The organism is Salinivibrio sp. ML198 (assembly GCF_001996015.1).
Lineage (GTDB): Bacteria > Pseudomonadota > Gammaproteobacteria > Enterobacterales > Vibrionaceae > Salinivibrio > Salinivibrio siamensis.
This window is the reverse complement of sequence record NZ_MUEZ01000013.1, coordinates 1-57,671: the sequence shown is the minus strand read 5'-3', so window position 1 is coordinate 57,671 and position 57,671 is coordinate 1. Positions and strand designations below refer to the sequence as shown.

Annotated in this window: 47 protein-coding genes and 1 tRNA gene (1 of these 48 running past the window's edge); 16 read left to right on the top strand and 32 right to left on the bottom strand. The window is 51.4% G+C overall.

Going from position 1 to position 57,671, the window contains the following annotated elements:
• On the top strand, nt 1-523 hold the 3' portion of the coding sequence (locus BZG25_RS10605) for an ABC transporter substrate-binding protein (RefSeq protein WP_158010031.1). Its footprint begins 194 nt before the window's first position; only the last 523 of its 717 coding nucleotides appear in the window; the start codon falls outside the window, past its left edge; it ends in the stop codon at nt 521-523.
• Between the two features lie 38 nt (nt 524-561).
• The gene (locus BZG25_RS10600) at nt 562-1,341 is read left to right on the top strand and encodes an ABC transporter substrate-binding protein (RefSeq protein ID WP_046074150.1); all 780 of its coding nucleotides are present in this window, start codon (nt 562-564) and stop codon (nt 1,339-1,341) included.
• Nucleotides 1,342-1,348: 7 nt separating this feature from the next.
• On the opposite strand, the gene tcdA is transcribed toward BZG25_RS10600, so the two are convergent.
• Nucleotides 1,349-2,164, bottom strand: a complete 816-nt coding sequence (tcdA, locus tag BZG25_RS10595) for a tRNA cyclic N6-threonylcarbamoyladenosine(37) synthase TcdA (protein WP_077578894.1) — start codon at nt 2,162-2,164, stop codon at nt 1,349-1,351.
• A 32-nt stretch (nt 2,165-2,196) separates the two neighbouring features.
• Nucleotides 2,197-3,114: a LysR substrate-binding domain-containing protein gene (locus BZG25_RS10590; protein WP_198531475.1), complete on the bottom strand. Its 918-nt coding sequence runs from the start codon at nt 3,112-3,114 to the stop codon at nt 2,197-2,199.
• A gap of 99 nt (nt 3,115-3,213) precedes the next feature.
• Here BZG25_RS10590 and BZG25_RS10585 point away from each other — a divergent pair, with 99 nt between their 5' ends.
• The 3 genes from BZG25_RS10585 (at nt 3,214) to BZG25_RS10575 (ending at nt 6,521) form a co-directional block, all read left to right on the top strand.
• Nucleotides 3,214-4,539, top strand: a complete 1,326-nt coding sequence (locus BZG25_RS10585; protein ID WP_077578898.1) for an aspartate aminotransferase family protein — start codon at nt 3,214-3,216, stop codon at nt 4,537-4,539.
• A 40-nt stretch (nt 4,540-4,579) separates the two neighbouring features.
• Complete coding sequence (locus BZG25_RS10580) at nt 4,580-5,407, top strand: 3-keto-5-aminohexanoate cleavage protein (RefSeq protein ID WP_077578900.1); 828 nt, start codon at nt 4,580-4,582, stop codon at nt 5,405-5,407.
• 142 nt (nt 5,408-5,549) lie between these two features.
• On the top strand, nt 5,550-6,521 hold the full coding sequence (locus BZG25_RS10575) for a TAXI family TRAP transporter solute-binding subunit (RefSeq protein ID WP_046074145.1): 972 nt from the start codon (nt 5,550-5,552) through the stop codon (nt 6,519-6,521).
• A 75-nt stretch (nt 6,522-6,596) separates the two neighbouring features.
• Here BZG25_RS10575 and mltA read toward each other — a convergent pair whose 3' ends face one another.
• The gene (gene mltA / locus BZG25_RS10570; RefSeq protein ID WP_077578901.1) at nt 6,597-7,676 is read right to left on the bottom strand and encodes a murein transglycosylase A; all 1,080 of its coding nucleotides are present in this window, start codon (nt 7,674-7,676) and stop codon (nt 6,597-6,599) included.
• A 235-nt stretch (nt 7,677-7,911) separates the two neighbouring features.
• Between mltA and BZG25_RS10565 the strand changes: the two genes are divergently transcribed.
• The gene (locus BZG25_RS10565; protein WP_046074144.1) at nt 7,912-8,136 is read left to right on the top strand and encodes a hypothetical protein; all 225 of its coding nucleotides are present in this window, start codon (nt 7,912-7,914) and stop codon (nt 8,134-8,136) included.
• A 30-nt stretch (nt 8,137-8,166) separates the two neighbouring features.
• Here the strand turns inward: BZG25_RS10565 and BZG25_RS10560 are convergent, their stop codons facing one another.
• Entirely contained in the window at nt 8,167-8,523 is a 357-nt protein-coding gene (locus BZG25_RS10560; protein WP_046074143.1) for a DUF2850 domain-containing protein, read from the bottom strand.
• A gap of 252 nt (nt 8,524-8,775) precedes the next feature.
• Here BZG25_RS10560 and argA point away from each other — a divergent pair, with 252 nt between their 5' ends.
• Complete coding sequence (gene argA / locus BZG25_RS10555) at nt 8,776-10,101, top strand: amino-acid N-acetyltransferase (RefSeq protein WP_046074142.1); 1,326 nt, start codon at nt 8,776-8,778, stop codon at nt 10,099-10,101.
• A gap of 15 nt (nt 10,102-10,116) precedes the next feature.
• Here the strand turns inward: argA and recD are convergent, their stop codons facing one another.
• Both recD and recB read right to left on the bottom strand, forming a co-directional pair.
• Complete coding sequence (recD, locus tag BZG25_RS10550; protein ID WP_077578903.1) at nt 10,117-11,955, bottom strand: exodeoxyribonuclease V subunit alpha; 1,839 nt, start codon at nt 11,953-11,955, stop codon at nt 10,117-10,119.
• Nucleotides 11,952-15,533: an exodeoxyribonuclease V subunit beta gene (gene recB / locus BZG25_RS10545; RefSeq protein WP_077639058.1), complete on the bottom strand. Its 3,582-nt coding sequence runs from the start codon at nt 15,531-15,533 to the stop codon at nt 11,952-11,954. Before recB ends, recD begins: the two co-directional genes overlap by 4 nt.
• A gap of 247 nt (nt 15,534-15,780) precedes the next feature.
• Between recB and BZG25_RS10540 the strand changes: the two genes are divergently transcribed.
• Nucleotides 15,781-17,391: a methyl-accepting chemotaxis protein gene (locus tag BZG25_RS10540; protein WP_077578906.1), complete on the top strand. Its 1,611-nt coding sequence runs from the start codon at nt 15,781-15,783 to the stop codon at nt 17,389-17,391.
• 131 nt (nt 17,392-17,522) lie between these two features.
• Here BZG25_RS10540 and BZG25_RS10535 read toward each other — a convergent pair whose 3' ends face one another.
• The 3 genes from BZG25_RS10535 to BZG25_RS10525 all read right to left on the bottom strand — a co-directional run bounded on the left by BZG25_RS10535 (nt 17,523) and on the right by BZG25_RS10525 (nt 24,493).
• Complete coding sequence (locus tag BZG25_RS10535; protein ID WP_046074138.1) at nt 17,523-19,769, bottom strand: CehA/McbA family metallohydrolase; 2,247 nt, start codon at nt 19,767-19,769, stop codon at nt 17,523-17,525.
• A gap of 525 nt (nt 19,770-20,294) precedes the next feature.
• Nucleotides 20,295-23,675 carry an exodeoxyribonuclease V subunit gamma gene (gene recC / locus BZG25_RS10530; RefSeq protein WP_077578908.1) on the bottom strand — a complete coding sequence of 1,127 codons (3,381 nt, stop codon included), beginning with the start codon at nt 23,673-23,675 and terminating at the stop codon, nt 20,295-20,297.
• Nucleotides 23,676-23,809: 134 nt separating this feature from the next.
• Complete coding sequence (locus BZG25_RS10525; protein WP_046074136.1) at nt 23,810-24,493, bottom strand: DNA-3-methyladenine glycosylase I; 684 nt, start codon at nt 24,491-24,493, stop codon at nt 23,810-23,812.
• 83 nt (nt 24,494-24,576) lie between these two features.
• On the opposite strand from BZG25_RS10525, the gene BZG25_RS10520 reads away from it, so the two are divergent.
• The 4 genes from BZG25_RS10520 (at nt 24,577) to pheA (ending at nt 28,329) form a co-directional block, all read left to right on the top strand.
• Nucleotides 24,577-24,885 carry a YebG family protein gene (locus tag BZG25_RS10520; protein WP_077639057.1) on the top strand — a complete coding sequence of 103 codons (309 nt, stop codon included), beginning with the start codon at nt 24,577-24,579 and terminating at the stop codon, nt 24,883-24,885.
• Between the two features lie 223 nt (nt 24,886-25,108).
• Nucleotides 25,109-26,140, top strand: a complete 1,032-nt coding sequence (dapD, locus tag BZG25_RS10515; protein ID WP_074213325.1) for a 2,3,4,5-tetrahydropyridine-2,6-dicarboxylate N-succinyltransferase — start codon at nt 25,109-25,111, stop codon at nt 26,138-26,140.
• A 394-nt stretch (nt 26,141-26,534) separates the two neighbouring features.
• The gene (hpf, locus tag BZG25_RS10510) at nt 26,535-26,885 is read left to right on the top strand and encodes a ribosome hibernation-promoting factor, HPF/YfiA family (protein ID WP_046074133.1); all 351 of its coding nucleotides are present in this window, start codon (nt 26,535-26,537) and stop codon (nt 26,883-26,885) included.
• Between the two features lie 259 nt (nt 26,886-27,144).
• Nucleotides 27,145-28,329 (top strand): prephenate dehydratase, encoded by a 1,185-nt coding sequence (gene pheA, locus BZG25_RS10505; protein ID WP_046074132.1) that lies wholly within the window; start codon nt 27,145-27,147, stop codon nt 28,327-28,329.
• A gap of 69 nt (nt 28,330-28,398) precedes the next feature.
• Here pheA and BZG25_RS10500 read toward each other — a convergent pair whose 3' ends face one another.
• The 4 genes from BZG25_RS10500 to BZG25_RS10490 form a co-directional block, all read right to left on the bottom strand.
• Nucleotides 28,399-28,908 (bottom strand): DUF3800 domain-containing protein, encoded by a 510-nt coding sequence (locus BZG25_RS10500; RefSeq protein ID WP_046074219.1) that lies wholly within the window; start codon nt 28,906-28,908, stop codon nt 28,399-28,401.
• A 66-nt stretch (nt 28,909-28,974) separates the two neighbouring features.
• Entirely contained in the window at nt 28,975-29,088 is a 114-nt protein-coding gene (locus BZG25_RS16165) for a DUF3800 domain-containing protein (protein ID WP_241828697.1), read from the bottom strand.
• 420 nt (nt 29,089-29,508) lie between these two features.
• The gene (tyrA, locus tag BZG25_RS10495) at nt 29,509-30,642 is read right to left on the bottom strand and encodes a bifunctional chorismate mutase/prephenate dehydrogenase (RefSeq protein ID WP_077578913.1); all 1,134 of its coding nucleotides are present in this window, start codon (nt 30,640-30,642) and stop codon (nt 29,509-29,511) included.
• A 3-nt stretch (nt 30,643-30,645) separates the two neighbouring features.
• Nucleotides 30,646-31,722, bottom strand: a complete 1,077-nt coding sequence (locus BZG25_RS10490; protein ID WP_046074130.1) for a 3-deoxy-7-phosphoheptulonate synthase — start codon at nt 31,720-31,722, stop codon at nt 30,646-30,648.
• 179 nt (nt 31,723-31,901) lie between these two features.
• Here BZG25_RS10490 and BZG25_RS10485 point away from each other — a divergent pair, with 179 nt between their 5' ends.
• Nucleotides 31,902-33,599, top strand: coding sequence for a sensor histidine kinase (locus BZG25_RS10485; RefSeq protein WP_046074129.1), 1,698 nt, complete (start codon nt 31,902-31,904; stop codon nt 33,597-33,599).
• On the top strand, nt 33,596-34,312 hold the full coding sequence (gene btsR, locus BZG25_RS10480) for a two-component system response regulator BtsR (protein ID WP_077578915.1): 717 nt from the start codon (nt 33,596-33,598) through the stop codon (nt 34,310-34,312). The genes BZG25_RS10485 and btsR overlap by 4 nt, the downstream gene beginning before the upstream one ends.
• A 13-nt stretch (nt 34,313-34,325) precedes the next feature.
• On the opposite strand, the gene BZG25_RS10475 is transcribed toward btsR, so the two are convergent.
• The 7 genes from BZG25_RS10475 to ffh all read right to left on the bottom strand — a co-directional run bounded on the left by BZG25_RS10475 (nt 34,326) and on the right by ffh (nt 40,065).
• Nucleotides 34,326-34,712 carry a DUF2799 domain-containing protein gene (locus tag BZG25_RS10475; protein WP_371326856.1) on the bottom strand — a complete coding sequence of 129 codons (387 nt, stop codon included), beginning with the start codon at nt 34,710-34,712 and terminating at the stop codon, nt 34,326-34,328.
• Nucleotides 34,713-34,862: 150 nt separating this feature from the next.
• Nucleotides 34,863-36,287, bottom strand: a complete 1,425-nt coding sequence (locus BZG25_RS10470; RefSeq protein ID WP_046074126.1) for a carbon starvation protein A — start codon at nt 36,285-36,287, stop codon at nt 34,863-34,865.
• 222 nt (nt 36,288-36,509) lie between these two features.
• Entirely contained in the window at nt 36,510-36,863 is a 354-nt protein-coding gene (gene rplS / locus BZG25_RS10465) for a 50S ribosomal protein L19 (RefSeq protein ID WP_046074125.1), read from the bottom strand.
• Between the two features lie 28 nt (nt 36,864-36,891).
• Complete coding sequence (trmD, locus tag BZG25_RS10460; RefSeq protein WP_046074124.1) at nt 36,892-37,647, bottom strand: tRNA (guanosine(37)-N1)-methyltransferase TrmD; 756 nt, start codon at nt 37,645-37,647, stop codon at nt 36,892-36,894.
• Between the two features lie 25 nt (nt 37,648-37,672).
• The gene (gene rimM / locus BZG25_RS10455; RefSeq protein WP_077578918.1) at nt 37,673-38,200 is read right to left on the bottom strand and encodes a ribosome maturation factor RimM; all 528 of its coding nucleotides are present in this window, start codon (nt 38,198-38,200) and stop codon (nt 37,673-37,675) included.
• A gap of 28 nt (nt 38,201-38,228) precedes the next feature.
• The gene (gene rpsP / locus BZG25_RS10450; RefSeq protein WP_046074122.1) at nt 38,229-38,477 is read right to left on the bottom strand and encodes a 30S ribosomal protein S16; all 249 of its coding nucleotides are present in this window, start codon (nt 38,475-38,477) and stop codon (nt 38,229-38,231) included.
• 205 nt (nt 38,478-38,682) lie between these two features.
• Nucleotides 38,683-40,065 carry a signal recognition particle protein gene (ffh, locus tag BZG25_RS10445; protein WP_046074121.1) on the bottom strand — a complete coding sequence of 461 codons (1,383 nt, stop codon included), beginning with the start codon at nt 40,063-40,065 and terminating at the stop codon, nt 38,683-38,685.
• A gap of 181 nt (nt 40,066-40,246) precedes the next feature.
• Between ffh and BZG25_RS10440 the strand changes: the two genes are divergently transcribed.
• Both BZG25_RS10440 and BZG25_RS10435 read left to right on the top strand, forming a co-directional pair.
• Nucleotides 40,247-41,044, top strand: coding sequence for an inner membrane protein YpjD (locus BZG25_RS10440; protein ID WP_077578920.1), 798 nt, complete (start codon nt 40,247-40,249; stop codon nt 41,042-41,044).
• 101 nt (nt 41,045-41,145) lie between these two features.
• Entirely contained in the window at nt 41,146-42,432 is a 1,287-nt protein-coding gene (locus BZG25_RS10435; protein ID WP_046074119.1) for an HlyC/CorC family transporter, read from the top strand.
• Between the two features lie 149 nt (nt 42,433-42,581).
• Here BZG25_RS10435 and BZG25_RS10430 read toward each other — a convergent pair whose 3' ends face one another.
• The 12 genes from BZG25_RS10430 to BZG25_RS10370 form a co-directional block, all read right to left on the bottom strand.
• Nucleotides 42,582-45,137, bottom strand: coding sequence for a LuxQ periplasmic sensor domain-containing protein (locus tag BZG25_RS10430; RefSeq protein WP_077639056.1), 2,556 nt, complete (start codon nt 45,135-45,137; stop codon nt 42,582-42,584).
• 3 nt (nt 45,138-45,140) lie between these two features.
• Complete coding sequence (locus BZG25_RS10425) at nt 45,141-46,187, bottom strand: substrate-binding domain-containing protein (protein WP_046074218.1); 1,047 nt, start codon at nt 46,185-46,187, stop codon at nt 45,141-45,143.
• Nucleotides 46,188-46,490: 303 nt separating this feature from the next.
• Entirely contained in the window at nt 46,491-47,009 is a 519-nt protein-coding gene (gene luxS, locus BZG25_RS10420) for an S-ribosylhomocysteine lyase (RefSeq protein WP_046074117.1), read from the bottom strand.
• 29 nt (nt 47,010-47,038) lie between these two features.
• Nucleotides 47,039-47,656, bottom strand: a complete 618-nt coding sequence (locus BZG25_RS10415) for a hypothetical protein (RefSeq protein ID WP_046074116.1) — start codon at nt 47,654-47,656, stop codon at nt 47,039-47,041.
• A gap of 14 nt (nt 47,657-47,670) precedes the next feature.
• Nucleotides 47,671-49,248, bottom strand: coding sequence for a glutamate--cysteine ligase (gshA, locus tag BZG25_RS10410; protein WP_046074115.1), 1,578 nt, complete (start codon nt 49,246-49,248; stop codon nt 47,671-47,673).
• A gap of 97 nt (nt 49,249-49,345) precedes the next feature.
• On the bottom strand, nt 49,346-52,195 hold the full coding sequence (locus tag BZG25_RS10405) for a pitrilysin family protein (RefSeq protein WP_077578926.1): 2,850 nt from the start codon (nt 52,193-52,195) through the stop codon (nt 49,346-49,348).
• Between the two features lie 10 nt (nt 52,196-52,205).
• Nucleotides 52,206-52,628 (bottom strand): YqaA family protein, encoded by a 423-nt coding sequence (locus tag BZG25_RS10400; protein ID WP_077578927.1) that lies wholly within the window; start codon nt 52,626-52,628, stop codon nt 52,206-52,208.
• Nucleotides 52,629-52,721: 93 nt separating this feature from the next.
• Nucleotides 52,722-53,678: an NADP-dependent oxidoreductase gene (locus BZG25_RS10395; RefSeq protein WP_077578928.1), complete on the bottom strand. Its 957-nt coding sequence runs from the start codon at nt 53,676-53,678 to the stop codon at nt 52,722-52,724.
• A 183-nt stretch (nt 53,679-53,861) separates the two neighbouring features.
• On the bottom strand, nt 53,862-54,992 hold the full coding sequence (locus tag BZG25_RS10390; protein WP_046074111.1) for a sodium ion-translocating decarboxylase subunit beta: 1,131 nt from the start codon (nt 54,990-54,992) through the stop codon (nt 53,862-53,864).
• Nucleotides 54,993-55,001: 9 nt separating this feature from the next.
• Entirely contained in the window at nt 55,002-56,792 is a 1,791-nt protein-coding gene (gene oadA / locus BZG25_RS10385) for a sodium-extruding oxaloacetate decarboxylase subunit alpha (RefSeq protein ID WP_077639055.1), read from the bottom strand.
• Between the two features lie 32 nt (nt 56,793-56,824).
• On the bottom strand, nt 56,825-57,079 hold the full coding sequence (locus BZG25_RS10380) for an OadG family transporter subunit (protein WP_077578930.1): 255 nt from the start codon (nt 57,077-57,079) through the stop codon (nt 56,825-56,827).
• Between the two features lie 511 nt (nt 57,080-57,590).
• Nucleotides 57,591-57,667 (bottom strand) — tRNA-Arg (locus BZG25_RS10370).
• Nucleotides 57,668-57,671: the final 4 nt, after the last annotated feature.

Sequence of the window (57,671 nt, the reverse complement as noted above, 5' to 3'; positions counted from 1 at the left end):
CACCATAGGCTGGGCCTACACACAAGAACGTGCGAATAACTTCATCTACTCGGACCCAATTTATACCGAAAGCGTTGGCTTTTTCTACCTTACCGAACGCGAGTTTGATTGGCAGTCCCCACAAGATCTAGATGGCTTTGCCATCGGGGTGACCAAAGGCTTTATTGACGTTAAGACACTGACTGAACTGCAAAAGTCAGGCGTCGACGTTAAAATCCAAGAATTCCTTGATGAAAAATCAAAAATCGATGCGCTACTCGCTCAGCAAATCGACTTGGCGTTAGGCAACATAGACGTACTCAAAAGGGTGATCGCACAAGAGGTGGCCCCTAGCCAAAAACAAAACGTTGCCCATCATCCGCGACCAATAAGAATTACCCCGCTGTACGTTTTATTTAGCCGACAAACAAAGCAAAGCTATGATCAGGCAGAGCGCTTTAACAAAGCATTACGGCGACTCAAAGCGGATGGGCGGTATCAAATGATCTGGAGTCATTTTCGCCACGCCCACTACAATCATTAGGCCTTGGCCGTAACGACGTTTTATATCTTGGAGGTGTTATGCGGCGAATACTGCTCGTGACCCTGCTCCTTTATTTACCTTCCATCGCCGCCGCACAGGTTCAGCTAAAATTGTTGGCAGGCGATTACCCCCCTTTCCTCTCAGATCGCTTAGCGCATCAAGGGGTGATTGCCTATATCGTTAAAGAGGCAGGGAAGCGACAAGGGCTAGAGATAGAGATCGCGTTTACACTTTGGCAGCAAGCAAAAATGAAGGCGCAAGAAGGCGCGGTTCATGGGACCGTTGGCTGGGGCTACACCCCAAAACGTGAAAATGACTTTGTTTACTCTGCTCCCATTTATACCGAAACCGTGGTGTTTTTTCATCTCAAAAACCGACACTTTGATTGGCAGTCGTTAGCCAGCCTAAACGGCTTACGCGTCGGGATCAGCGAGAGCTATATAGAAGATGCCATGCTGGCAAACTTTAATCAGCAAGGTGGCGACGTGGTGATACGCCGCTATCCTAACGAAGTCGAGAAGCTGCGAAGCTTACTCACTGGCGAAACCGATGTGATTATTGGTAACCAATATGTAGTGATGGATATCCTACGCACTGTGATGCCTGATGACACGCGTCAGCACATTACTTTTCACCCTACCCCTCTGCGTGTCACCCCCCTTCATGTTCTACTGAGTCGCCAGCATCCTGAGAGCACACGCTGGGTAGAACGCTTAAACCGTGGTATTCATCAACTCAAAAGCAGTGGCGATTACCAAAGAGCATGGAGTGCGTTTCGTATGGGCGAATTTGGCTTACGCGCCCTTCCCCCAGAGTAAAGCAGACTCAGCTAGCCTGATCGCGACGCTGATCAGCAGCGATTAGCTTTTGTAAAATGCGCGAGACAGCGACAAAACCAAAACTCGCGGTCACCATGGTTGCCGCCCCAAAACCACTGGCACAGTCCATGCGTTTGGGTCCCTCGGCTGACACTTTGCTTTCACACACACTGCCATCAGGCTGAGGGTATTTGAGCTGCTCGGTAGAATACACGCAATCAATGCCAAACTTACGTCCCTGGGTTTTCGTGAAGCCATGAAAACGACGAAGGTTATTACGCAGCTTCGCCGCGAGCGGGTCTTGAATCGTTTTAGTCAAATCCGCCACTTGGATCTGAGTGGGGTCGATCTGTCCACCCGCACCACCCACGGTAATGACTTTGATTTTGTGCCGCTTGCAGTGAGCCAATAGAGCCGTTTTGGGCTTGATGCTATCGATAGCATCAAGCACATAATCAAAGCGCTTGTCGATGTACTCAGCAATATTATCCGGCGAGATAAAGTCATCAATCACAGTCACTTGGCATTCTGGATTGATCGCCGTGACACGCTCGGCCATCACCTCGCTTTTACTTTGGCCGATAGTCTCTTTCAGTGCATGAATTTGACGATTGGTGTTGGTGACACACACATCATCCATATCAATTAATGTCATTGCCCCCACACCGGTTCGCGCTAACGATTCTGCCGCCCACGAGCCAACACCACCAATGCCAATCACACAGATGTGGCTTTGACTAAATACTTCGAGCGCACGCTGGCCGTAGAGCCTTGCGGTGCCTCCAAAACGTTGCCAATAGGCATCTGATAACTGGCGTGTCATACCCGTCTCTTTGTTCATCAAACCGAGGGGCGTTATACCGACTTGCTCGATAATTGTCTAGCGGGATCCCGCGCAAAGCGGTCACAAAGCCAATGCACAACTTGGCTAACGCCTGCGGCGCGCTGCTTGTAGCTTGCACTGTAGAGGTAATAACCATAGCCGCTATCAATACCTAGCCCCAAAGGGTTCACGACTTTTCCTTGTCGTAGACTGGTTGTCGCCATAAAGGTAGGAATTAATGCCATCCCCATGCCTTGCTGCACCCCCTCCAATGCCATAAAAAAGTGCTCAAACCCCGCGCCATACTGCGGGTTGCTATCCGTTAAGCCAAATTGCTGCCAAAAATGTTCCCACAGTGTCGGCCTGGTCAGGTGAGAAAGCACCGGCACCGTAGCAAGTAGCGCCGCACGCTCAATAGGCTGAGGGACAATAGCGGCAGCGGCTAATAAAGATAGGTGTTCATTAGCCAGACAGGTTGACTGGGAGCCTGCTTGTTGATGTGGCTGGCAACGGATGAGGATATCAACCTCTTTTTCTTTCCCCTGCGGAATAGAATCACTCGCGCTGACCGTCACCGATACCGACGGATAACGAGCTTTAAAGTCTTGTAGTTGCGGGATTAACCACAGACTGGCAAAAGATGGCGGCACCAGCAAGCTGACCGACTCTTGCTGGACACTCTGTTGACGTGCGTAAGCCGTCGCGTTGGCAATTTCATGGATCCCTGAGGAGACTGATTGAAGATAAGTCTCTCCAATGGCATTGAGCACCACCCCATACGCAGTCCGCGTAAACAAGGGTTGTCCAATCCACTGCTCTAGCTGTTGGATTTGTTTACTGATAGTACTTTGACTGACATGCAATACCTTAGCCGCTTCCGAAAAGCTGCCTTGCTGGGCGACCACTACAAACGCTTGTAACACTCGCATCGATGGCAAACGCGCTTCCATTCCCATTCCTTTTTTTCATGCCTGGTGAAAATATATCCTTTGTCGCGCAAAATACAATCGGTTCATACTCATGTGCAAACGTCACTATGAGGCAATCGTATGAGCCACGTATTTCATCGCCACTGTCATCACGAGCTTCCTACTATCGCGAGCGGTCACGGCATGTATCTGACTGACACGCAGGGAAAGCGCTACCTAGATGCATGTGGCGGTGCCGCGGTATCTTGCCTTGGTCATCATCATCCTGCGGTATTGGATGCGATTCGCGCCCAACTCGAGGCTATTCCCTATGCGCATACTGGCTTTTTTACCTCCGAGACCAGTGAAGCACTGGCCGACATACTCACTGACTTAGCACCGGCGACGATCAATCATGCCTACTTGGTCAGTGGCGGATCAGAGGCGATGGAAGCGGCATTAAAACTGGCACGTCAATATTGGGTGGAAGTTGGCCAGCCGCAGCGCCAACACTTTATTGCCCGACGCCAAAGCTACCACGGCAACACACTTGGCGCGCTGTCCGTGGGAGGTAACGCATGGCGTCGCGCGCCCTTTGCACCTTTATTAATGGATACCAGTCTGATTGCTCCCTGTTACGCCTATCGCGATCAGCGTCCCGATGAGACCGCTTACGAATATGGTCAGCGGGTGGCCAACGAACTTGAAGCCATGCTGTTAGAAAAAGGTCCGGAGAATGTCATCGGGTTTGTGGCTGAGCCTGTCGTTGGCGCGACAGCTGGCGCATTGACGGCCGAAGCAGGCTACTTTACGCGTATTCGTGAGATCTGCGACCAATACAATATTTTGCTGATCCTTGATGAAGTAATGTGCGGTACGGGACGCACTGGGCGCTTTTTCGCCTTTGAGCATGAACATATCGTTCCAGATATAGTGGCTATCGCCAAAGGGCTAGCCGCCGGTTATCAGCCTATTGGCGCGACGCTTGTGGCTGACCCTATCTACAACGCGATCGCTAACGGCTCGGGCTTTTTCCAACATGGCCACACCTTTATGGCACACCCTACTGCCTGTGCTGCAGGGCTCGCCACATTAAAAGCAATCCAGCAAGATAGTCTAATAGACGCCGCCGGCCAGCAGGGAGAGGCGTTAAAAGCCACCCTCACTCATCATTTTCATTCCCATCCTTTTGTCGGCGACATTCGTGGCCGAGGACTCTTTCTCGCGCTTGAGTTGGTGGCAGATAAAGCGTCAAAGCAGCCTTTTTCGTCTACATTGCCGCTAGCGAAACAAATCAAACAAACTGCGCTGGAAAACGGCCTGATGTGCTATCCCATGGTCGGCACCATTGATGGCAAACAAGGGCACCATATTTTATTGGCGCCTCCCTACATCATTAAACAGCCACACATTGATGAGATAGCCGAAAAACTAAGGATAACCTTAGACACCTGTTTGCCACACTAAGCAGTCTGTCTTGCTCTCAACCCAGGCTTAAGGAGAAAAGATGACCGATACACGCACCATCATGGTTGCCCCCAATGGCGCGCGGCTGCAGCCTTCCCAGCATCATGCCGTCCCCATTGATACGCCATCACTGATTAACTGCCTGCAAGCATGCGCTGACGCCGGTGCCGCCATGGCGCACATTCATGCACGAGATGAGTCTGGCGCGCATAGTTTGGACCCCATTCTCAATCATCGGCTTTATCAGCAAGTCCAAGATGCGGTCGGTGATCGCATGGTCATTCAACTCACGACCGAAGCCGTGGGTCGCTATCGCCCCTCAGAGCAAATCGCGTTAGTGAAAGCCGTTAAGCCTGAGGCCGTCTCCATTGCGCTAAGAGAGCTGGTACCTGATCCCTCCGAAACCACCGAGGCCAGAACATTTTTTGCGTGGCTACATCACCATGCTGTTTACACGCAGTTTATTCTCTATCACCCCCAAGATGTGGCGCGCTATCGTCAGCTACGTCACTCCGGCATTATCCCGCCAAAGGGGCACCATTTACTGTTCGTCGCAGGCCGGGATCAAAGCCCCCCATTTGGCTACCCAGAAGACATCATCGCCATGTGGCAAGCGCTCCCCGACCATGACAACCTGCGATGGTCAGCCTGTGCATTTGGCCACCATGAGATCCGCTGTCTAACGACCGCCGCGCTCCTGGGAGGAGACATACGAATCGGCTTTGAAAACAACACCCAACGCGTTGATCAACGCCAGGCCATAGATAACGCAGCTCAGATCACAGATTTACGCAACACACTGGAAAAGCTGGGATATTGTACTAAACCTGTACAAGCACTAAGGCAAACCATGACCCAATCGTTTTAACCCAATACAATTGCTTGCAAATATTGTTAAAAGATTGAAAAAATAGCGCGGTGACACTTTTTTGTCATATTGTCATTGAGTGTTATACAACTTCGAGGGTGCGCCCGGATAGCAACCTCTAACTTAAAAAGGAATCTTAAGCATGAAAGCGATGAAACCTACCCTGATTGCGCTCGGCTTTTCTGCCGCACTAGGAACCGCGGCAAGCGCGCAAGCGAACCAGTTTGTGACCATTGGTACTGGCGGTGTGACTGGTGTTTATTACCCAACAGGTGGCGCTATTTGCCGTCTCGTCAATAAGAGCAAAGATGACCACGGCATCCGCTGCTCGGTAGAGAGTACAGGCGGTTCAATCTACAACATCAACACCATTCGTGCTGGCGAGCTCGATATGGGTATCGCCCAATCTGACTGGCAGTACCATGCTTACAAAGGCACCAGCAAATTTAAAGATCAGGGCGAATTCAAAGAGCTTCGCGCCGTTTTCTCTATTCATCCAGAACCGTTTACCGTGGTAGCACGTGCCGATGCGGGCGTAAAAACCTTTGATGATCTGGAAGGCAAGCGCGTTAACATTGGTAACCCTGGCTCGGGCCAACGTGGCACTATCGAAGTATTGATGGATCAAATGGGCTGGGATATGGACAAGTTCGGCCAAATTTCTGAGCTAAAAGCGGCCGAGCAATCCAAAGCGCTGTGTGATAACAAAATTGATGCCATGGTGTACACCGTGGGTCACCCAAGTGGTGCTATCCAAGAAGCGACTACCGCATGTGACAGCGTATTGGTTGAAGTCGCGAACGATGCAGCTAAACAGCTGATTGAAGATCGTGACTATTACCGCCAAGCCACTATCCCTGGCGGTATGTACCGCGGTAACGACAACGACGTCACCACGTTTGGTGTGGGTGCGACGTTCGTTTCTTCCACACAAGTTCCAGAAGACGTTATCTACAACGTGGTTAAAGCGGTATTTGAAAACTTTGATGACTTCCGCCGTCTCCACCCAGCGTTCGCTAACCTGAAGAAAGAAGAAATGGTACAAGACGGCCTGTCTGCACCACTTCACCCAGGTGCAGCGCGTTACTACCGTGAAGCCGGGTTGATTGAATAATCAAACCCCGCTTACCAAAAAGCGAGCGTTAGACGCTCGCTTTTTTATTTTCTAAGGGCCTCACCTAACCCGTTATTATGGCTGGCTCACCATTTGTGGCGCTAAGGCGTCCAGTTTCCAAACCCGACCAAAGTGCTTGTAGTGCCCGGCTTGCTCGCCTGCTTTACGGCCCATACCATGATACAAGTCCAGATGATTCTCTTTCACCGCGCCACCGGTATCTAATGCCATCAGAAGCTTTAATACATGCTCGCCCGTCCATTTGCCTTGCTCATCCAACTGAGGCACTTCAGCCAGTAACACAGTGCCCATGGGTAAATAACGTCTATCCGCCGCCACTGACGCCCCGGCTTTCAATGGAATACCTGCCGTACCACTGACAGGATCAGCTGCCTTAGGGGTAAAGAAAACATAAGAGGGATTTTGCTCGAGTAATTCACGCACTTCATCTTTACTGTGGGCAGCCACCCACTCTTGGATCGCTTTCAGCGACATTTCTTCGCGCGGCACTTCCCCCCTCTCGATCAGTACTTTTCCAATGCTGACATAAGGGTGACCATTCTTGCCACCGTAGGCAAAATACTCCAGTTGGTCGTTATCGCCAAAATGCACAAAGCCGCTGCCTTGTACTTCCATAATAAAACTATCGATAAGGGAGGCGCTGTAGCCCAGCTCTAAGCCCTGCCCATCCAACGCCCCAGCATAGATAGCAGCACGGTCTGGACAGTCCTCACCACAAGGGGGCTTGGCGTAGACAGGATAGCGGAACAGGGCATCCGGTTGGTGACGCATCTCTATCACAGGAGAAAAATAACCGGTAAACATCACATTACCAAAATCATCTCCCCCTGCCATTTGGTTCACCCCTAAGCCATAATCCGCAAGTGCCTCAATCTCGCCTCCCGCGTCCAACCAGGCTTGCAAACGCTGATAAACCGCTTGATGCTCCGCCACTAACGAGGGTGAGTTGGCAGTCACCTCCGCTAATTGCTCATTGAATAAACTAAAGTCTCGCGGGCTTTCAGAGACCACTTGTGGTACCGGGGTGAGTATCGATTCAAATCGCCCATCCACATATTGTTGGCCCCGGTCAGTGGGACGCATACACCCTGCGAGTGCCGCCACACACGCCATCACGACTAACGCTTTTTTCACACCATATTCCAATCAGTGAGTTAATAGCGCTAAGGCTCGCAAAAACCGCCCCGCTTCGCAATCAGTTCTCAATGTTAAGTTTGTAACTGTCTGCAAACCAATACAGATTTATTGTGACCCTATTCAGCTTACTCCCTTTACCAAGGCGACATTCATCAAAGTGTCATATAATTATTATGTACTGTCCTTGCAACAAAACTGCATAGAAAGTGCAACATAAAGGAGTAAAGCAGCGATGGATTTAAAAGTTGGGCGTTCAACGCTACTTGATAGTGATGCAGTGGAGTACCAATGGATCCGGATGATGGCCAGCGAAGGCTGCACACGCCAAGTGATTAATGCCAGTATTCAGCGTTGTCTGGGTGGTGATGCGCAAACCGCCGATCTCTTGCGAAAGGTGGCGACGAAACAGTGCTCGGTCAACGAGCTGCTCACCACGTTGGAATCACAGCACTACTGATCCAGGTCGCATTGGGGATAACACTTCCTCTTATGAGCGTTTATCTTTAGCAAAAAAAGATGTGTAGTGAGCAGGTTCAATACGCTCGAGCGTCTTTGCGTCTTCAACCCGGTACAGGTAGGTTTCCGTTCCTATCGTGTATTTAAGCTGATCACCATCAAACTGGTACTCAGTGGTGGCGCGACTCCCATTGGTGTAGACACCATCAGGACGTATTTCAAATCGGTCGGCTGCATAAGGAGCCACATCTTGTTCTACCCATTCGCCATAAAGCTGTTTGTCTGTCATATGTGGCGCAAACAGCTCTGGGCGGGTGGCCACGGTAAAACTCACCCAGCCCAGTACGAGAACAATCACCAGCATGATAAATTGTTTGGTTAACCGCACGCTACAACCTCACTTATTGGTTTTATTGTGATTTTAACGAACTAACTGACCCACATTGATAAACCACTTGCGAATCTTGAGAGATAGTTCCCAAACATTGCGCGAATAATGATAAACGTAGTGCAAAAAACATCACGATGCAGAGTACATCCTTGCCTCTCCTCTGCAATTATCTACTTGCTTGGGGGTTGACACACACCGAACAAAAAGAATAAAAAGGCAATATTAGTGAATAATTAAACGGATGAGCGCGTGAAAATAAGAAGTACCGCCCTGGTTAAAGGATTTCGCCAATCGGCGCCGTATGTCAATGCTCACCGAGATAAAACCGCGGTGATCATGCTTGGCGGCGAGGCCATGGCGGATGAGAACTTTCAGAATATCGTCAATGATATCGCCCTACTCAATAGCCTGGGCATGAAACTGGTGTTGGTGTTTGGCGCCCGCCCGCAAATCAATCGCACCTTAAATCAGTACGGCCTGGAAACACCATATCACAAAGGAATACGCATCACCGACAGCCACGCGCTTGAAGTGGTCAAACAAGCCGCCGGCCAAGTGCAGCTCGACATTACGGCGCGTTTATCCATGGGACTCAACAATACGCCCATGGCGGGCGCTCAAATTAATGTGATCAGTGGCAATTTTGTCATCGCGCAACCGTTGGGCGTCGATGAAGGGATTGATTACTGCCATAGTGGCAAAATTCGCCGCATCGACATTGACGGCATTCAGCGCCAGCTTGATCAAAACGCGATCGTACTGATGGGGCCGGTTGCCAGCTCAGTGACGGGGGAATGCTTTAACCTCACCTCCGAAGAAGTGGCGACTCAAGTCGCGATTCGGTTACGCGCAGACAAATTGATTGGTTTTTGCTCCGAGCAAGGGGTCTTAAACCAAGACAATGAGGTGATTTCTGAGTTACTGCCCACCCAAGCCCAGCCACTTCTAGAAGCGAGAGAAGCCGCTGGCGATACTGGCTCTGGCACCAGTCGCTTTTTACGAGGCGCGATTGCCGCGTGTCGCGCGGGAGTCACCCGCAGTCATTTGATCAGCTACAAAAAAGACGGCGCCTTGATCCAAGAGCTGTTCTCGATTGAAGGGATCGGCACCCAGATCGTGATGGAGCGTGCCGAAAAAGTGCGCCAAGCCCAGATTGACGATATCGGTGGGATCTTGGATTTGATCCGCCCGTTGGAGCAACAAGGGATCCTAGTGCGCCGCTCGCGAGAACAATTGGAGCAAGAAATCCCCCGCTTTACCATCATCGAACGGGATGGATTAGTGATAGGCTGCGCTGCCCTCTACCCATTTAGTGAAGCGCGCACCGGCGAGATGGCGTGCGTCGCCATTCATCCGGATTATCGTGATGGCGACCGCGGCGTCATGCTGCTCAATCACCTCAAGCAACGTGCCAAAGCCAAAGGGCTCGAAACTATTTTTGTGCTCACCACCCACAGTTTGCATTGGTTTTTGGAACAAGGCTTTTTGCTCTCTGATGTGTCAGCACTCCCCAACACTCGCCAAGAGCTGTACAACTATCAGCGTCGCTCTAAGGTGCTGACTTTAGCGCTTTAGCGGGTTTCGCCACGCTCAAGGGGCCAACAAGGCATCCGGCAAGCCACTATAACGGGCGGTGCGTGCGCCCACACCGTGGCGCAGCACCGGCCAAGACGCGTAAAGATCAAGCTGGCGCTTCGCCCGCGTCATGCCGGTGTAAATCAGCTCGCGGGTTACCACTGGTGAAATGGTGGGCGGACACACCAGCACTGTGTGCGCAAACTCCGAGCCCTGTGATTTATGCACCGTCATCGCAAACGCGGTTTGATGGGCAGGCAGACGGCTGGCAAGCAAATAGCGCACCTCGCCATCGTGGGTTTCAAACGCCACACGCGTGATCCCTTCATGCTGCACCGCAATCCCAATATCACCGTTATACAACCCCAGAGCATGATCGTTTTGCAAAATCATGATTGGTCGGCCGTGATACCAGGTGTCACGCTCTTTGGCGATCAGCCCTGCCGACGCCAAGTGCTGCTCAATGGCTTGGTTGAGCCCAGCGACGCCAAACGGACCTTCAGTCAATGCGCATAACAATCGAAATTGGCTAAAAGCACTCAGCACATCCACCATTGATGACGGGTTTTCGAGCCTCGCATTATCGAGTGTCGTTAAGTAATCGCGATATCCTGCCACCGCTTGTTGCATCAGGGTCTGATAGCTGTCATCACTCAGCACATGGTGGGTAATATCGCTATAGCCGCGTTTTAACACCGCCCCCACCTCGGCCATCTCTCCTCGGTTCACCGCAAAGGCGAGCTGGCCAATGCCGGATTGAGCATCAAAACGATAACTTTTGCGCAGCAGACACAGGGCACTGGCAATCGCTGGCGCATTTGGGTTTTCGGGTACGTCAAAGCCTGTTAACTGGCTTAAACGCGCCGCCTGCGCCGCTGGATAGCCCGCCTCGGCGTACTGACAAATATCCCCTAGCACCGCCCCCGCTTCCACAGAGGCAAGCTGATCTTTATCCCCCAGCAAAATAATGCGTGTTGAGGGCGCCAAGGCATCGAACAGCTGTGCCATCAAGGGCAAGTCCACCATCGAGGCTTCATCGACAATCAACACATCCGCATGCACGGGGTTATTTTTATGATGGCGAAACGCCACCCGCTGCGGAATCGCCCCTAATAATCGGTGAATGGTACTGGCTTGGGTCGGCAGCGCCGCTTTTACGTCATGATCAACAGGCAAAGCGGCAATCGCCCGCCCTAGTGATTCAGTCAATCGGTTAGCGGCTTTACCGGTCGGAGCGACCAGTTTGATGGTGAGCGCTGCAGACGTTGCGCGTTCAGCGTGGTGCGACGCCACCAGCGCCGCCAACAAACGGGCAACAGTGGTGGTTTTACCCGTGCCCGGCCCTCCCGAAATCACCGCAAACGGCTGGGTCAACGCGGTGGCTGCCGCCACTTTTTGCCAATCAATCTCCGCCTGTGAGGCGGCAAATAAGCTATCTAGGGTTTGTCTAGCCTCATCCGGTACCGATAGCGCCGTGAGGCGCTGGCGAATATGCCCCGCCACTTGCTGCTCGGCATGCCAGTAGCGATGCAAATACAATCGATGCCCGGCAAGCACCAAGGGCGTTGACTGCATCCCATCGGACACGACTGCGGCCTGCGCCAATTGCTCGCTTGGCGCTTGGCTATCAATATGTTCCAGCAAGGGCTGCCACGCGACATCGCTGGGTGGCTGCCACTGGTGCAAGTCAAGGCAGACATGGCCTTTGCCCACTTCGCGACTCAACAGTGCCGCCCATACTGTGATAGCGGCCTTGTCTAACTGAGTTTCTTCTTCACCCATCAAACAAGCAAATTGCACATCAATCGCCCGCAATTCCCCACGCTGGTAAAGTGCCATTAATGCTTGCTTCATACCGACTCTCCAGCAAAGAGGTTGTCCAAGGCGTCAATCAGTGCCTTATCGGGACGGTGCGCGAATACGCCGGTCTCGCCGCTATCGCTGGCGCCCCGTAAAAAGAAATAAAACACGCCCCCCACATGGGTGTCGTAGTCATAATCTGGGATCCGCTGGCGCAAAAAGCGGTGCAGCGCCAAGGTATAGATTTGGTACTGAAAGTCGTATCGGTGCGCGATCATCGCCTCTTTGAGCGCCTCAGGATGGTAATCGGCCACGCTATCCCCCAAATGGTTCGACTTCCAATCCAGCACGTAATACTTGCCATCGGCGCGGAAGGTTAAATCGATAAAGCCTTTTAGCATCCCGCGCGCCGTGTCAAAGGTGAGCTGGCCAGCGCGGGCAGACAATGCATCATACCGTGCGGCGAGTCGGTTCAGTCGCTGGCAGTCCAGTGCGGCCAAAGGCATCACGAACTCCATCTCCGTTAATCGACTGGCATTATCAATTTGGTTGAGCATCAACCCGTGCTCATTGAGCGGGTGTTTCAATACCTGTGTCATCCACTGCTGCAATATCGGGCACCACTGTGGGTCATAGTTTTCCAAGCTAAGATGATGGGTAATAAGCTCAGCGATTTCTTCACTCATCAAATCGGCGGTAAAGTCCACTTCTTCAAATAGGGTGTGTAAAAAGGTACCGGCTCGCGCGCCTTTGGGAAACGCAAAAACCGACCAAGGATCCACCGCCACATCCGCCGTCTCCTCGTCAGCGAGATCATCGTCCGCGTCCAAGTCATAACTGGCCAATGTTGGCAAGGCACTGATGTGATGGCTTTGTTTTAGCAGCCCTGAGTAACTGGTTAAGCGCCACTGACGGTCAATCTTGCCGCCAAACTGACGCGCGCTTAGCGCCTCGTGGGAGCCTGTTTGAGGGGCATAACGGCTATCATCCGGCTCAGGTGGGGCGACCACAGCCACCGCATCGCTCGCGCTTGCTAATCCAGCCAAACTCTCGGCCAGCAGGCTAGCATCACCGGCTTCTCCATGCTGGAGCAAATAACCGAGGGCCGTTAGGTGCAAGGCCGAGTCTTTTTGCCGACTGTTACCTTGTTTAAGAGGTGCACAGCCGATAAAACACCCATACACGGCACGGGTCACCGCCACGTACAGCAAGCGGATATCTTCAGCCAGCCGCTCTTTTTCAGCCCGCTCTTTGCCTTCATCGACATTATCCAGCGCCAGCACTGGCTGATACTGTTCATCGTGATAAAACGGTTGGCTGCTTTCGCGATACTGACAAGCAAACGGCAAGTAAACCAGATCGTATTCCAAGCCTTTCGATTTATGGATGGTGACAATTTGCACCAAATCACGCTCCGACTCCAACCGCACCTGCTGCTCTTCCGATTGTTGAGCCGGCTCGGCCATTCGCTCTTGTAGCCAGCGGATCAGCGCGTGTGGGTTGTCCAATTGCTGGCTGGCACTTTGCAGCAACTCCGCTATATGCAAAAAGTCGGTCACACAGCGCTCGCCTTGCGGCATCGCCAACCAGTTTTCTGCCACTTGGCGGGCACTGGCGACTTGGCGAAGCATCGGCATCACCCCACGGCGCTGCCAGGTATCACGGTAATGGCTAAAGGCCACCACCTCTTGCTCCCACAAGGCTTCGTCTTGATTGAGTAACGCCAACTGCTCGGCGGTCAAGCCAAATAAGGGGCTGGCTAGTGCCGCTCGCAACTTACGCTCGTTTTCAGGCTGCATCACCGCCACTAAGATACGCTCAATATCACTGGCGACGGGGCTGGCGAACACATTATCACGGTTGGAAAGATAGACAGACGCCACGCCTTTTTCGGCCAGCGCTTGCTTGACCAGCTGTGCCTCGCGTCCGGTGCGCACCAACACAGCGATATTGTGCGGCTGAATGTCGGCTTGGCCGGAAGGCGTTTGTAGATAACTATTGCCCGCCACCGATTGATTGAGTACCTGAGTGATATGCTGTGCGGTACTCACCGCCAAGGTCTGTTCAAAATCTTGCTTGGTACACAATTCATCCGGGCTGTGATGCCAAAAGGTGAGCGCGGGCTGCTCGTTTCCCTCCACCACCAGCGCTTTTTGTTTGGCACTAGGCGAAGAGGCCACCTCTAAAAAGGGAATGCTGTCTTGATAAACGAACGGTGCCTTCGCACGTGAGAACAAGGCATTGACCCCGCGCACCATACCATCTGTCGAGCGCCAGTTAGTGGCAAGGTTGTAGTGATCACTCACCTGCGCACGGGCATGAATATAGGTGAAGATGTCGGCACCACGGAAGGCATAAATCGCCTGCTTAGGGTCGCCAATCATCATTAAACCGGTGCGCTCCCCCCCTTCTTCTTGATCTTCGAATACAGGGGTATCGTCCGCCACTGGCGGCTGATAGACAGTGCTAAAAATCTGATATTGCAGCGGGTCGGTGTCTTGGAATTCATCAATCATTGCCACCGGATATAAGCTGCGAATACGCGCGGCCAACTGGCCTTGGCTATCTTGGTCAAGTGCGCTGGCAAGCTGAGAAAGGAGATCGTCAAACGAGAGCCACCCTTGGCGACGTTTTTCTTGGCGGAGCAGCTGCCGCACTTCTTTAATCGCCAGTGCGGTCAATCCCGGTTTTAACGTCGGCGGCTGATCAACCAATGCCTGAATGTGATCAAATAGCGCCAGACTCGGTGGCTCAGCTTTACTCTTGGCCGCCAAGGTTTGTTGGGCGAATTTTTCCAATTTGTCGGGCAATTGGTAATCAAGCGTCTCGGTATTGGCCCATTGTTCCATCGCATTCAGCCAGTTCGCCAGATGGTCTTTGCGATAACTGCGGCCATCGAGCTTGGCGGCGCTTAGCTGGTCGGTGATCTGTTCCCCCGCCTCGCGCCATGCGCGCTTCACCGCATCAATCTTGGCAATCGCCGCTTGGTGTGCCGCCATGAGATCTTCGCCGAGATCAGGCGCCTTAACCGTGACAGCCGGTCCGGATAAATAGGGCGCAATCTCTTTTAATAAGGCCTCCGGTGCGGGCCAGTAGCTGCTCACCACACCGGCTAACGATTTAGGCAACGGATAAAAACGACGACGCCAAAAATCGGCCGCCGCGCGCGCTTTGATCTGTCGCTCATCGGTGACAAATTCATGACTGAACAGGCTGCCCGATTCAAACGCATTTTGGGTCAGCATCCGCTGACAAAAACCGTGAATGGTATAGATAGCCGCTTCGTCCATCTGACGCTCGGCCTCTAACAGTCGCTGCGCCGCGGTTTTATGATCGCTTACCTCTGCAAGCAAAGGGCCAATGATAGGATCGTCACTCTCACCGCGCATAAAGGCAAAACGCGCCTCATGAATGCGACGCCGAATACGGTCTTTCAGCTCTTGGGTTGCCGCTTCGGTAAAAGTCACCACCAGTATTTGCTCGACCCGACACGGCGCTGCGCGGCCATGCCCAAGTAACAATCGCAGGTACAAGCCAGCAATCGTAAATGTCTTGCCGGTGCCAGCGGAGGCTTCGATTAATCGGACGCCATCAAGTGGCAAGGTGAGCGGGTTGAGGATCTGCGGTTCCATATCATTATTTCATCGCCTAGTCTGCCCGCTATTGTAGCAACCCCTTGGGGGAAAACATATTCAGGCCGAGACAACCGTGCTGAGCTCGCTAAGATTTTCCTGCCCGACTCATTGACTTTTATTCATGCTCACACCTCTCAAGTGATATTAATACTCATTATCATGACTTGATATTTAGTTTTAATTCTATTAATAATGGACTGCTTATAACTATCACTCATATAAAACTCATACAGGGAGTATCACCATGCCACTCATCCACCGACTCTCGGTGCGTAATAAGCTCTTACTTTTAGTTGGCTTAGCCGTATTAAGTCTCGTCAGTTTGGCCGCTTACCTTTCTTTTTCCCATTTTGAGGCCATCAAGCAAGAGCGCATAGCCCAGATGCACAAAAAGGTCGATATGGCATGGCACTATCTTGATGCTATGCACCGACAATACCCCAACCAAGACACGCCCCCCGAATCCGTTCTTCATGCTGTCAGCGCACTCAAATATGGCCAAGCCGGCTACTTTTTTATCGTCGATCGCAATAATGTGATGATTGCTGGTGCCGAAAGTGCAGTAGGCAAAAACACGCGGCAAATTGTTGATGCCGATGGCCAATCGATTTTACCCGCTCTGACCCAGGCCGCTAATCAAGCTAATGGGGGGATCGCGCGGTATACATTTCAAAAGCCCGGTAGTCATCAAGCGGTAGAAAAGCTCAGTGTGGTGAAGCGTTTTGGTCCTTGGGATTTAATGGTTGGTTCAGGGTTCTACTTGGATGACCTACGCGCACAGGCGTGGCAGCAAGCGCTCAACGCAGCAGGAGTGACAGCTCTGATTAGCGCGGTGATGATTGTACTTGCCAGTGCCCTTTCCCGAGCGATGCTGACACCGCTCATGGCGCTGCGCCATGTCATATCTTCACTCGCTGAGGGCGATCTTACTCAACGCGCGACCGTGTATGGTCGCGATGAGATTAGCGACATGAGTCAGCATACCAACCAAGCTTTGGATGCGCTGCAGCGGCTGATCTCGCAGGTAGATACCAATGTAAGCGAGCAGCATCAAGGTAGTGAAGAAGTCGCAAGCCTGGCTGCCAGCACCGCTCGTGCGGTTGAAGAACAAAATCGCACTCTCGACTCTGTGGCAAGTGCCGTCGAAGAGCTTTCTACCGCCGTACGTGACGTGCAATACCTTACCGAGTCGAATGCTTCTCAAACCGATAGCGCCACACAGCTCATCAACGATGTCGATGGCAGTTTGCAACGCGCTACCAGCGCGATGGAAACCGTGCAGCAACGCGTCGACGATACGTCTGAGATCTTACGTGAACTCGCCGACTCCACCCAACAAATCAGTGATGTGACTACCGTCATTAACACCATTTCCGAGCAAACCAACCTACTTGCCCTTAACGCAGCGATTGAGGCAGCACGAGCGGGTGAAGCGGGACGTGGATTTGCAGTGGTTGCCGATGAGGTTCGCCAATTAGCGCAATCCACGCAAGAGTCGACCACACGCATCAGTGATATTGTCGGCACGCTGCAAGCTCGGGCCGACAATGCAGTCAGCAGTATGGCGGATGGTCAACAACAAACACAAACATGTGTCAATGACGCACAGGCGGCGCGTCGTGATATGGCCGCGTTACAAACTCAGGTTCAAGAACTCGCCGCTTTGAATGGCCAAGTGGCGACTTCAACCACTCAGCAAGCAGCTGCCGCCGAGGAAGTGGCCAAGAACCTAGCAGCTATCACCGAAGTGTCTCATCAAAATGCCCAAGCCAGCGATGATACCCGTGAACTGACCGATAAAGCACTGTCACTCAGCCAGCGTGTAAAGCAAGGTCTCTCGCTATTTTCACACTGATAAAGCCCTAACAGTGAAAGGATCACCAAGACGACTTGGTGGCTCCTTGGCGGTGAGCGATGACGCCCTAAAAAGCGAACATTAAAAAGGCCAGCATGGCTGGCCTTGGTTCATTGATTGAGACGTAACGCTTACGACTGAAGCCAAACTGGGTTGGTCCATGCCGTGCTGCCGTCTTTGTCTTCCACTTCTAGGTTGATCCAACCTTCTGCATCCGCAGGAATAGGCAGTGATAGCTCAAGGCGCTGTGTACTCTCTTCGGGGTTAATGGTGATGCTGTTTAGCACCTCACCACCTTGACCGATTAAGCGCACTTCTTTGAGACCATCAGCGGCGACTACATTGATATCCCATTTATCACCAGCCTTGGCGGTTTCACCAAACATGATGTTTTGTGGGTACAGAATGGGCCCCTGAGTGGCATAGCCGTGACCTGCTTTCAACGCTTTGGCAAAGGCAAGAGGCGTTAGCTCACCATCAACATTGGCCATCATACGAATACGACCGGTAAGCTGGTTCCACGCATCATGAGTATCGGTACCGGCTGTGAGGTACATGGCTTCGCCTTGATCCCAAAGCTTGTGCGCTTTTTCAAGGGTCGGCTCGTTATCGACACGTGCGTTGAGCTCCATCAGGTCGAAACGATCGGTCTTACCACCCGGCACCGCATCCTTAGCGATATTGGTGAAGTAGCCATAATCGTTATATGGGTGGTTCATCGGCACCACTTCTGCGCCCATCTCATGCGCAGCATCAATCAAGGTGTGCACGTCATCAGTACCCGGATCGACCGTCAGCGCGGCGCCATTGTCGATGGGGAATGGGTTCATGTGTCCCCACGATGGCGAGATCTCAATCGATGGAATGAAAGGTACGCCACGTTTTGCTGATAGGTCAGCAAACACTTTGTGATTAATGGTGGAGTCATGATCACTGATAAAGGTCAGATCCAAGTCAGTTGCCAACTGAGCACGCACCACGATTTCTGGAGGTGTTACCCCTTCCAGCACATTGCCGTGGTGGTGCAAGTCAGCGCCATACCAATGGTTACGGTTAGGGAAAGTCACCTGAGGCACTTTCACCACTTGTTGGTTGGTTTTGCCCGACTCGAGCGTTACATCCAAAGTTTGTGATTCTGCAGTAAAGCCCGCACCGGCGTTAATGCCTAACTTGTATTCACCCGGTGCCAGTTTTAGCTCGGCATGGCCGGCAGGCAGCAAATCAGTGAAGAAGGTACGCTTACCCAAAAATTCAACCGGTGGCGCTTGGCCTTCAATGATAGTCACACGCGCATCTTTGGCTACACCAGAGGCCGCTTCTTCCACGTTAAGTGCAAGCGTCGCTGGGCTTTTCAGCGATGTGAAATCCAGTGTTTGTTCACTATCGGCACTGACGGTAATAGATTGCGGTTGGCTGTTCGCATGGCCAGTTGCCGTGCCATACACTTGGTACTTACCTTCTGGCAATGCCATGTTGTATTGACCCTCTTTGGCAAGCGTCCACGCGTAAGGGTGACCGTCTTTTTCAATCATCACAATCGCATCGGCAGGCACGTTACCGTTGTCGGCGCGCAATTGGCCGCTAATGGTGCCCGTCGCTTCGCCATGACGCTCGGCTTCCGCTTTGACAATCGGTGCCATATCGCCGTTGGGAACAACCTGGAGCTTTGAGTCAAAGGTACGGGTCTCGCCCGCTTTAAGCGTGTGACCCAAATACATATCGCGGCCGTTATATTTGATGCGATCAAAATAAGGCGCATGCAGTGCGAACGCCCAATCACGGTCATACGCCACCATGCGATCGGCTAGGGCATTATCGGCCATCGCTTCTTCATTGCCTTCAAGACCTGGTACCGCGAACTGATAGCCCGTATCCGGCCAAATCGTGTGGCCTGATTCTAGCTCAAGGTCGTCTTCGCCTTGGTTGCTCATCACGGTTTTGAGTCCAATCGAATCAGAACCCGCTTCCAAGGTGTACCAAGTGGTAATGTCGACCTTGTCGAAGTTACGGCTCACTTTGATCACCGCTTTTTCATCGCTGTCTTCCACAATGTCAATCGACTTACGATCGTTCGGCCAAGCCGACCAGCTATTAGGGATGAAATCTGCAAAAGCGACTCGGTCTAGATCAATTTTGCCATTTTTCACCGCCGCGAGGTCCACCAAGGTACCACGTGGCACGCCCCATGGTGGCGCAGACTCAACCGCCAATGCGAACGCGACATGCTCATTTTTTACCGTGATGTCTTGGGCATGCGTTGCCTCGCCATCTGGGATTGCAGTCTTACCTTGAGTAATGCTGACGTCGGCGTGCGCTGAGGCACCCAACAAAAGGCCAGAGACTAAGGTTGCCACTGCGCTTTTTGAGAATTTATGCATGAAGGCACTTCCTTTTTTTCATGGTTTGTTATGTGAATTTTCGATGACATTGTGCGTTAAGTTAATTACACGTTCAAATAAAAAACATCGTAAAAACCCTACAAAACCACACATTTAATACGTCCACTAACAAATTAAAAAACCACAAGATACTGATATTATGATAACTTTTTCTGAAACCCACTATTCAAATGATCGTTTAAAAAATATTTAGACCCCAAATAGATTGACCCCTAACGAGGCGCAAGTCGCGCAATCTTTGACCAACAAATTGATAACAATTGTCGCACTAAACGCCGACGTATTGACGCACCTCCTGCTCACTCTTTAATGATATTTAGCGCGCACATTTAGATATTTACTCAACTATAATGAATAAAAACACAAAAAGAACATCAAAAATCATGCTTTTAAAGACAATCGATGCACAATAAAAAGCCAAGCATCAACTTGGCTAACAGGGGGAAGCGTGGAGAGGAAGAGACAGAGGCCACATCGCGCCTATGATGCGGACTTCACTGCATGCTAGTGTTTTTGTCGCTGCGCTAACATCGGCATTAAGTGGCGATCGCCTGTTGCTAACAGCGCTTGGCCGAGGCTTTCACGCCATTGCGGCCAAACACGGTAAACGTAAGGGTTTTGTCCTTCGCCAGGATTAAAGCCTCCCACAAAGGCATCGCGTATCGATTTCAGCGCTTTGTCTTGGCTGGTTTCACTGTTATCAAAGCCTTTTTTACTATCTCGGGCTTTTATCCCCGCCCCGACTGAGCTTGGCAGATAGGTAAGTGGCTGATTCAGGCCCTGTTGATAGTCTTCAACCAAGGCATGTAGGTGTGCTCGCGCGTCATCTTTGCTGAGTGGGGAAAACTCAATGGTTTCTTTCACTCCCACCAGCGTACTCGGCACGGCTTCGCCCATTGCGCATTGGCATAAATGATCAATCCATACTGAAAGCTGATGACGTACAGTCAGATCGCCACAATGAAAGCGAACCAAGCAGTCTTGATAACGCCGATTGAGCCAACCTTGCAGTTGTACCTCACCCAAGGCAGTAGGAAGGGTCAGATTGAGTTCAAGATCGGGGCGCGGTGCGGCGAGCAATGGCGTTAAGCGTTGGTACATATCACGGATCACCGTAACTTGCGTATCCAAGGTCAATTCGCCAAAGTACGCTAAGGGCAACTTGCCCTGTCCTCGCTGTCGGGCCATAAAGTCCTGCACACTTTGGGGGCTGTCATCAGTCTCAATAAAGTGGGCTAATAGCTGATCGCGCAGCTGAAAGCGGTGCAAGGTATCTAAGCTAAAGGGTTCAAATTCTTCTAACGGCGCTTCTAACTGCTCAAAGAAGACTTTCAAGCGGCGTTGGAAAAAATAGCGCACGGGCAACCGCCAAAAGCGCTGCAACTCAGCCAACTCAATCACAGGATCGATATGACTATCCGGATCAGGGCTTAATGCATCATCCATAAATGCCGGCAGTTGCGTCCCTTGCCCTTTGGCAGCCGGTAGCCACTCTTGCGCGTAGCTACCATCATGAGCAAACGCCTCTGGGCTAAAGGGAGTGAGCGGATGCGTCTGGATAAGCGTCTCTTCCAGCCGCTGACGTGACTGGACTTCGGGTAAATCGCGGTCACCGGCCAAACAGTAGCCTTGGGTACAATATTCAAGCAGCTCGGTAACCAGCACCGACGGGACTTTTAAGCTGTTATCTTGCACTGAGCGCCCGACATAACTGATATATAAACGCTGCTGTGCTGACTGCAACGCTTCTAAAAACAGGTAACGATCATCGTCGCGACGCGAGCGATCCCCTGCCCGCGTGCGGCCCACCATCAAATCAAATCCGACGCTAGGCACAGTGCGCGGGTACACGCCATCATTCATCCCAAGCAGACACACCACGTTAAAGGGAATAGAGCGCATCGGCATCAAGGTGCAAAAGTTGACCTGTCCGGCCAAAAAGCGCTGGCTGACTCGCTCGTTGTTGAGGCGACCATTAAAGTAATCGCGCACCACGGGCAAGGTTAGCGTGTGGGTAAAGGCGGCATCGCTAAGCTGTGTCAGCCAACTGTCTAACTGGGTACGGATTAATTTGACTGCTAACTCTTCATCCCCTTCAATGGCGAAGCAGTCATCCAGCATTTGAGTCAACCGCGCCACCCACGCCTTGCCATCGCATTCAATCGCCAGTTGTTGCTGGTAGTGGATCAATGTGTCTATAAACAACCCTAAACGCCCCGCCAGCTCCGCATTAAGCCCTTGGACTTCATCATAAGGGACGGTGTCTGCAAACAAGCCGGCCTCACTCGGCATCGCGTAGCCGAGTAGCATACGTTTCAGGCCAAATAGCCACGTATTCTGATACTGCTCGGGCAAGGCAAATTGACTCGCGGTATGGGTATCAAGCCCCCAGCGAATGCCGGTTTCTTCCACCCACTGCTTAATCTGATCAAACTGTTGGCTGTCGATGGCAAAACGGCGCGACACCGCCGGCACCTCAAGAATTTCCAATAGTTCCGCCGCACTGCATCGACTATCAGGCAGGGTGAGCAGACGCAAAAAGGCGGCTAACACCGGGCTTTCTTGATCGGCGCTGCGATCTGAGATGGAAAAGGGAATAAAACGCTCACTCGGCGCATTACCAAACACCGCTTGAATGGCGGGGCTGTAGGCATTGATATCCGCCACCATCACAATCACATCGCGGGGGCTCAGTGATGGGTTGCCCTCAAACATCGCGAGTAGCTGATCGTGCAGCACTTCGACTTCGCGCATCGGGCTGTGACAGGCATGGATTGCGATGGAAGCATCATCTGGCTCGATTTCTGTTTTCGCCGCACTGGTTTCAGTCTGCTTGGGATCGCCCGGCTCATTCAAATCCAAAATATCGGCTTGGAGATGATGGAGCAGATTATCGCGGTTGACCTCAACAAAGCCGCTATCAATCTCATTACAGGCCATTTCTGAGAGCAGCAGTAAGTTATCGCGCCCCAGTTTTCCCATCGACGCCAGCAAGCTGTTCCCTACTTCACCGTGCTCGGGCTCATCAAGCCCCAGTGCCAATTGGCTCTCGGCGGGGATGTCTTCAATTCGGCTGATTTTATCCCGCGCCAATGCGGCACGTTTAGCCAGATAGCGCTTGTCGCGAATATCGCCCCAATAATAACGGCATGGGTTGGTGAACATAAAATGCACCTCCACATGCTCGCCCAGTGCTTGCAACGCATCCAGATAGCGTGGTGGGAGCGCGGAGATGCCAAATACAAACACCCGTTCAATATCAGCCAGCCCCGCAGGCTTGTGCTGATGGCTGGTTAAGGTATCGATAAACTCTTGATACAAGTTAGCGCGATGGTAAGGCGATTGGCCCAGCGCCAATGTGTGATCGTATAAGCGACGCCACAGTTTTTGCTGCCAAGGCTGCACATCGTCAAGCTCGGGTACCGGTTGCTCTTGCTCCCATGCCAGCATCCACTCGGGGCGATAGACCAAATACTGGTCGAAAATATCGGCCACTTTTTCGGCCAGCTGGTAAGCGCGTTGCTGATCCTGGCTATCTTCCAAATACGCGGCTAAATCAGCGAACTCTGGCGCATCCAGACAGCTGGGTAAGATGTCCATTAGCTTCCATGTCATCGCCTCTTTATTGAAATCACTGCGCTCAGGCACGCCATCCAACACCCGCACAAACAACTGCCAGATAAAGGTAGCGGGAAGTGGGAATTCGACGTTTGCAACAATCTGCTGCTCGTTGGCGAGTGCCATTTTTAACCACTGCGCCATGCCGGGGCTTTGCACCAGAATAAGTTCTTTTTGAAAGGGGTCAGACAGCGGACGCTGCTGGATCAGGGAGACCAACAGCGATTTTAACAGATCGAGCTGATTAGAGTGATAAACAGTAAACACAAGGCGCTCACATGGGAAAGATAACTGGCATCGATTGTGGCCGATTGCCGTACTAAGCGCAAACCGCTACCGACACACCGCGACCTCGCACACGACTTGTTAAGCGCGTGATAATGCGGCAAATCGCTGAGCGATTACACGCGATTGTCACCCACACTGAATGCGATCAGCTGGCTGATATGGTTCAGTGAACGCCCCGACTCTTGCTGCCACTCATTAAATGCCTGTTGCGCGGCTTGCATCGCCCGCTTGGTCTCTCGACCGCTATCAACGATTTTAGTCGCGCGCAGGTAGTGCTCGATATCACGGGTGAACAAGAAGGTGTCCTTGCCCATTCGGCGCAAGGTATAAGCACCGGTATTACCGCCTAAACGCTTACCGTGTTTTTTTAAATACTGCCATAAACCGACAATATCCTCGCTGGGCCAATCGGCGACAAACTGGCTAAAACTGCCGTGCGATTGCTGCACGCGGTGGATCATTTCCGCGTTGTGCGGAATCGTCATCACCTTGGTAAGGTGACGAATAATCGCTGGGTTGGTGGCTTTTTCTTCCCACATTTCCGGTGGCATCAGCAGCATTTTCTCAATATCAAAGCCCCAGAATACCTCTTCGAACCCCGGCCACTTTTTACGGACGACCTGCCAACTAATGCCCGATTGAAACACCTTCTGACTAAACGCCGCTAACCAGCGATCATCCGGTATCTCACACAAGGCATGAGGCGCAAGCGGTGCCACCAACATGCGCTCTACCTCGCGTTGACCGCCTTTGCGCTCAGCGGCACGTTGATAAATGGTGCTAAATTTTTCTCTCATGTCACAATCATGGCCGGGTCAGTGGACAATGGCCCTTATCCTACTGTATAAAAAGACAGTAAATCAACGAAGAGAGGGTAATTATGGCCGTTATCGTCAAGTACGTGGTCGAACGCGAGGGAGAAGAAAAGATGACATTTACCTCCAAAGCTGAAGCCGACGCCTACGACAGAATGTTGGATATGGCGGATGCCATGTTCGATCTGATTGGAGAAAGCGAACTGGTAGACGACGAAGAAAAGCGTGAAGCCTTGTCGCTATACCTTGCTCAACACAAAGACTCGGTGCTTGAAGTACTGGGCGCAAAACGCAAGGCGGCAAAGAAAAAGCCGGCAAAAAGCGAGAACAAAGCGGACGAGAGTCGCGACGACAAAGACGCCGATGCGGCCTAAAGTTGTGATTGCTGACCCTTTTAGCATCCGCGAAAGAGCAAGCCCACTTGGCTTGCTTTTTTTATGCCTGTCTCCTGATGACTATGCATCAAAATGAATCGGTGCGCTGACCTGTAACGGTTTTTGCCTCCGCCAGCCGTTAAGCGCTTCCAACCACCGCCGCTTGTCTTTAAGATGAAGTGTTTGATGTTTTAAGCCCAACGACACAAGGAGATTCCCCCCAATGGCAAGCTTTGCTCTGGCACTCGGTACCGCCACTCAAAACCAGGACGGTAAAATCATTGAAGCCTATTTCCCAGCGCCCCTGCTTAATCCTAGTGATGATCTGGTAAGTGCCCTAAGCGCGCTAACCGATTATAGCGCCGGTAATCAGGTACTAGAGGTTGCACCAGAAACCTGCGCTGCAATCAGTGAAGCCTTCGCCGCCGCTGGCGCTCAAAAGGCAGCTAACTTTGCGAGCAAGGCTCAACAAACCACACAGCCACTGGTGCTGGTTATTCTAGAAAACGACAGCAAACCCGCATCGGTGGCTGAAGGCTTCCTCAAGCTTCAGCTGATCTCGCACCGCTTAGTCAAACCACACGGTGTGGTGCTAGACGGACTCTTTGGCCTGCTGCACAACATTGCTTGGACCAACCAGGGCCCAATCGACTTGCCGGAACTGCCTGAGCGTCAGATGGAAGCGCGTCTGAAAGGCGAAACATTGACCGTTGAGTGCGTGGATAAATTCCCGAAAATGACCGATTACGTGGTGCCTGCCGGTGTGCGTATTGCTGATACCGCCCGTGTTCGCTTGGGCGCCCATGTGGGTGAAGGCACCACGGTGATGCACGAAGGCTTTATCAACTTCAATGCCGGCACCGAAGGCAAGAGCATGATTGAAGGCCGTATCTCTGCGGGTGTGATGGTCGGTCAAGGTAGCGATATTGGCGGCGGTGCATCCATTATGGGGACGCTAAGTGGCGGCGGCCAGATTGTGATCTCAATTGGTGAGAACTCACTGTTGGGTGCCAATGCTGGCCTTGGTTTCCCATTAGGCGATCGTTGCACCATCGAGTCAGGACTGTATGTCACCGCAGGCACCAAAGTCACCATGCTCGACGCTGACGGCAATGTGGTCGAAAGCATCAAAGCACGTGATTTGGCCGGTAAGTCGGACCTATTGCTACGCCGCAACTCAAAAACGGGAGCGGTTGAATGCTTAACCAACAAAACGGCGGTCGAGCTCAACCACGAGCTACACGCGAATAACTAATCAAGCCCGATTTTAGTTCTGTTCAAAGGCGGCCAACTTGGTCGCCTTTTTTATGTCCGCTTTGCTTGAATCACTATCGCGTCACCGCAATACGCCAAAAAGCACAAGCAGGTTTGTGGCACATTTTAACCACAAGCGAAAACGAGGAAAATAAACAGGCGCGAGGCGACCCTGACTGGCGGGTAAATCAGCGTTCGTGACCTCTCCCAACGTAGCATTTTTGGCATTGAGTTCAAGGCTTTTCCGACCTTTTCGATGTCAGGATTCGCAGGTGCTCACAGATCCTTCTATCGATATCCTTCCCCCCTTTAAACATGAGCTAAGTCACGTTATCAATAATGGAAAGCGGTAATCTGAAGATGAACCTAATACAGGGGAACAAAGAGGAAAGAGTATGAGAGTGGAAATTGCAGGCAAAAACATCGAAATCACTCCCGCCATCCGTGAGCGCATCGAAAGCCGCTTTGAAAAGCTGGCCAAGTGGCAGGTGGCACTCATCAATCCTCATGCTGTGATCAGTAAGGAGCCAAACCACCAGTTCAAAGTGGAAGCGAAAGCTGGGCTACCAGGTTCAACACTGGTTGCCTCTGCCGAAAGCGACGACATGTACAAAGCGATTAACGAGGTGGGCCAAAAACTCGAGAAGCAACTGAATAAGGTCCAACACAAAGGCGAAGCGCGCCGTAACGATAAATCAGCCGCGACGGTTGCGATGGAAGAAAATCCAGCCGATGAGGAAATCTAACCCTCAGCGCAACACCTAACTCGCTAAACATGTTAGCCCTGCCCTCGCGGGGCTTTTTGATCCTTGACACGCCTGCCTGCGCCCCATATGGTTAATCCATACGCAAACATAACAACACAACGCCCAATGCTGATTCTCGTTCGTTTTTTTCGCTTCTTTTTTATCTCGCCAACGCGGGAGGAAGCGTGCTAAGCCTAATCAGCCTGGCGCACTAACCTCCCAACCGGGAGGTTTTTTTGTATTAGAACAAGGATAATGTATGCCAGACACACCACGCCCACTGGATGAGATACGCACGCGAATAAGCCAGCTTGATCAAGAGCTGCTAACACTATTGGCCGAGCGCCGTCGCTTAAGCCTAGATGTCGCCAAAAACAAAGTCGCCGTGCAAAAACCGATTCGCGATCAAGCCCGCGAACAAGCCTTATTAGAAAAACTGGTGACCAAAGCGCAAGATCACCAGCTAGACGCCCACTATGTATTGAGTCTGTTTCACACCATTATCGAAGACTCGGTACTTATCCAGCAGCGCTATCTGCAAAACCTGGCCAACCCAGACAATCAGCGTCCAGTGGCACGGGTTTCTTTCCTGGGCAACCAAGGCTCATATTCCTATCTCGCCGCGCGCCAATACTTTAGCCGCAAGCAAACCGAACTGGTGGAAATGGCCTGCGACAGCTTTAAAAAGGTGGTAGAAACGGTAGAAACCGGCCATGCCGATTACGGCATCTTACCCGTAGAGAACACCAGTTCTGGCTCAATCAATGAAGTGTACGATCAGCTGCAGCACACGCGTTTATCGATTGTCGGTGAGCTCACGCTGCCTATCGACCACTGCCTGCTTACCGTCGGTGACCAAGACCCAAGTCAAATTGATACCTTGTATGCCCACCCGCAGCCGCACCAGCAATGCAGCGAATACATTGACACCTTGGGTAAAGTGAAGAAGATTTATTGCTCCAGCACCGCTGAAGCCATGCAACAAGTAGCGGATTTAAACCAGCCCAACGTCGCCGCGATTGGTCATGCGGCAAGTGGTGAGTTTTACGGTTTAACCGCGATTAAGAGCGAGATAGCCAACCAACAGCAAAATCACACCCGCTTTATTGTCGTGGCCCGCAAGCCGGTTAAAGTGTCGTCACTGACCCCTGCTAAGACCACCTTTATCATGTCGACCTCGCAGCAAGCCGGCTCCTTGGTGGAGTGTTTAATGGTACTGCGCGAGCGCGGCATCAATATGACCAAGCTCGAATCTCGGCCCGTGCTTGGCAACCCATGGGAAGAGATGTTTTACGTCGATGTTGAAGCCAATATGGCCAGCAACCTGATGCAAAGTGCGCTGGACGAGCTCACCACCCTGACCCGTTATCTAAAAGTGCTCGGCTGCTACCCGTCAGAGACCATTTCCCCCACCGAGGTATCGCTGCCGGACAGCAACGAATAATCGCGAGTAGCCATTAACGCCAAAAGCCCACGATGTGGGCTTTTGGCGCTTTAATCATTATCATATCGCTTAAACCACCGTGTGAAGTCCATGCTGAACACCCCCAAAATAGTCAAATTTTCGCTCAATAAGGTCGAAAAACTGACCGTCCTTTTTTTCGTAATAACGAAACAACGCGTAAGCAATCAGGTCCGCGAGTTGAATCAATCTTGTTGCTTCAGAATCGATAAAGGCAGGGACTTCTGCCATATTCCTCAGCCGCCCCCAGTCATGACCATCGAGTTTAAACGCTTTAGCGAGTGCTTGAATCGGTGCTTCTTTGCTGCTCTTGTCAAAAAGAATCAGACCTCTTTGGGTATTATTGAAGTGAACATGTTGTCTGGCTAAGAAATGATCGAAGCGGGTTACAATTTGTTGAAAGGTATAATGAACAGGATCATTTGGAGAGATGGCACCTTTTCTTACAACTGATGCAAATATTCTAAATTTACGCCCATCAATTAAGCTAAGAGCCTGTTTGATGGCTTCTAGGCGCAACTCTTTATCAAACTTCCGCCAAAAGCCTCGCCCCGCAAGCATGGGGGCGCCGTGGAGTTCAACAGCGTGGGGGTCTTGTGGATTGAAGATTGCCGCGATTTTATCTAACTAAAGAGAAAGCCAATGTGCAGAGCGCTCGAACACACTAAAGCCAGCGAGAACAAAATGCTCTTGGTCTGCGCCACCAGGCGTGCCGGATTCATCTGCGTACAACAAAAACATATACGAACCCCTAAGATAATAGAGAGTCGCAACGAAAGGAAATGGGGGGAAAGAAGGCGGCGGAAAGAGCTACGAGCTCAGTGCACTACAACAAGGCAGCACACCATAGATTGTTTCCAACCGCTCGATAACTATATCCCTAAATCACAGACTCTGCAACGATAGTTCTAATACGCTTTCGACCGCTTGCTGTAGCCTCAAACACGCAATGACCGTACATCTCATAGCGACGAAATAATACTTTCGAATCCGCTTAGCCTACTACAAAGACTCACTTTTCCACGTGCGAGCCTGATTATAAATACCCTATCACTTTATCCATGCGATCCAGTTCTTAGTCCCTCATATCGATATACACGCTATCTCACTTTATCTGTGTGGCTCTCTACCCTCCTGCCCCCTTGAAAAGGTGAGCCTTGACTAGGTCACGGTGCGGTGGGTGGCGTCGTTGGCTTGTCGCAACAAGCCTTGGCTTTCTTGTAAAAAGCGTGGGGCATAGTCGCCAAACCAGTTTTCCACTTGCGCGAAGGCATCGACAAACGTGGACTTATCATGTTGCTCGAGCAAATCAATCGCTTCCCCAAAACGCTGATAAAAGCGTTTGATCATCGCCAGGTTTTGCGGCGAGGACATAATAATATCCGCATACAGACCCGCATCTTGGGCGAACAAGCGCCCCACCATGGCAAGCTCTAAGCGATAAATCGGTGAGCTTAGCGCGGTAAGCTGATCTAAGTGGGGGTTTTCTTCTGCCAGATGCACGCCGTAAACAAACGACGTAAAGTGGCGCAGCGCTTGGATCAGCGTCATGCCTTCATCATGCTCGATGGCGCTGATCCGGTGTAGCCCAGCGCCCCAAATCCGAAATTGCTCGAGCAACCATTGGTATGCCTCAGGATGTCGGCCGTCGCAATAAACAATCACCTGCTTGGCAAGGCTGGCCACATCGGGGCCAAACATCGGGTGTAGACCGACCACTGGGCCTGAATGCGCGGCTAACATCGCTTGTAGCGGACCTGATTTGATGGAGGTGAGATCCACTAATAAGCAGTCATCTGGCAGTTGGGTCAATTGATTAATGACCGCTTCCGTAACGTCAATGGGTACCGACACCACCACCATACCCGCGTCAGCCAGCAAGGTATCCGCATGCTCCCAATCGTCTTTATCCAGCACAGTGACCTGATAGCCAGAAAGCGCAAACAAGCGCGCGAACAACCCCCCTAGCTGCCCTTTACCGCCAATGACTACGACCTGGCGTAAATCCGGGTTTAGACACTTAAAGCCAGAGTCGTTTTCGCTGCTGTACGATTCACGCATAGTACGACGCAGCACATCTTCAATTAAGTCTGGTGGCACGCCTTGCGACTGTGCTTCTTGACGACGCGAAGCGAGCATCGCTGCTTCACGGTCCGGCGCATAAATGGGCAAGCCATGTTGGCTTTTTACCTCTCCCACTTCTGCGACCAGTTCTAAACGGCGCGCGAGCAAGCTCACCATTTGCTTGTCGACATCATCGATTTGATCGCGCAATCGGCTCAGTTCTGCCACCATGATTTAGCCCTGTTGAATACGTTGTTGAAGAGAGGTTGCCAGCTCTTGGTGAGCATGACGCAACAATTGTTCGGTAGACGCCCAATCAATGCACGCATCGGTGATCGACACACCGTACGCCATCTCATCTTTCGGCAGATCCGCTGATTGGTTGCCAGCATTGAGGTGACTTTCGATCATCAAGCCAATCACAGAGCGGTTACCTTGTTTAATTTGATGGATCACATCTTCCGCCACCAGCGGTTGGCGACGATAATCTTTACGTGAGTTAGCGTGGCTACAATCCACCATGAGAGACGGATTTAGTCCCGCCGCTTCCATTTGCTGTTCACATTCAGCGACAGACACTGAGTCGTAGTTGGTTTGCTTGCCGCCGCGCAGGATCACATGGCCGTTTGGGTTACCTTGGGTATTCAATAACGCTACTTGGCCGGCTTGGTTGATCCCCATAAACCGGTGCCCAGACGCAGCGGCTTTCATCGCATTGGTGGCGGTGGCCAGATTGCCATCCGTGCCATTTTTAAAGCCGATTGGCATCGACAGTCCACTGGCCATTTCACGATGGGTTTGCGACTCGGTGGTGCGCGCACCAATCGCCGCCCAGCTAAACAGATCGCCTATGTATTGCGGGCTGATCGGATCCAGTGCTTCGGTGGCCAGCGGGATCCCCATTTGCGCTAAATCCGTGAGCAAACCACGCGCTTGCTTTAAGCCAGACTCCACGTCAAAGCTGCCATCCAGATGCGGATCGTTGATTAAGCCTTTCCAGCCAGTGGTGGTGCGTGGTTTTTCAAAGTAAACCCGCATTACAATAAACAAATGATCACTCAGCTCATCCGACAAGGCTTTCAGACGACGCGCGTAATCTTTGGCCGCCTCTACATCATGAATGGAGCAAGGGCCACACACCACTAACAAGCGGTGATCGCGTTTGTGAATAATATCCGCCACGGTTTGTCGCGCTTGGCTGATCGCCGCACGAGTACTTTTTTCAATCGGGAACTGGGCACGGAGCTGCTCTGGTGTGAGAAGCACCTGCTCGTCACGAATGTGGATATTGGTTACCGAGTCTTGCTGCATAGCCTTGCCTTGAGTTGTTCATTAGGTTTTACACGACAATACCAGGCTCTATTCTAAAAGCAATAGTGAGTGTATCATTTAATTTACTTAGTAAATTTAAGTTTACACTAGAATTTAAGATAGAGTCTTAAACCGTCAATCGTTACTATAACCTATCCGTGATTTTTGTGTGGGTGGTTATGGCCCTGGTTCTTTCCCTCTTGCAGCAAATGAGCGTTTATCTAGTGATCGCCTATTTGCTGAGTAAAACGCCGGCGTTTATGCCACTACTGAGTATCTCAGGACGGCTGTCGCATAAAGTCGTTTGTTATTTCCTCTTCTCAGGCTTTTGTATTCTCGGCACCTACTTTGGTTTAAGTATCCAAGATGCGATTGCCAATACTCGCGCAATTGGCGCGGTGATGGGGGGATTACTGGGCGGGCCGGTCGTGGGGTTTTTGGTTGGGCTGACAGGCGGGCTGCACCGTTACAGTTTAGGCGGCTTTACCGATCTCGCCTGCGCTATATCGACAACCGCCGAAGGGTTAATTGGTGGTTTAATGCACCGCTACTTAGTGTCCCGCAACCAAACCAGCCGTTTATTTTCCCCTACCGTAGTGTTAGGGGTGACATTTGTCGCCGAGCTGGTGCAAATGGCGATTATTCTCGCGGTGGCTGAGCCCTTTAGCCGTGCATACGAGTTAGTCAGCGCGATTGCTGCGCCCATGGTGATCGCTAACTCAGTCGGTGCCGCGATGTTTATGAGTATTATTGTCGACCGAAAAACCCTGTTCGAACGCTATTCAGCGGCGTTTTCCAGTAAGGCGCTAAAAATTGCTGAACGATCGGTCGGTATTTTAAGTAGCGGCTTTAATCAGCAAAGCAGTGAACAAGTGGCTGCCATTATTCAGCAAGAGACAGGGGTCGGGGCCGTCGCAATTACCGATCGCGAAAAGATCCTCGCCTTTACCGGTATTGGCGATGATCACCACCTGCCCGGTACGCCTATTGCCTCAGATTACACCCGTCGCGCGATTGCCGATGATCAATTAATTTATATCGATGGCGCCGATACGCCCTACTGCTGTTCGTTATCACCTTACTGCAAACTCGGTTCAGTGCTGGTGATCCCATTGCGCGGCGGTGATGGTTATGTGCTAGGCACGGTGAAGCTTTATGAGCCTAAACGGAAACTCTTCTCGGCGATCAATGTCACCATGGGTGAGGGGATCGCGCGACTCCTCTCCAACCAGATTTTGACCGGGCGTTATCAGCGCCAACAAAGCTTGCTCACCCAAGCCGAGTTAAACTTGTTGCGCGCCCAAGTGAACCCGCACTTTTTGTTCAATGCCTTAAATACCATTAGTGCGGTGGTCAGGCGTGAGCCGGAACGTGCTCGCCAGTTAATCCAGCACTTATCAACCTTCTTTCGCAGCAACCTCAAGCAAAATCGCGAAACGGTGTCGCTTGAGCAAGAGCTGAGTCATCTTGATGCGTACTTAGAGCTCGAACATGCCCGCTTTGCCGATCGTATGAGTGTTGAAAAGCAGATTGACCCGGCTATCTTACACGCGGTGATCCCAAGCTTTACCTTACAACCTTTGGTTGAAAACGCCGTGAAGCATGGGATCAGTCAATTGATGGCAGGCGGTAAAATTGTGATCCGTGGCTGGCAAGAAGGCGAATGCCTGTATTTACAAGTGGAAGATAATGCCGGGCTTTATCAACCGGCAGCACAACACTCAGGACTAGGGATGCGTATTGTCGATAAGCGCGTGCGCGGGTTGTTTGGTAGCCAATACGCGCTGAAAATGACCTGTCAGCCCGATGTGTGGACGCGGGCAACCGTTACTCTGCCCTTAACCTATCAAGCCCCCAACAAGGAGAGACAGGGATGATAAAGGCATTGATTGTTGATGATGAGCTTCATGCGCGTGAAGCCTTGGAAGATGAGTTACTGGCACTCGGTGGCGTTGAGGTGGTTGGACAGTGCAACAATGCCATCGACGCGCTGAAAGCCATCAATCAAACCCGCCCCGATGTGGTGTTTTTAGATATTCAGATGCCTCGCGTGACCGGTTTAGAGCTACTCGCGATGCTCGACCCCGACACCATGCCCAAGGTGGTGTTCGTGACCGCCTATGATGAATTCGCCGTACAAGCGTTTGAGGAAAATGCATTCGACTATTTGCTCAAACCCATCGAAACTGGACGATTGAAGAAATCACTGGAAAAACTCACCCGTGAGCTGAGCCAGAAACACGACTACCAAGTGATCACGCCCGCGTTGGATTTGCTCCCTTGCGCCGGACACAATCGAATTACGTTGATCCCTCACCAAGAGGTGGAGGTCGCACGTACCGCGCTAAGTGGGGTCGCGCTACTCACAGCAAAAGGCGAGTCTACCACGCACCTTTCACTCAAGGTTTTGGAAGACAAAACCCCCTTAATACGCTGTCATCGCCAATACTTAGTGCATCCGGCCACTATCCGCGAAATCCAGTTACTCGACAACGGCCTTGCCGAAGTGATCACGCAATCTGCCTATGTGGTACCTGTGAGCCGCCGCTATCTCAAAACACTGAAAGACAAGCTGGGCTTATGCCAGTAACTCTCACCGCGCGTTAGTAGAAAAGCCCATTTGCTTGGCTTTGAAAGTCGTTGTAGCCGCGCTGCCACTCCATTCTAAAACGCTGAGAGCCAGGGCGACTTTCACACACGCCCATATAGGGGTTGCCATCTAATCCCAGTTGGTAGGCATGCTTGGGATCGCAATAGGCGTCAATACCATGAATATAGCCTTGCTCGTAATCGAGATAGTTGGCATTGATGGTCTCGCCAGCCTCAGAGGCTAACGTCCGCAAATCGCTTAACGAGCGCTGTGGCAACCCGCGCTGTCCATCTTGCTCGCCAAGTCCATACCAGTTCTGCTCATCAACCAAGCCTTGGGTAGTCGATGCGGCACATCCGACCAACAGTACGACACCCCATAGTGCTAAAAACGTTTTTATCATGCTAAACCCTTCCCCTACATAAAAAAGCCCCAGCAGAAGCTGAGGCTTAGATCTTAGCGTATTTGCGCAGATATTGCCGTAAGACCAATCATTTAGATAAAAATCAATCCATGGGCATACACGCTAGTCGCTCTGATGACATGACCATCATTTCTCATCCGCGATCAACTGTGGATTCGGTTTGTAGCCGACAAAGAAAGCGATAGTGGCAGCAATTGTCGCTCCCACACCGATGATGGTAGCGATATTCATCGGTAGGCTAAACCCGATTTCAGCGTTAGCTAAGTAGGTAACAGTCACTGCGGTCATAAACATCGCCGGAATCGTGCACACCCAGTGCAATTTATCACGTTTAATCAGGTAAGCCGCCGCGGCCCATAGCATGATCATCGCGGTGGTTTGGTTGGCCCAGCCGAAGTAACGCCAAATCACGCCAAACTCCGCTTTGGTGATCAAAAAGCCCACCACAAACATGGGGATTGCAATCATCAGGCGCTTCACCATTGGTTTTTGCTGAATTTTCAGAAAGTCGGCAATAATCAGACGCGCAGAGCGGAAAGCGGTATCACCCGAGGTAATCGGCAGCACTATCACACCTAAGACCGCCATAATGCCTCCGACGGTGCCAAGTAGCGAGGTAGAAACCTCATGTACCACTGCAGCCGGGCCACCGTTAGCCAGCGTTTGATTAAGCGCCTCACTCGACTCATAGAAGCTCAAGCCCAGGCTACACCAGATAAGTGCAATCACACCTTCACCGATCATCGCGCCATAGAAGATAAAACGCCCTGACTTTTCATTTTGCATGCAGCGCGCCATCAATGGCGACTGGGTAGCGTGAAAGCCGGATACTGCTCCACAAGCGATAGTAATAAACAGCAATGGCCACAGTGGTAGATCAGTTGGGTGGAAGTTAGTCGCAAAGTCTAGCCCTTGGCTGTAGAAGCTGTGATCGCTCACGGCCAAGCCGATAATCAAGCCGACCGACATAAAGACAAGCAAGGCACCAAACACGGGATAAAAACGGCCGATGATTTTATCAATGGGTACCACTGTCGCCAGCACATAATAGGCAAATATAATACCCACCCACATCGCCACGCTCATCTCTGACAAGCTACCCAACAACTTGGCGGGACCGAGCACAAATACCACGCCGACCAACATCAAGAGCAACACCGCAAAGAAGTTCATAAAATGTTTAGCGAAGTTACCCAGATGCTCGCCGACCACAGAAGGCACAGAAGCGCCATTTGCGCGGACACTCAGCATGCCTGAGAAATAATCATGGACAGCCCCCGCAAAAATGCAGCCAAACACAATCCACAACATGGCTACAGGACCGTACAAGGCACCGAGAATCGGGCCAAAGATGGGGCCTAACCCAGCAATATTCAAAAGCTGAATCAGGTAGACTTTTTTGTCCGACAGCGGCACATAATCCACGCCATCGTTCATGCTCATGGCCGGTGTCGCTTTCTGCGGCTTAGGCCCAAAAATTTTGGTAATGAAGGTGCCGTAAGTGAAATAGCCCACAATCAAGGTCACCACGCATAATAAAAACCAGGACATCGCTGTTCTCCGTGTCGTTAGCAGCTAAGCTGCCAATCTTTTAGTAGGGTACAGATGCCATTTTGCCTACATAGCCGCCACATTCATCTGCTTTGTCGGTGAGTGGTCGCTTGGCCGAGTAAACGGTTGTAAGAGCGGTTGAGCGGTTGAGCGGTTAGTTGAGGACAATAAAAAAGCCCGTCCAAGTGGACGGGCTTTTTGAGCAATAAACGCCGAGGGCGATTACTTCTTGTTAAGACGCTCTTTGATTCGAGCTGACTTACCAGAACGCTCACGCAGGTAGTACAGTTTGGCACGACGTACTGCACCGCGACGTTTAACAGTAATGCTGTCGATAACTGGCGAATGGATTTGGAAAGTACGCTCTACACCTTCACCGCTTGATACTTTACGTACGGTAAATGCAGTGTGTAGACCACGGTTGCGCTTAGCGATAACCACACCTTCATATGGCTGCAGACGCTCACGGTTACCTTCTTTTACTTTAAGCTGTACCAGGACAGTGTCACCTGCTTGAAACTCAGGCAGGTCTTTTTTCATTTGCTCTTCTTCGAGCTGCTTGATGATGTTACTCATTGTTTATAACCCTAGAATAAACTGAAACTCAATTTGATTCGGCACTTGCACGGTGTTCTTTTATGAACTCGGCAAGTAGTGATTCCTGTTCGTCAGTCAGAGCTAGGTTTTCCAGGAGCTCTGGTCGTCGTAGCCAAGTGCGACCTAGCGATTGCTTTAATCGCCAGCGACGAATGTCCTTGTGATTGCCGGATTTTAGCACCTCTGGTACCCCCAACCCGTCTAACACTTCTGGACGTGTGTAGTGTGGACAGTCTAACAACCCGTTAGCAAAGGAGTCTTCCTCTGCTGACGCCATGTCGCCGAGTACACCCGGTACAAACCGAGCAACCGCGTCCACCAGCGTCATTGCGGGCAGCTCGCCCCCACTGAGCACAAAATCTCCCACCGACCATTCTTCGTCTACATGGGTTTGAATAATGCGCTCATCTACCCCTTCATACCGGCCGCAAATCAAAATAAGTTTGTCATTGCTAGCCAGTGATTCAACCCCCGCTTGGTCGAGCTTGCGCCCTTGCGGAGAGAGGTAAACCACTTTCGCTTTATCGCCTGCGGCATGTTTGGCAGCGTGAATAGCATCGCGCAACGGCTCAACCATCATCAACATACCGGGGCCACCGCCGTAGGGTCGATCATCAACCGTACGGTGTCTGTCGTGGGTGAAATCACGCGGATTCCACGTTTCGACGTTTAACAGCCCTTTTTTTACCGCTTGGCCCGTGACTCCAAAATCAGTGACCGCTCGGAACATTTCAGGAAACAGGCTAATAATGCCAACCCACATATTTCCGCTCGCTTACCGTTGGAGTTTAAAAACCAGGATCCCAGTCAACTTCGATCCGTTGAGCAGTGCGATCAATTGACTTGATAACCTGCTCTTCAAGGAACGGAATTAAGCGTTCCTTTTTGCCAAAAGCATCTTTGAGGTTGGCTTTGACGACAAGTACGTCGTTAGAGCCGGTTTCGAGCATGTCAGTCACCGTACCGAGGTGGTAGCCTTTCGCATTCACCACGTCCATGCCAAACAGCTCACGCCAATAAAACTCTTCATCTGATAAAGCAGGCAGCGACTCAGTCCCTACTGCAATCTCAGCATTGGTCAGCATCTGCGCGTCTTCGCGCTGATCCAGCCCTTTGAGCTTGGCAACATACCCCTTGTTGTGGCGTTTCCAGTCTTCTAACTCGAAACGTTGCCACTCGCCACGCACCTGGATATACCAAGGTGAGTAGGCAAAAATGCTCTCAGCTTCTTCAGTGTAAGAAAAAATCTTGAGCCAGCCACGAATACCGTATGACGCGCCTAGCTTGCCAACCACGATAGTATCTTGCTCACTCATTTCTTCTTTTAACCCTGACACTGGAGACTTACGCTGCTTTCGCGGCGTCTTTAACTAGCTTAGCCACACGGTCAGAAACCGTTGCGCCTTCGCTAACCCAGTGGTTTACGCGATCCAGGTCAAGGCGTAGTTTCTCTTCCTGGCCTTGAGCAACAGGGTTAAAGAAACCGATTTTCTCGATGAAGCGACCGTCGCGCGCCTGGCGGCTGTCAGCTACAACGATTTGATAAAATGGGCGTTTTTTCGCGCCATGACGTGCCAAACGAATGGTTACCATATCGTCCTCATTTGCATTACTTAATAAAATTGGCCCCGTTTCGCGTAAGCAATGCGGGGCCTCGTGCCAAAATAAAGCTCGGGAATTTTACTCTTTATTGCTGTGAATGCAACTGGTTTAGTCAAATTTCCACCAGTTGTCCCAAGCCTCACAGCGAGTTGATCTGCCTGCCAGCACTGGGCTGACAGGCAAGTCCGCTATCTGATTAGCCCATGAATCCGCCAGGCCCACCTGGGCCACCACCCGGTGGCATCATGCCTTTCATTTGGCGCATCATGTTGCGCATGCCACCTTTTTGCATCTTCTTCATCATTTTCTGCATTTGGGTAAACTGCTTAAGAAGACGGTTCACGTCCTGTACTTGGGTACCTGAACCCGCAGCAATCCGCTTTTTACGCGACCCTTTGATAATTTCTGGACGCTGGCGCTCACGGGGTGTCATCGAGTTGATGATCGCTTCCATCTGCAAGAACATTTTATCATCAACGTTATCTTTCACGTTGTCGGGCACATTCGACATCCCAGGCAACTTATCCATCATGCCCATCATGCCACCCATGCCCTTCATCTGCTCAAGCTGGTCGCGAAAATCGGCCAAGTCGAAGCCTTTTTTCTGCTTAAACTTCTTGGCCATTTTCTCGGCTTTGTCTTTATCGACATTACGCTCGAGATCTTCGATAAGCGACAAGACATCGCCCATCCCTAAGATACGGGATGCCACCCGGTCAGGATGGAAAGGCTCCAGTGCGTCGGTTTTTTCACCCACACCCAAAAATTTGATCGGCTTGCCGGTGATATGGCGCACCGATAATGCCGCACCGCCACGGGCATCACCATCAACTTTGGTCAATACCACACCCGTTAACGCCAACGCGTCATTAAAGGCTTTGGCGGTATTTGCCGCATCTTGACCTGTCATCGCGTCAACCACGAACAAGGTCTCTACTGGGTTGACCGCACTATGAACGTCCTTGATCTCGTCCATCATGGCGTCGTCAACGTGCAAGCGACCCGCGGTATCGACAATCACCACGTCGTAGAACTTCAGCTTGCCGTGATCAACCGCCGCTTTGGCAATATCAACGGGATTTTGGTCAGCACTCGAGGGGAAGAAATCCACCCCGACTTCACCCGCCAAGGTTTCCAGCTGTTTAATCGCCGCAGGGCGATACACGTCCGCAGACACCACCAAGACTTTCTTTTTTTCTTGCTCGGTAAGCATCTTACCCAGCTTGCCCACACTGGTGGTTTTACCCGCCCCTTGCAAGCCTGCCATCAAAATCACTGCGGGCGGTTGGGCCGCGAGATCCAATTTTTCATTGGCATCGCCCATCACCGCTTCCAACTCGGCTTGGACAATCTTGATAAATTCCTGCCCTGGGGTCAGGCTTTTAGACACTTCAATGCCAACGGCGCGTTCTTTGACGCGTTTGACAAAATCACGAACCACAGGGAGCGCGACATCGGCTTCCAGCAGCGCCATACGCACTTCGCGTAGGGTCTCTTTGATATTGTCTTCCGTTAACCGACCACGGCCGCTCACATTTTTGAGCGTCCGGGATAAACGTTCTGATAAGTTTTCAAACATGCGTTACTCGCCCACTCGTCCTATTGGCCCATGATTTTTCATCTGGGTGCAATCGCTGTCGCGAAATTACTGAGATTATACCGCAATCCCCCCATCGCTTGCATGTATCGATAGCGACGAAGATTGAGGCAAGGTATACTCACACCTTCATTCTTATTGATTAACTGACTGATCGGTGACGATGGAAATTCTGACAGCCTTATTCGCATCAATGCTTTATCTGGCCGCCATTTTGCAGATCATCCCCGGCTTGTCCAGCAACAATCAAATTAGTGCGAAGCCGGTCTTTTTCACCGCCGTGGCTGCGCTGGCGCTGCATGCTTATTTGTTAAAAGACCTGATTTTATCCGGCACAGGACAGAATCTTAGCATGCTCAACGTCGCCTCCTTGGTGAGTTTTATCATTGCGATGATGACCACAGGGCTAATTTTTCGATTGCGGCTGTGGTTCTTGCTCCCGGTGGTTTATGCCTTCGCTGGGCTAAACTTGGCGAGCGCGACCCTGCTGCCCGGTGCCTTTATTACCCATCTCGAATCGCACCCAGAGGTGCTATTGCACATTTCTCTGGCGCTGTTCGCCTATTCAACCTTGATGATCGCTACGCTCTATGCGCTGCAGTTGGCCTGGTTGGATTATCAACTCAAACATAAAAAACGCCAGGTCATTAATCACAATGTCCCTCCTTTAATGATGGTGGAACGACAGCTTTTCAACATCATTTTGGTGGGTCAGGTACTATTAACCTTCACTCTAATGACAGGATTTATTTTTGTCGATGATATGTTCGCGCAAGGGAAAGCGCACAAAGCCTTCCTTTCTATGGCCGCTTGGGTCGTGTATGGCGTTCTCCTTTGGGGGCATTATCAATCAGGCTGGCGTGGACGCCGGGTGGTCTGGTTTAGTATTGTGGGCGCCTTTCTACTCACTTTAGCCTATTTTGGCAGTCGTTTTGTCCGTGAGATTCTGATCGCGGGTTAAGACAGCGCGCGCATCACAGAGGGCAACCGGCCCCTGCGCGTGGCGGTAGTATACACTCGAGCATAGGCTCTGATTTTAAAACAAACGTAAGGAACAGTTCGTTGGACGACATATCGACGGGAATTTTAATTTCCCTTTTGGTATTGCTTATCGTCATTTCCGGTTATTTTTCCGGGTCTGAGACAGGCATGATGGCCCTTAACCGCTACCGGTTACGCCACCTTTCTAAATCAGGCCATAGCGGCGCTAAGCGGGTCGAAAAACTGCTCACTCGGCCAGACCGATTGATTGGGCTTATCCTGATCGGCAATAACCTGGTAAATATTCTTGCCTCGTCAATCGCGACCGTATTGGGGTTGCGTCTTTATGGCGATGCCGGTATTGCGATCGCCACCGGGGTACTGACGATGGTGATTTTGGTCTTCGCTGAGGTTACCCCTAAAACCCTCGCCGCCCTCTACCCGGAACGGGTCTCTTTTATCAGCAGTTTTGTACTGACCATTCTGATGAAAGTGTTCTATCCGTTGGTCAGCTTGGTGAACTTTATTACCAATGGCTTTTTACGGATACTGGGATTAGGCGCCAAGGCGGATGGCAAAGACAGCTTAAGCACCGAGGAACTGCGCACGATTGTTAATGAGGCAGGGAGTCTGATCCCTCGCCGTCACCAGCATATGCTGCTGTCGATTCTTGAGTTAGAAGAAGTGACCGTGGATGACATTATGGTACCCCGTAATGAAATCACCGGGATCAATATCAATGATGACTGGAAGTCGATCATGCGCCAATTCACTCATGCTCCGCATGGACGGATGGTACTCTATCGCGACACCATCGACGAAGTCGTTGGCATGCTGCGCGTGCGCAAAGCGTACCGCTTAATGGTTGAGAAAAACGAATTTAACAAAGAAACGCTGCTTCGTGCCGCCGACGAGGTTTACTTCATTCCTGAAGGCACACCACTGAACGTGCAAATGCTGAAGTTCCAGCGCAATAAGCAACGTATTGGTTTGGTCGTTGACGAATATGGCGACATGATAGGTTTGGTGACCTTGGAAGATATTCTCGAAGAGATCGTGGGTGAATTTACAACATCATTGTCTCCAAGCTTGGCAGAAGAAATTACACCATTAACCGACGGTGGGTATCTGATTGAGGGCAGCGCCAATATTCGCGACTTGAATAAGAGCCTTAATTGGGCTTTACCAACCGATGGGCCGCGCACCCTCAATGGGCTCATCCTCGAACATTTGGAAGATATCCCTAACAACCGCTTAAGTGTGGAGATTGATGGCCACCATATTGAAATTGTCGATGTCGCAGACAATATGATTAAGCAAGTGAAGGTGTTGCCGGCTAAGCAACCACAAGCGAGTGTAAACAGCTAGTTGAGCCACTTCGCATCAGCCATATCACGGCACTAGCACGCTGAAAAAGCCATGCCATGAGATGAACGCACAAAAAAGGTGGGGCATTCCCCACCTTTTTTGTGCTTGCCCTTTTTAGGTCATCATCTGATCGCCCGTTACCACTGCCATCATGAAGAGCTGTTTTCCGTACAGGTATAATGCCGTAATGCCTCAATAAAGCTGGCCTCTTTGATCGGTTTCACTATCACATAGTCGGCACCTGCTTGATAAAAAGCCTCATGAACGTGACCGTACGCATCGGCCGTGCACGCATAAATGGGGACATCGAGACCCAACGTTTTACGAATCGCTTTTGTCGCATCAATGCCGCCAAGCTTCGGCATATGATTGTCCATTAATACCAGATCATAATGCGCTTGTTGGAGACGCTCGAGGGCCTGCTCCCCATCTTTCACCCAATCAACTTCAATCTGGTATTTTTTGCAAAAGGCTTGAGCCACCATGGCATTGATTTTGTTATCCTCGACCAGCAACAACCGCTCTATGCCCAAAGACGCGGGGTCAAAAGGGTCGGCCTCTACGGTTTGTGCCGGTTTAGCGTGTGTCACAGCCACAGGCACAGTGACCATAAAGCGGCTACCTTTATCCGGCTCACTGGTCACATCAATCTCTCCTCCGAGCAAGTCGAGTAAGCTTTTCACGATAGATAAGCCCAAGCCACTGCCTCCGTATGTGCGCGTGACGCTGGAATCGGCTTGTACAAAGGGATCAAACAAGGATGATAGCGCTTGTTGATTCATCCCCACCCCCGTGTCAGTGACCTCTATATGTAAGCGTGTTTGCTCACCCGACTCGACTAATTTGATGGTCATCCCCACCTTGCCAACATGGGTAAACTTCACCGCATTGCTCATCAAGTTGAACAGGATCTGAGTCAGACGTGATTGATCAGAGCACACCATGGTGTCATCGGCGACGGGAGCATCAATGGTCAGTGCAATCTGTTTGCTCTCACAAATCGGGGTATAGATATTCTCAACCGTGCGAATCATGTCGTGCAGATAAAAGTCGCCGTGCTCGATAGTCATCTTTCCTTGTTCAATTTTGGAAAGATCAAGCACATCATTTAACACAGTAAGTAAGTGCTCACCACTTTGATAGAGACTCCCTAGCAGCTCTTTTTGCTCTTTTTCTTTCGCCTTATCACTCAATATCTGGGTTATACCTAAAATACCATTGAGCGGCGTTCGAATTTCATGGCTCATCTTAGCCAAGAACTCAGACTTGGCACGGGCAGAGGCTTCTGCCGCTTCTTTAGCGCGTTGGCTTTGTTGCTCCGCTTCAATCAAAGAAGTGATTTCTTGCCCCTGCCCAATCACCGCTTTCACTTGGTTGTCGACCATCAACGGCGCTAAGTTCCAACGGTAAACCCGACGATCAATCTCGATATTCACCCCTTTTAAAATCGTCCCGTTTAATGCACGTTGTAGATGAGGGGTAATCGCATACATAAACTGGTCGTAGAGCCAACTAGAGGCATGGATTTGCTCGTCATAGTTAAGCTTTAGTTTGGCCGCGGGGTTAATACGTGTGATATCAAAGTGGGTGTCCCAAACGATGATGGGCGACAAGGCATAGTCAAACAGGTCTTGTAGGGAGCGCTCTTTTTCATACAAGGCATCAAATGTGGACTCCAGCGTCTTACCGATATGGTTAAACTCTTCAATATCCGAGCCCGCAAAAGGCAAGGTGCGCTGTCGCGAGCGCGCGCCTTGGGTATAACGCATCAATTTTTCCAATGAATCCGCGATGCGCGTTTGCACAAATCGGTTAACCCAGATCGCTGCCACGATAATCACCATCGTGGTCAGCAGCAGGTTAATCCCCATTTGCCGTTGCAGTGCCACCACATTGTCATTTTGCTGTGCCGACAACAGAGCAATTTTTGAAGGCTCACCGGCGATGCGTAACTTGGCTTGGCTCACCAAATAGTGGCGAAACGCCTGGCTCTCTCCTGGCGAGGGCAGCGTAAGATCGCGCCCAATCTCATCGTTGCTGCTCAGCGTCGAGGCGAGAGTGACATTATCTGCAGACAACCACACCGCTTGCGTACCGCTCGCGCGCTGCAAACTTTTGACAAACGAGAAGTTGCCATTAAGCATCACCACCACATATAAGTAGCCCCCCAGCTTGCCGCTGGATTGAAATACAATCGGTGTGCGTCGCATTAACAGGTAGCTCTGCTCCATCTCTGTGGTGATGGTGGTTAACGCCCACCGATTAATCCCCCTTAACTGGAGGCGTAGCTGCTCTAACTGCTCACGATCAATACCATGAAAGAGGCTGCTACCATCATGCCACAGCACCCGATCGTCTTTGGCGATAAAACGAAAATCGGGGGTGTTGGCCACGTCTTGCTGTTCTTGCTCGATAAAATAGTCATCCAACGCCGCGCTGTTCTCATTCGCCACCATTGATTGCAGTGTCACACTGGCCGCATTGGTATTTTGGTGGATTTGTAGTGATGTGAGACGACTGTCAAACACATTTTGCAACAGGCGAGACGTCTGCGTCAGCGTGCGGGTAATTTCTTGATTAATCCCCGCCAAAGTAAGCTGATAACTCTGTATATACACCCCGGCCGTCACAAAGAGGAAAAAGACCACGATCAAACGGGTCAGTAATTGAGACAGTGACAGCTTCGGCGAACCCGATATGGCCATTTTTTAGTCCGAATACCTAAATGCTTTTTTCTTAAGTGCCTCTATTCGCTTGGGATCATCGTAGCGAGTGACCACTTCAAACCGCCCAGAATAGACCACAGGCACAGGTTGATGCTCAATGTCACGTTTGATCGCCTCGGCCATGGCGATACCTGTATCATCATTCATTCTCATCACAGTCACATCAAGTTGACCGGCGGCAATCGCGTCAAGCTCTGCTGAGCCACCTCCCCAGCCATTGAGTCCAACCGTGTCACGGCCTAGCTCATCGAGGGCCTGGACAGCGCCAAACGCGACGTCGGTTGCACACGCATAAATAAAGTCGAGCGTTGGATTATTGTTTAGCATCGCTTTGGCCGCCTGGTAACCCGACTCTCGGTCACCCTTGGTGTAATAGGCAGACAGCAAGTTGCTATCAGCGTGCGAGCTCATGGCCTCAATAAAGGTATCTCCCCGTGCATCACTGACATAACCTTGCGAAAAATAAAGCACCGAATAATTCACGCCTTCAGGATATCGCTCTTGGTAATAGGTTGCCAACGCACGGCTACCACGTTGGTGATCAAACCCCACATATAAGAATGGTTGATTATCTTGCCACGCTTTTACGGGCGTGGTGATGTTTTGCAAAATAAGCTTGGTTTTGTTCTGGGATAACACATGGTTAATAAACTTACGATGGCGCACACTGTTCAAGGTAAAAATGAGGTAATCGGCCCCATCACGCAGCGCCGCATACAACGAGGCGCTTTGTTCACGAATATCGGTATTGGGGCGCGTCGTGACTTGTTGGAGCTCATATGGGATATTAAGTGCATTCAGCCGCCGCTCGAAGGCACGTACGTTACGTTGCCAGTAATCGGATATTTGCTCGCCTGGCACCACCACAGAGATTTTTATTGGCTCCATGGCACCTAAAAAAGGCACCGGCTCTGCTTGTACCTGAGCGTCCAATTCGGTGGTTAAGCTTTTTTGCTCAGGGTGCAGGGCAAGGTACTCATCGTAAGACCAAAAGCCATTGAGTGATCCGTGGGCACTGGACATCACCATCAGCAAGGTGAGCCCAGTCAACCAACGGAAAAAACGGATCGCGTCATTTAGGTGTCTGGTGCGTAAACTCACTTTTATCCCACAGCCTTTTTGTTTCCAAGTCAGTGTCAGCTTAGCGAAACCCGTGCACGGACGCAGCGAGAAAAGCGAGAAGCGTGCTTGATGAGGCAAAAAAGATGCAACAAAGCCTACACTTCCCAGGCATTTATCTAGCAATCAAGACAAAAAAGGGAGAAAGCCATGAATACCAAGAAAAACGGCAGCCCAATATGGACTGCCGTTAACGTTCAAGACAGAGGCACACTAGTCAACGCGCAACGTTTGTAGCATGGACTCAGGCAAGGAAAGATCATCGTTTTTATTCACGGTCACCCCTGCATCTATGATGGCACGAGCGATATCTTTTGCCTCGCTGAGTGAGTGCATCTCATACGTCCCGCATTGATACTCGTTGAGCTCAGGGATCTTGTCTTGCGATGGCACAACCAACACATCTTCCATCGCCAGTTCCCATGCTTTCGCCACCTCAGGCTCTTGGGGCTCCCCAATCAGGCTCATGTAGAAGCCAGTACGACACCCCATAGGAGAGATATCAATGATCTCGACCTTATCGCTGTTAAGGTGCTTACGCATAAAGCCGGCAAACAGGTGCTCGAGCGTGTGGATCCCTTTTTCCGTCAAGTGCTCTTCGTTAGGGCGACAAAAACGAAGGTCAAAAACGGTAATCGTATCACCGCTGGGTGTTTGCATCGTTTTGGCGATCCGCACTGCTGGCGCATGCATACGTGTATGATCAACCGTAAAACTATCTAGTAGTGGCATCTTACCTCCTTTATTCCTCGCAGTGCCCCTTAAAATGGCCACCAGCTCAGATTATCCTCGAGTCGTTGTCGGCAACCTTTTAGCTGCCAACCGTAGTCCTTTGCTTGTTGTTCGACTTTACGCGCCACGCGTTTTAACCCGGGTTTCCCCTCAAACGAGCCGCGCTGAAATCCACCTCTACCTTCATGGTAAGCCAAATACTGGCGATACACATCCCATTTAGACACCCCGAGTTGGCGGTAGGTTGCATCGGTATACCAACCAATAAACTGCAACGCATCGGCAAAGTCAGTGCGGGAGCCGCCATTGTCTGTGGCTTTTTGATAATCAGACCAAGCCGGGTCTTGCGCCTGCGCATAGCCATAGGCACTGCTAACACGCCCCCACGGCAAGATGCCTAACACATAATCACGGGGTGGCAGGGCATCATGCACAAACGCGCTCTCTTGCTTGACGAACGCCATGGCCACTTGGATGGGCGTTCCCCAATCCGCTTCCATCTCAACCGCTGCTTCAAACCAATCTGGGTGTTGGTCGAATATCTCACAGAGGTTATTGGGATTATCCGGTGGTGGCGTGGCACATCCTGATACCATCACCACGGTGAAGAATGCGCCAATATGACGGAAAAAGCGCTTCCTGCTCATCGTCGTCCGTCCAATTACCAGCTTTCGGCCATGGGCACGTCTTTAAAATAAGCATTCAAAAAAGCTTCAAAGCTTTGTGTATCGCTTTCTTCGACCGCTTTTTGACGCGCGACGCTCTCTTTGGCTTCTTGTAAAAAGTCGGCATCACTGTGGATCTTGTAAGGCACATCCGCTAGCGCCGCTTTATGGTCACGGGCAAGGCTTAGCCCTAGGCCGCCGATACCGCCTTGCGCGATCACGTCTGCCAGAACACGACCAGATAGCGTGAATTCTGGGTTATCAAAACAGGCGATCATTTTATCACATACGGTTTCATAGCGATGGTCGTCGACCGCGCGATCCATGACTTTCGCTAACTGCTTAAGCTCCCCCATCACTTGTAACCCCCACTCTGCTTGCGTCAGGGTCTCGCCCTCACATCCTGTTGTTAGGGTTAATCCTGGTTTGCGGCCTTCGAGTACAATCTTGTTCCAATTGTCACGCCAGCAATTGAGTTCAGGGTCGGTCATCGGCTCAGAAGGCGATAACGCACACCAGGAGACAAAGAGATCAAGAAAATGGATCTGATCCTCTTCAATCCCCACCGGGCTGTATGGGTTGACGTCCAAAGAGCGCACCTCAATGTACTCGACACCGCCTCGCTCAAGCGCTTCGGTCGGCTTTTCACCGCTTTCGGCATTCCGTTTGGGGCGTATAGGCGCATAGAGCTCGTTTTCAATTTGCAGCACATTGGTGTTGAGCTGACGATACGTCTCGCCATCACGAATACCTAACTTGGCAAACGCCTGTGAGGGAGTACGAATCGCGCTTCTTAAACCTTCAAGGTATTGTTCTAGGGTGTTAAAACCAATTTTCAGATCCGCTTGTGCATTATTGGTATACCCTAAGTCACTCAAGCGCAGCGACGTCGCATAGGGTAAGTAACACGTACCTGACGGCATATGCTCAAAGGGCAACTGGCTTTGCGCATGCTTGATAAACGAGCCACATAACGCAGGTGACGCACCAAATAGATAAGGGATCATCCAACCATGGCGATAATAATTACGAATAAGATCAAAGTAACCTTGGGTGACTGACGCTTGGCTTACCGTGTCTGAGTGGTACAGATGCTGCCAAAATGTCTCAGGCAAAGAGATGTTAAAATGCACCCCTGAGATCACTTGCATCACACTGCCATAGCGATGCTTGAGCCCTTGGCGATACAAGGTCTTCATCCGCCCAATATTTGAGCTGCCGTATTGCGCTAAGGTGATATCGTCTTCGGATGCCACCACGCACGGCATTGACATAGGCCACAACTGTTCGTCGCTCATTTGCTGATAGGTAAAGCGATGGATATCCTGCAACTCATCCAGCATCCCTTTCACCGACGTGTTAACCGGCGTAATAAACTCCAACAGTGATTCAGCAAAATCCGTCGTGATCCAACGGTGTGTCAGCGCGGATCCAAGTGTCTCTGGATGCGCCGTTTGCGCTAAATGACCTGCTGGCGTAATGCGTAATGCCTCGCGCTCCAATCCGCGGCCAATCCCCTTTAATGCATCTGGGTTTTGCGCTAAACGCGCTAACCGTTGGGTAAAGTCAGTCAAAATGTATCTCTTATTTTTTTAAGCTGCGTGGCGGTCAATATAAACAAGCTATTACTCAAAAGCCATCACGCAGCGGAGTAAGTTTATCCAAATAGGCTTATCGGTAATCGAGCGCTAACGTGCGCACTGGCAAGCCAAGTTGACGTAAGCTATCACCAAGACGAGAGGCATCCCCGACCACAATAATTTGATAGTCGTTAGGATCAAACCAACGTGCCGCCTGGGCATTCAGCTGTTGCAATGAGATTGATTGCAATAAGGCTTTTTGTGCCTCTCGGTAGTTGTCGTCTAAATCAAAGGCTTCAATATGTGCTATCAAGCCTGCTTTTTCCCATGGCGTTTCATAACTCAGCGCATCACGCTGACCACTCGATTGACGCAGATAGGCCAATTCTTGTGCCGAAAAGCCATTTTCTTGTGCATGCGCCATCTCTTGCCATAGCGCTTTAATCGCATCGTGCGTCGCATCAGCACGTACATCGGTACTGACTTCTATGGTGCCTGTCTGTCGGCCTCCATAAACACCACTGTGCGCGCCATAGGTATAACCTTTATCTTGACGCAAGTTTTGATTCAGGCGCGCATTAAAATTGCCCCCTAAATTAAAGTTGGCCAAGCGGGTTTTAAACATCGGGCCGGTGGCATCGTATGGCATACCATGGCGCACCATACGAATACTGGTTTGTGGGGCTTGCGGTTTATCTACCAGCCAAATTTGTGCCTGGTCGTAGTCTTTCGGGACAGCACGCGCCACCTGAGCCGTAGGCTGCGTTTGCGCTTGCCACGGTGTGATCCGGTTGGCGAGATTGATCGCATGTTCACGAGAAAGGTCGCCCACCACAATCAATTGGCTGCCTCGCAATACGTAGTGCTGGCGATAGAAGTGTTTAACATCGTCAAGTGTCATCGCTGCAATATCTTCCGCGACGCCGCCCTCTGGCGCACGGAAGGTGGCATCTTGATATAACAGCTGGTTTGTCGCTTGGCTGGCTAGCCAGCCTGCATCATCGGCGCGAGATGCCAGACCTTCCAACAACTGGGCTTTAACACGATCAAAATCTTCTTCTGCAAAGGTCGGCGCGCGCAAGGTTTTATTCACGAGTTTCAGGGTCTCACCCAGATGCTTTTTCAGTGATGTTACCGTGATTTGTGTATGGTAACTGTCCGCGTCGATATTGACTTGACTGCCCAGCTTGTCTAGGGCTCGAGTGAGCTCAGCGGCCGACATACCTGCTGCGCCCTCGGTCACCATGGTTGCCGTTAAGTTAGCGATACCTCGCTGATCGTTAGGCTCCATCAAGGTGCCGGCAGGTAAACGAAGCTGCAAGGTGACCGTGGGTGTCTCGCGACTCACTGTGCCTGCCAGATGCATCCCATTGTCCAAGTCGGCCCGATAAATGCGTGGCACATTAACCGTGACACTCCCATTAGGAGCCGGGATCTGGGTGCGATCGAAATTTTCTGGGGGTTCACGTCGTGCTAACGTGTCGTGCTGGCTTTGCGTCTGTGCCTGTTCATATTCTGGACGTTGATAGATAAAATTCGCGGGCGCAGCGACCAAGTCCGTCCGTCCAATAGGGACCACACTGGTGTTTACTGCGGGCTGATCTTTTATCCACTGCCGATAGCTTTCCATCACCTTGTCAGGGGTCACCGCATTCAGGCGTGAAAGGCGCTGATTCATACGGTTTGCATCACCGTAGAGCGTATAATCACTGGCCAGCTGTGAGACCTTACCGTCGACACTTTGTAGCGCAAAGATATTATCGGCTTCCACCATGGATTGGATTTGGTTGATATCCTCGTCACTGACGCCTTTTGCCTCAAACTGCGTCATGGTTTGCGCTAACAAGGTACGGATCTCAGCCAGAGATTGACCTTGGCGACCGACACCGTAGACCTCAAACGTACAAGCTAGCTCACCACACTGGTGCGATGCGCCTGCACTTAACAGCTGCCCCGTTTGTACCAGGGATTGATAAAGGACACTGTCACGCCCTTGCCCCAATACATTGGCCAGTACCCCCAGGCGCGTCGTGGTGTCCGTCTCAGGCACACTGGTAGGAAAGGTCATCACCAATACCGGTTGCGATACCTTATCTTCCAATGTCACAAAGCGAGAGCCGTCCAGCGTGACCGGTTGCGGTTTCGCCTCTGGTATTGATGGGCCTTGAGGAATATCACCAAAGTATTTTTTCACCCACGCTAAGGTTGTCTGAACATCAATGTCGCCACCAATGGTCAAGGTGGCATTGTTCGGCCCATACCAGCGCAGGAAGAATTGCTTGAGATCGCCAACATCGACACGGTTAAGGTCCTCAACATAACCAATCACCGGCCATGAGTATGGGTGACCCTCAGGGTAGAGTGCTTGATTAATGGTCTCGTTAACGCGGCCATACGGGACATTGTCTATCCGAAATGCCCGTTCGTTTTTCACCGTGTCACGCTGCACTTCAAATTTGCGCTGAGAGACCGCATCCAGCAAAAAGCCCATGCGATCAGATTCAAGCCAAAGGACACGCTCAAGCTCGTTGGCCGGTACGGTCTGGTAATACTGGGTGGTGTCGCGATTGGTCGAGCCATTGTTATAGCCCCCCACCTCTTTAATACGTTTTCCGTGATCATCTACGTGCTCAGAGCCTTCAAACATCATATGTTCAAAAAAATGCGCAAAGCCTGATTTTCCCGGCTCTTCTCGGGCAGAGCCCACATGGTAACGTACATCAACGTTGACAAGAGGGTCGGAGTGATCCTCATGCAACAACACCGTCAGTCCATTATCTAATTCAAATTGCTGATACGGGACTTGCGCACTCCCTGGCGGAGGCGCGACGGTTTTAATCCAAGTGACGCCCTCAGGTGTTTGGGTTGGGGCTGAGCCAGTCAACTGGCATCCAGACAACACAGATAGAAAGAAAAACGTGGCAAGCAATAAACGTGGCATATGATAGTTCCTAACCCGCTACCCAACGGATTGAGATGACAATCACTAGGTAGCGCGATGCTTTTGCAACAAAGATAATCAGCCAGCACCAAGATTGTCGAAGGCGCAGCCAACCGGCAACCACGCAAAGCGGATCACCAATAATCGGTACCCAGCTTAATAGCAAGGCAGCATAACCATAGCGTTGCAGCCCAGCGAGCGCTCGGCGGTGCCATGATTGATGCGGTTGATAATCAGGCAGCCAACGCCCGATGGCGTAATTGGTCATGCCACCGAGTGTGTTGCCTACCGTGGCAATCGCCACAACGATCCCATCCGCGAATGAGTGCTGAGTTAATAAATACACCAAGTTGGCCTCAGAGCCACCTGGCAATAAGGTCGCACCTAAAAAGCTGGTGGCAAACAGCGTTGCCAGCAGCACCCAATCGTCCATTCGACCCCATGTATTATCATTGGTTCAGCGCGAACTCTCTACGACGCCACGGCCTCATCAACCCGACGAGAGCCGGAAGACGAAGCCCTGAGGTTAAGACGAAGGCATTTCCAACACACGTTTACCGCGAGTATGGCCTGCCTCGAGTGCGCAATGTGCCTGCGCGCCCTGCTCAAGCGGGTAGACCGCAGCGATATCGATCTTAAGTTCACCTTGGTCCAGCATATCGAGCAAGCGCTGGGTCTGCCAAGTATTTGGATCAACCAACATACCTGTCGCCTTCAGCCCTCGCTCGGCAGCGGCGGAGGTAATGGTATCGCGCGTATTGGTGGGGACTGTGACGATACGCCCACCTGTTTTTAGGCTTGCTAATGCATCAATGGCGGTGTCCCCTCCCACCAAATCAATCACCAGATCAAATTCACCATTGCCGGTGGCCCAATGCGCTTGATGGTAATCGATCGGGGTCGCGTCCAGTTGACGTAGAAAGGCATGATTGTTTTCAGAGGCAGTGGCATAAACCTGCGCCCCGAGACGCACGGCCAACTGGACCGCAAGGTGCCCGACGCCGCCGGCGCCCGCTAAAATCAATACTTTTTCATCACGCACCAGTTTACCATGCTCAAGCGCTTGCCAAGCCGTCAGCCCAGCCAATGGTACTGCGGCGGCATCTACCATTGGCACACTTGGCGGTACTGTTGATAATAATCCGGCATCAGCGACCACATATTGGCTGTATCCCCCGCCTTCGGTCGGAAAGCCAATCATCCCAGCGACACGATCCCCAACATCAAACTTGCTTTCATTGGTGCCATTCGCCACCACAACACCTGCAACATCATAGCCAGGCACCCAAGGCAAATGATCGCGATTATGCTCAGCGGCCCAGCCGAGTCCGGCACGCGTTTTCGCATCAATGGGGTTAACGCCTGCAGCCTTCACTTGAATCAGCACCTGTTCTTCAGAGGGAGAAGGAATCGAACGGTTGACCGGGGTAAGTACCTCTGGTGCGCCAAATTCAGTGATTGCAAGAGAGAGATTGTTCGACATATTGACTCCTTTCGCATGCCATTGTGCTTATGCTGGCGTATACAGTAATGGTATTTGCCTTAACGAAGAGATTAAGCACAGAGCCATTGCAAAGCGTAAACCTCTAGTCTTAACAAAAAAAGCGGCAGACTCAATGCCTACCGCTATTTTCTTTTTATCTGCTCGGTGTCAAATCACTGACGGTTAGCCAACCAGCGCCAACAAAATACCGGCCGCCACCGCAGACCCCAGGACACCAGCCACATTTGGCCCCATCGCATGCATTAGTAAGAAGTTATGCGGGTTAGCATCCAATCCGACCTTGTTAACCACACGGGCCGCCATGGGAACCGCCGACACCCCAGCCGCACCAATCAATGGATTGATAGGGTCGCGGCTAAAGCGATTAAGGAGTTTAGCCATCAGTACGCCTGTTCCCGTCCCGATGCTGAACGCGACTGCGCCCAATACCAAGATGCCAAGGGTTTCAAACTGGAGGAACTTGTCGGCTTCCAATTTGGAGCCCACAGCCAGACCGAGAAAAATGGTAACAATGTTGATCAGCTCATTCTGGGCAGTGCCCGATAAGCGATCCACCACGCCACACTCTCGCATCAAGTTACCGAGGCAGAACATACCAACCAGCGGCGTTGCCGAGGGCAAAAATAAGATGGTCATCATCAGTACCGCCAACGGAAACAGCACTTTCTCGGTTTTCGACACATGACGAAGTTGCTTCATCTCAATCTTGCGTTCACTTGCAGAGGTGAACAACTTCATGATCGGGGGCTGAATAATCGGTACCAATGCCATATAGCTGTACGCCGCCACGGCAATGGCCCCGAGCAAGTCCGGCGATAATCGACTGGCGAGGAAGATAGCCGTCGGCCCATCCGCACCACCAATGATCGCGATGGAGGCCGCATCTTGCAGGCTAAACGCCATGCCTGGCACCAAGTTAAGTAAAATGGCACCAAACAAAGTGGCAAAAATACCAAACTGTGCCGCCGCACCTAGCAACAAGGTGCGCGGGTTAGCAATCAGCGCGCCAAAATCGGTCATCGCCCCCACCCCCATAAAGATCAGGAGGGGGAACACGCCAGTATCAATCCCGACATGATAGACGTAGTAAAGCAGGCCGCCCGGCTCGTTAAAGCCCGCATTGGGAATATTCGCTAATATCGCCCCAAAACCGATAGGTAACAAAAGCAAGGGCTCAAAGCCGCGCCGAATCGCTAAAAAGAGTAATAGGCAGCCCACGGCAATCATTACAAGCTGTGGCCACTGGAAGTTTGCCAGTCCAGTTTCCGACCACAGGATCATTAATCCTTCCATGCTGCCCTCTTATCCTAAGTGCAATAACGGCATGCCAACGGTCACGGCATCGCCTTCTTTCACTTGTACATCTTGGACAGTGCCCGCATGGGCTGCCCGCACCTCGGTTTCCATCTTCATCGCTTCCAAAATGATTAGGACATCACCTTCCTGCACGTGCTCACCAGGGGTCACCATCACTTTAAAGATGTTGCCTGCCAAAGGTGCCGTTACCGGCTCAAGGTTGCTTGGTGCGGCTTGAGGGGCTGGCGCACTCGCCGACGCTGACACCTGATTCACTGGCTGAATGTCACCCAGCGCCCCATCTGGCCCTACATCTACCTGATAGACCTGGCCGTTAACACGCACACTATAGGTTTCCACGTCGCCACTGCTTGATGGCTGAGGAGCGGCGGGCGCAGAGGCTGGCTCCCCGGTTGGTGCCGGTTCAAATGCTTCAGGGTTACCTCGGTTTTGTAAGAACTTCCATCCCACCTGCGGGAACAGGGCGTAAGTCAGCACATCATCAATGGTCTGCTCCGCCAAGGTGACATTCTCGGCCGCGGCTTTGTCGGTCAGTGTTTGGGTCAGGGCATCCATTTCCGGTGCCAGTTTATCGGCAGGACGACAAGTGATCGCCTCTTCGCCGTCTAACACGCGAGCCTGGAGGGTGGCATTAACCGGCGCGGGGGCTTTCCCATACTCCCCTTTCAAAAGGGCTGCCGTTTCTTTGGTAATGCTCTTGTAGCGCTCACCGGTTAGCACGTTAATGACCGACTGAGAGCCGACAATTTGCGAGGTCGGGGTGACTAAGGGGATATAGCCTAAATCTTCACGAACCCGAGGAATTTCCTCTAACACCTCGTCCATTTTGTCGGCCGCCCCCTGCTCTTTGAGCTGGCTCTCCATATTGGTCAGCATGCCACCGGGCACTTGTGCTATCAAAATACGTGAGTCGACCCCTTTGAGCTGCCCTTCAAATTGCGCGTACTTTTTGCGCACAGTACGGAAATAAGCCGCAATCGACTCTAGCTTGTTCAGATCAAGCTGCGTGTCACGCTCAGTGCCTTCGAGCATCGCCACCACGGTTTCCGTCGGCGTATGTCCGTATGTCTGGCTCATTGAAGAAATGGCAGTATCGAGTACATCCAAGCCTGCTTCAACCGCCTTGACGGCTGTGGCCGTCGATAGCCCCGTCGTCGCGTGGCAGTGCAAGGATAAGGGGATATCACAGGCTGCTTTGATGCGGCTTACAAGCTCGTGTGCTTCATAAGGTTTTAATAAACCAGACATGTCTTTAATACATAACGAGTGGCAGCCAAGATCTTCCAACTGTTTGGCCAAATCTGTCCAAGTGTCCATGGTGTGCACTGGACTGGTGGTGTAGGAGATCGTGCCTTGCGCATGCGCACCGACATCCACCGCCGCCCCCACTGCTGCTTGGAAGTTACGGACATCATTCATGGCATCAAAAATTCGGAACACATCCATGCCATTTGCATGTGCGCGCTCGACAAATTTGTGCACCACATCATCAGCGTAGTGGCGATAACCTAACAGGTTCTGACCACGTAGCAGCATCTGCATCGGGGTATTTGGCATCGCTTTTTTGAGCTCTCGCAAGCGTACCCAAGGATCTTCACCCAGATAGCGAATACAAGCATCAAAGGTCGCCCCACCCCAGGTTTCCAATGACCAAAAACCAATTTGATCCAGCTCGGCAGCAATTGGCAACATATCGTCCAAACGCAGACGTGTGGCAAACAACGACTGATGGGCATCGCGTAATACCACATCGGTAATAGCTAACGGCGTAGACATAACAAACTCCTTTTTTATATGTGCCTGACCACTCAACGGTGACGTTGGCGGTACTGCTGAACAGCCACAGTGATCGCGGCAATCACATCCGATGACGGCTGTGATGCGTCAGGTGCAGCTTGGGCTTTGGGCTGAGCGGCCGCGTTCGCCGCGGCAGGTGGGAGAGGGTCGCCAAAACGTTCCAGTTGGCGGACCAAAAAAATTAATATCGAGAGAAATACAAACACAACAACCATGCCAGTTAACATCAGCATCATTGCCTGTTCTAAAAGCGGGCCTAAATCCATGATTTTCTTCCTTGTCACACTCACTCTTGCTTACATCAAAGCAGTGATTGCCCCCGTTATTATCCATTTATCTTGGTGGCAAATTCATCATCGGCGTTCAAAATACTAACAATTCGCATAAATGACAATCTGACTATTGCGTTTTTGTTACCTCATAACGTCCGTTAATGGGCATTTTCACTCACTGATTAAAAAAGACGGATCAACGGGATGTTTATGCAAACTCACGGTCAGCAGGCGAATAACAACGGCGAGCGACAGCGCGCGACTGTAAAGAAAAGCAATGCCAGCTTCACGACTGTGGCACTTATGGAAAAAGCGTTTTTCCGAAAGCGACCAAGATCGTTGAAAGCCGGGCACGACAAACATTCCGGGATGATAAACAGCAAGAAGGTAAACGTGTTTAAATAAGAGGACGTCACAGAAACGAGGATGAAGACGCGAAAACGGTCGGTTTTGCCCGATTGGCGACAAGTCATGCCGCGAGGCGATGTGCGAAGGGGAGCCAAAATGGCGCGTCCGGGAGGATTCGAACCTCCGACCGCCTGGTTCGTAGCCAGGTACTCTATCCAGCTGAGCTACGGACGCGCTG

Coding starts and splice junctions, on each gene's coding strand:
- BZG25_RS10600 (WP_046074150.1), top strand. CDS start 562: ATGCGGCGAATACTGCTCGTGACCCTGCTCCTTTATTTACCTTCCATC.
- tcdA (WP_077578894.1), bottom strand. CDS start 2,164: ATGACACGCCAGTTATCAGATGCCTATTGGCAACGTTTTGGAGGCACC.
- BZG25_RS10590 (WP_198531475.1), bottom strand. CDS start 3,114: ATGGAAGCGCGTTTGCCATCGATGCGAGTGTTACAAGCGTTTGTAGTG.
- BZG25_RS10585 (WP_077578898.1), top strand. CDS start 3,214: ATGAGCCACGTATTTCATCGCCACTGTCATCACGAGCTTCCTACTATC.
- BZG25_RS10580 (WP_077578900.1), top strand. CDS start 4,580: ATGACCGATACACGCACCATCATGGTTGCCCCCAATGGCGCGCGGCTG.
- BZG25_RS10575 (WP_046074145.1), top strand. CDS start 5,550: ATGAAAGCGATGAAACCTACCCTGATTGCGCTCGGCTTTTCTGCCGCA.
- BZG25_RS10565 (WP_046074144.1), top strand. CDS start 7,912: ATGGATTTAAAAGTTGGGCGTTCAACGCTACTTGATAGTGATGCAGTG.
- recD (WP_077578903.1), bottom strand. CDS start 11,955: ATGAAGCAAGCATTAATGGCACTTTACCAGCGTGGGGAATTGCGGGCG.
- recB (WP_077639058.1), bottom strand. CDS start 15,533: ATGGAACCGCAGATCCTCAACCCGCTCACCTTGCCACTTGATGGCGTC.
- BZG25_RS10540 (WP_077578906.1), top strand. CDS start 15,781: ATGCCACTCATCCACCGACTCTCGGTGCGTAATAAGCTCTTACTTTTA.
- BZG25_RS10535 (WP_046074138.1), bottom strand. CDS start 19,769: ATGCATAAATTCTCAAAAAGCGCAGTGGCAACCTTAGTCTCTGGCCTT.
- BZG25_RS10525 (WP_046074136.1), bottom strand. CDS start 24,493: ATGAGAGAAAAATTTAGCACCATTTATCAACGTGCCGCTGAGCGCAAA.
- BZG25_RS10520 (WP_077639057.1), top strand. CDS start 24,577: ATGGCCGTTATCGTCAAGTACGTGGTCGAACGCGAGGGAGAAGAAAAG.
- dapD (WP_074213325.1), top strand. CDS start 25,109: ATGGCAAGCTTTGCTCTGGCACTCGGTACCGCCACTCAAAACCAGGAC.
- hpf (WP_046074133.1), top strand. CDS start 26,535: ATGAGAGTGGAAATTGCAGGCAAAAACATCGAAATCACTCCCGCCATC.
- pheA (WP_046074132.1), top strand. CDS start 27,145: ATGCCAGACACACCACGCCCACTGGATGAGATACGCACGCGAATAAGC.
- BZG25_RS10500 (WP_046074219.1), bottom strand. CDS start 28,908: ATGCTTGCGGGGCGAGGCTTTTGGCGGAAGTTTGATAAAGAGTTGCGC.
- BZG25_RS16165 (WP_241828697.1), bottom strand. CDS start 29,088: ATGTTTTTGTTGTACGCAGATGAATCCGGCACGCCTGGTGGCGCAGAC.
- tyrA (WP_077578913.1), bottom strand. CDS start 30,642: ATGGTGGCAGAACTGAGCCGATTGCGCGATCAAATCGATGATGTCGAC.
- BZG25_RS10490 (WP_046074130.1), bottom strand. CDS start 31,722: ATGCAGCAAGACTCGGTAACCAATATCCACATTCGTGACGAGCAGGTG.
- BZG25_RS10485 (WP_046074129.1), top strand. CDS start 31,902: ATGGCCCTGGTTCTTTCCCTCTTGCAGCAAATGAGCGTTTATCTAGTG.
- btsR (WP_077578915.1), top strand. CDS start 33,596: ATGATAAAGGCATTGATTGTTGATGATGAGCTTCATGCGCGTGAAGCC.
- BZG25_RS10470 (WP_046074126.1), bottom strand. CDS start 36,287: ATGTCCTGGTTTTTATTATGCGTGGTGACCTTGATTGTGGGCTATTTC.
- rplS (WP_046074125.1), bottom strand. CDS start 36,863: ATGAGTAACATCATCAAGCAGCTCGAAGAAGAGCAAATGAAAAAAGAC.
- trmD (WP_046074124.1), bottom strand. CDS start 37,647: ATGTGGGTTGGCATTATTAGCCTGTTTCCTGAAATGTTCCGAGCGGTC.
- rimM (WP_077578918.1), bottom strand. CDS start 38,200: ATGAGTGAGCAAGATACTATCGTGGTTGGCAAGCTAGGCGCGTCATAC.
- rpsP (WP_046074122.1), bottom strand. CDS start 38,477: ATGGTAACCATTCGTTTGGCACGTCATGGCGCGAAAAAACGCCCATTT.
- ffh (WP_046074121.1), bottom strand. CDS start 40,065: ATGTTTGAAAACTTATCAGAACGTTTATCCCGGACGCTCAAAAATGTG.
- BZG25_RS10440 (WP_077578920.1), top strand. CDS start 40,247: ATGGAAATTCTGACAGCCTTATTCGCATCAATGCTTTATCTGGCCGCC.
- BZG25_RS10430 (WP_077639056.1), bottom strand. CDS start 45,137: ATGGCCATATCGGGTTCGCCGAAGCTGTCACTGTCTCAATTACTGACC.
- BZG25_RS10425 (WP_046074218.1), bottom strand. CDS start 46,187: ATGGTGATGTCCAGTGCCCACGGATCACTCAATGGCTTTTGGTCTTAC.
- luxS (WP_046074117.1), bottom strand. CDS start 47,009: ATGCCACTACTAGATAGTTTTACGGTTGATCATACACGTATGCATGCG.
- BZG25_RS10415 (WP_046074116.1), bottom strand. CDS start 47,656: ATGAGCAGGAAGCGCTTTTTCCGTCATATTGGCGCATTCTTCACCGTG.
- BZG25_RS10405 (WP_077578926.1), bottom strand. CDS start 52,195: ATGCCACGTTTATTGCTTGCCACGTTTTTCTTTCTATCTGTGTTGTCT.
- BZG25_RS10400 (WP_077578927.1), bottom strand. CDS start 52,628: ATGGACGATTGGGTGCTGCTGGCAACGCTGTTTGCCACCAGCTTTTTA.
- BZG25_RS10395 (WP_077578928.1), bottom strand. CDS start 53,678: ATGTCGAACAATCTCTCTCTTGCAATCACTGAATTTGGCGCACCAGAG.
- BZG25_RS10390 (WP_046074111.1), bottom strand. CDS start 54,992: ATGGAAGGATTAATGATCCTGTGGTCGGAAACTGGACTGGCAAACTTC.
- oadA (WP_077639055.1), bottom strand. CDS start 56,792: ATGTCTACGCCGTTAGCTATTACCGATGTGGTATTACGCGATGCCCAT.
- BZG25_RS10380 (WP_077578930.1), bottom strand. CDS start 57,079: ATGGATTTAGGCCCGCTTTTAGAACAGGCAATGATGCTGATGTTAACT.